We start from the raw sequence: 41,114 nt of genomic DNA, 5'->3' as shown, positions 1-41,114 counted from the left end.
CCTGATACATAGCAGCGAGAAAGATATCGATTTTTTGATCAGCACAATTGGGTCTCGAGAAGCAGTTTTTTTCAAACACTATTTTGGCAACAGCGTTGGTGCCTTTGTATTTTTTTATGGCTTAGCAACATCACCCAAATTGCGTATAAGGTAATCATCTAAAAGTATTTATCTTTAGTTACGTATAACAAAAGACTCCTCGTTATGAAAAGATTCCCCGTTATGAAAGCACCCGTACTTTTATTACTCCTGTTATGCGGAGTGTGTTACTGCGCCCCGGGTCAAACACCGCTGGTGCTCAAGGGCGGCACCATCATCGATGTAACAGACTATGGTAATTCGAAAAAAGACATTACCGATGCCGTAGTGATCATCGAAGGGAATACCATAAAAGCAGCGGGAAGCGCCTCATCGATCAAAGTACCCAAAGAAGCCCGGATACTTGACGTTACCGGCAAGTACATTGTACCAGGGTTGATCGATTGTTTCGGCATCATCAACAACCAGGCATACGCCAACGCTTATTTATACCTGGGCGTAACCACCGTAGTACTGACCGAAGACGGCCGCCGTGGGCCGGCCGACTGGTCTGCCAATCCCTCGCCGGCCAAAATAAAGCTTGATAGCTTTTGGGGAGCCCGATCCAGGCGAGTCAATGTGGGCACGGCGGAGAATGCGGGCTTCGAGTTGCTCGAATCGTGGAGCAAGGAAACGATCAACCACCGCATCGACTCGCTGGCAAAAAACGGCGTGAAGGTTTTGCTGGTCCACTATGCTGTTGCGCCCGGGCAACTGCCGACCATCGTGGAAGCCTGCAAGCGAAATAACATCGCCACCATGGGCGAGCTCGGGTTGTCATCGTACCACGAAGCCGTGGCAGCAGGTGTACAGTCGTTCATACACGTGTCTCGTTACTCGGCTGATGTGTTGCCCGATTCGGCACGCAAGGCCTACGCCACATCACCGTTTGGTCCGCCGGGGCAGTATTATTACCAATATATCGCGGGCAATCCCAACCTGCTGTCCGAAAAGAAATTTCTCGAGTTGAGCCAGCTCTACCACGATCATGCCGTGGGCCTTATTCCTACAGCCGGCATGTTACTCTATCCGGAAATGGACTTTGCCGTCAATCCCTGGCTGGAGCCCATCGCGGCCATCATCGATGAAAAAGATGTCACCTTCGAACCTTTGGATAAAGCTACGGGCAAACCGAAAAATCCATCACCCAACCGGCAGCGTGCCGTACCTGCCATGGTACGCATCGACCAGGCGTTTGTAAAAAACGGGGCTCATTATCTCACCGGTTCGGGCACGGATGCTTTCGGCACATTGCCCGGCATTTCGCTGCATAACGAACTGTCGATGCTGTCTCACTACGGCCTTACCAACCGCCAGGTACTGGCCGCCGCTACACACAATTTTTCGCTGTTGTGGAACTGGACATCCTTTGGCAAAGTGGAGCGAGGCCGGGAAGCCGACATACTGGTGCTCGACCACAATCCATTGGAGTCCATCAAACACCTGAAAGCCATTCACACCTTGATTGTCGATGGGGTTGTTATTGACCGGGATAATTTGTTGACGAAAAAATAAGCGGGCCTGCGACATCACTACCGCAAGCACAATACTTAGCTAAATATATACCCGTGACCCACGCAGCAGCGTTCTGCCATTGATGATTCATTGTGATTCTCTCCACTTGTCGTTCGGATTAAGTGTCCGAGAGCACTAGCGTTTACGTCTAGCTATAAGGCATGGCGACACATCGAAAATATAAACTTCATCAACAACCAAAGTACCACCATGATTTATAGCTTGTGTCGCATGCTTGCCTGGAGGCCAACGTTAATTCTTCTGTCTTCCTGTCCTCAGATACTTCGTCAAGAAGATCAATGGTCCTATAACAGGCAACAATAAAGTACCCAGCAACCACGAGAGGCGATCTCTTGAATCAAGAGTCTTCGTCCTTAAAATGATTATCCACGATACCACAAACAATATCGCGATCACAAAAATTAGCACCTGCCAGATCAATAGGCCAATTCCTGGTGTCAATAGTTCCATGATAATAATAAGTATAATTCTTTTTTGGCTTGCCAACAGTTGAGTCATTCAAGGAGTTTCACCCTCAGTTGTCACAGAACCGTACGTGAAATCTCCGTTCATACGGCTCTTCCCGTTTAATTACAAGTTAAGTAATTCATCGTGGATCAACACCTGAGAATCGAGATGATTTGTGTTAAAATGATAAAAGGCGAGCAATAAAAAAACCTCAAAATCATTTAAATTTTGAGGTTTTGTTCGTTTTGTGATCTGGTATGCGGAGAGACAGGGATTCGAACCCTGGATACCCTTTGGGGGTATACACACTTTCCAGGCGTGCTCCTTCAACCACTCGGACACCTCTCCTGGTTGAAACGGGGCACAAAGAAATTAAGAATTTAGGGGCTTTGCAAATTATGCCGTCAATTCTCCGGCCAGCGATAAGCTCACCATGTTTTTGGTACGCGTGGTGCCATATTCTCCCAGCAACAGCATCAGTTTGGCAACAGCTGCCTCGGTTGTCATGTCGGCACCCGAGATAACACCAATCTGCTGCAACTTTTTGCTCGTTTCATAGCGCCCCTGCAACACACGTCCGCCGGGACACTGCGATACATTTACAATGATGATATCGCGCTCGATTGCCTTTTTCAATTCTTCGATCAGCCACGGAAACGTAGGTGCATTACCCGATCCATAAGTCTCCAGCACCACAGCTTTTAATCCATCCGTGTGAAGAATGCCGCGTACTACCTGCTGACTGATACCGGGAAACAATTTGATGATAGAGATGTTACTATCAAAACGTGTACGTAAGGTTAACGGGCCATTGCCGTGGCGCCTGCCAATAGCCGAAAAGTTATAGTCGATCTTTACACCGGCTTTGGCTAGTGGCGGATAGTTACCCGAGTCGAAGGCATCGAAGCGAAGGCTCTCTACTTTCTTCGAGCGATTGCCGCGCAGCAGTTCATAGTCAAAATAAATGCATACTTCCGGCACCAATGCTTCTCCGTCTTTGCGGGCGGAAGCTATATCCAATGCGGTAATCAAATTTTCGCGTGCATCAGAACGCGGTTCGCTGATGGGCAATTGTGCTCCGGTAAAGATCACCGGTTTGTTTAATCCTTCCAGCATAAAGCTCAATGCCGAAGCGGTATACGCCATAGTATCCGTGCCATGCAATACCACAAAACCATCGTTGTCATGATAGTGGTCGTGAATGATCTTGCCAATGAGTTTCCAATGTTCGGTATCGATATTGGATGAATCGATCGGTGTTTCGAAAGAGTATACTGTAATTTCCAGCAACAGGTTTTTAAGCGATGGCAAATGCTCCAGTATGGAAGCAAAATCAAACGGAATCAGTACGCCATCTTTGTCGTACGTCATGCCGAATGTGCCACCGGTATAGATGATGAGAATGCGCGACCGGGGTTTTCCGGGCAACGCAGCGTTGATACTTATTTTTTTCAGATCCATAGGTTTGGTTGTAGTCTGGTTGTTGTTTTACTGGTGCGTGGGGTCGAACAGTTTCAGGGCGTTCGCTGTTGTGGTGCGCTGCACTTCTTCTATCGCTATATTTTTCAGGCTGGCCACCTTGGCTGCCACGAGGGGTATATACGCCGGCTCATTCCGTTTGCCGCGATGTGGTACAGGGGCCAGGTAAGGGCTGTCGGTTTCCAGCACCAGATGTTCGAGAGCAATATCGGGCAGCACTTTGTCGAGCCCCCCGTTCTTGAACGTGGCCACGCCACCAATGCCTATTAAAAATCCAAGCTTGATAATGCGCTGGGCTTGCTCCAGATTGCCGGAGAAGCAGTGAAATATACCTTTCAGTTTGCCATCGGATAGTTGCCCGGTGAGCTCGATGGTTTGATCTATGCTTTCGCGACAGTGTATTACAATAGGAAGATTGTATTGCCTGGCCCATTGCACCTGTATGGTAAATGCTTCTTTCTGTTGCTCCCAGAATGTTTTATCCCAATACAGGTCGGTGCCAATCTCACCTATGGCTGCGAACTTCCGTTTGGAAAGCCACTCCTCCACCAGGTATAGCTCCCGTTGAAAATCTTTCTTTACATAACACGGATGAAGGCCCATCATGGCCATGCACGTTCCCTGCGAGCGGCTTTCCAGCTCCAGCATGTTGTCGATAGAGGTGTGATCGACATTAGGCATATAGATCTTGCGCACACCCTGTGCTTCACAACGCGCCAGCATATCGGCACGATCGGCAGCAAATTCTTCCAGGTATATATGAGCGTGCGTATCAATGAAGTATTCCATTCTGCAAACTGTTAGCGTAATCCCTCAACTTCGCTTGAAAGATCGTTCAAAAATAAAAGAATGGAATCATCTAACAGGAATTATTCGCCTGTAGAAAGAAAGTTTCTCCCGGAAATATATAGCATAAGAACTCCGGCTCCCGCAAGTGGTTCAGGAACCGGAATTTGCAAGGCTCAAGCCCTGCGCTGACCAACCACCAGGATGAGCACACCTGCAACGATGAGAACACCACCGGTAACAGGCGACCAATACACTGGTGTTTTTTCTTCCTTGTTAACTTCCAGCGGACCAACGTCTACCACTTTCTTTTTTGTGATGATATTGAACCCGGTAAAAACTGTCATGATAATACCCAGGGCCAGTACTACTATTCCAAGTGTTTTCATAGAATATAATTTTAAAAATCCGGCAGTGAATGTGTCTGCCGCCAGGTATGTAATGACAAAAAGATGGCCTGCGTTGTTGAGGTTGTTTCGATTACTTTGTCATGAGTACATGACTCAGGCCGAGGTGATTATTCTACAATTAAATATTCACATGGTATACATCGCGTTCGTTTCGCGGGATGTTCTGTACCCAGAAACCTCCAGGCTGCGGTATCTCCTCTATCAGGTCGAACTGCTTGCAGGACTTCGGCAATGCCGAAAACACTAGCAGGAAATTATAGGTAGCGTTGTCCGGAATGAGTGTCCACATCGGGGCAAGTGATATATTCTCAGTATGCACCAGTTCAGATTTGGAGCCCGAGAAACGATCGACCAGATAAGTGGTTCGCCACACCCGGATCAGCATATCCCTGGATGTGTTTTCAAAGTAGCAGTGCACGTAAACAAACGAGTCTTCCAGAAATTCAGGAGCAATAGACGATAGCACTTCGGTGCCAACGTGCGGTTTGGTCTCTCCCGGAAGCACTTTGGGCGTTGCCTTCAATACAGGTATCAGCGGTATCGATTTGATCATAGTACGCACATTCAGGATGCCGTAAAACCACGGACCCAAATTAAGCTTCCTCAAAGAAAATAAATCTTCTTAATTTCAACGAAGAAGGTCAGTCGGTCTTTTCTCCTTCACCACCTTTTCTCTGTCTTTATGGTTATCAGACAAGTGTGCAGGCTTCAAAATGCGGTAGCAATATTCCCGATAATGTATAAATTGGGGCGCATTAACGAAGCGGGTATAGCATGAACAAATTAGTAATCGGGAGTTTTAAAGAGTTTGAGCAGTACGTTGGTAAAGAACTTGGCACTTCAGAATACCTTCAGATCACGCAGGAACAAATCAATAAATTTGCCGATGCCACACTGGATCATCAGTGGATTCATACAGATCCGACACGCGCAGCGGTAGAAAGTCCTTTCAAAAAAACCATTGCCCATGGCTACCTGGCATTGTCGGTAATACCGTATCTCTGGGAGCAGATCGCAGAAATAAACAACATCAAGATGCTGATTAACTACGGCATCGAAAAACTAAAATTCAACCAGCCGGTTCTGGTCGATGACGAAGTGCGACTGAAAGTGACACTTGAATCACTGGTTGATCTTCGCGGTGTAACCAAAGCTCAACTGCTGGCAGAACTGGAAATCAAGAACAACAAGAAGCCAGCATTTACCGCCACCATCATATTTCTATATCACTTTAAATAAACGGGCAACTCTTTCTACCCTGGCGCATGTATATTACCTATATCATTATCGGTATCACTGTCGTGATCAGCTTTCTGGGCTATAGTAACCAGAGCATGATGCAAAACCTGATCATGAATCCTTACATGATCAACCGCAAACAGCAGTACTACCGGTTTATTACCTCCGGTTTTATTCATGCTGACCACATGCACCTTTTCTTCAATATGTTCTCCCTGTATTTTTTTGGCAGAACCATGGAGTATATTTTCAACATGCTGTTCGGAGCATCGGGAGGTTATTATTTTTTAGCGCTCTATTTACTCGGCATTATCGTTTCTGACATACCCAGCTATCTAAAACATCGAAACCACCCACAGTACAACGCACTGGGAGCTTCCGGCGGTGTGGCCTCTGTTATATTTGCATCTATACTATTTTTGCCTCTGCAAAAAATCTATATATATTTTGTACCAATTCCCGGAGTAATTGCCGGTGTGGGCTACATTCTCTTCTCCTGGTACCAGGGCCGTAAGGCAAACGACAACATTAATCATGATGCGCATTTGTACGGAGCCTTGTTCGGCCTGTTCTTCTGCGTGATAATATACCCTGAAGTTCTGCCGAACTTCATTGAGCAAATACAGAACTGGCAGGAGTATCGGTAATTATTATTATTCCTCCACAGCTGCTTCCAATACTTCATGCCGCTGCTGCTGAATAAAATTCATTTCACGCTGCACGGAGCGATAGGCAATGCGCGTTTCGAGAATAAAGAGAATCGTGCTATAAAATAATGCACCTATACCACCCATTCCGAGCACGGCCGGTATCCAGATGTAGTTGATGTGCGTAAGCTCAATGACACCGATCGACATACTGGTAGCAACAAAAATAGCCAATGCAAAACATATTGAACTGATCGCGCGCTGCAGCAGCCACGCTCTGCTGGTTGACGACACAATTTGCTGCATCAATAATTCCTTACGTTCATGAGTATATGTATTCATCAACTTTGAATTCGTCAGAATATCTGAAACCGCGCGAGCGCGGTCGATGGCACGGTTCAAGCGCTGCGACGTTGTAAGCAGTAGCGACCCCGATGCCAGAATCAGCACCGCAGGTGTAATCATCGCCGAAAGCACTGTAAGTACAGCGGATAGTTCACGCATAGTGTTGTCTTTAAAAATAACCTAAACAATATCTGTCAATGGTTCAACAACCATCCGGCAAAAGGTACTAAAAATGTACGCCTGCCCGGCGCCATCTTTCTACAAAATCCATTAACGGAGGATTTAAATCGTTGTCGTTAATTTATAGCTTGTATTACACAAAATTTGGCCCCACTATATCCGGGTAACTGTTATCTTTCGGCATCCGTATAACACCCGCTTTATCACACGTTGATTTGATGCCTGGATGAATAATCTTTCTGCCAAACACTTCTTTACCGGTTTAATGTTTTCCATGCTCTGGGCATCCGCATCGGTGGCGGGAAAATTTGGAATCAGGTCTGCTGAACCGCTTGTATTCTTTGCCATCCGCTTTCTGCTGGCGGGGGGTATATTACTTGCATTTACATACACGGTACAAAAAAGTCGTTTGCCGGTCGGTAAAGAATGGCGTCATGTTACCATTTTCGGGCTGTTCAATACCACCTGTTACCTCGGCTTCTTTGTGGTAGCGCTGCAATATGTAACTCCGGGCATTACTACACTGGCCATTGCATTAAATCCGTTGTTCATCAGCATAATGTCAGCCGTTTGGATGAAGCGCCGTATACGGCTGCAGGAGTGGCTTAGCATTGCATTGGGTATAACCGGTGTAGCGGTAGCCGCATATCCACTGCTGCAAACGAGTTATGCCGCACCGGGCGGGTTGCTGTTATTAGCCATCAGCATGATCACATACTCGTTTGGTTCAGTATACTATGCGGCTATACCATGGCAGTTGCCGCGCACTACCATCAATGCCTGGCAGGTATTTATAGGGGGTATATTATTATTGCCACTGGCCTTTATTATGCACACGAAGCCTAATCACTTTGATCTGCGTTTCTGGCTCTCGTTAGCGTGGCTTATCTTTCCGGTATCCATTGCTGCAGTTCAATTATGGTTGCGACTGCTTAAATCGGATGCCGTGCGCGCTTCCCTGTGGCTGTACCTCTGCCCTATATTTGGATTTTTATATTCCACTATACTGCTAGGTGAACCATTCACACTTTACACGGTTGCCGGCACCGCATTGGTAATGATCGCACTATACATAGGCCAGCGCAAAGCGTCCGGATAAACACTCCCGGCGCGGTGCTATAAGTTCGAATCGCTTACCAGTACCTTGTCTTCCGGTGTTATTTCTACAAGTGAAAAGCGCTGTATTTTTGTAATCTCCATCTCATCCAGTATATCTACCAGGTTTTTGTATCGCGATTTTTCAGAAGGTTTGATGAGAAGATACAGGCCGTTGATCTCTGTTTTCTTTTGCAGGAGCATTGCGCGAATGCCTTTCGCTGAAAAATCAGTTACATGCACCTGCGGGTTCACGATACCGTGATACCAGTATATTTTGTCTTTCTCACCCAGGATCAGCGTTACTACCCGATCAGCTTTTACCGTTGGCAGCGGCAATGAGGCCTCTGCTTTCTCAGGCACCGTAACTCTCATGATGTAAGCGTCTTTGATAAGCTGGTTTGTGAGTATAAAAAATGTAAGCAGTAAAAATGCAAGATCGACCATGGGCGTCATATCGATGTGCAGAGTAGTCCTCTTTCTGCGAACTTTGCCAGATGAAGCGGCCGGAGCGGAAGCAATTGCTGCCATATAGTATAAGGATTTAGTTACCCTTATAATACAGCCCCTGGACAATAGTCACAGTATAGCGAAAAGTTTAAGATTTAATGCTAATCCCGAAAGTAAGGTATCGGGCTAAGATGCTGGCGTTGTCGGTATCTGGTTTTGTATCCACAACCGGAAGGTAGTGCCTTCATTCAGTTGACTATCAGCTTCAATTTTTCCTCCCAACGCATTTACCTGTGTGCGCACAAGGTATAATCCCATACCTTTTCCTTCTACGTGCAAATGAAAACGACTGTAGAGTGTAAACAACTTATCCTTATACAACGACAGATCCATACCAAGTCCGTTATCGCGCACCGTCATGTATATATATTCACCAACCGTTTCTGACCGTATCTCGATCACCGGATTTCTCCGCGGATGGCGATACTTGATGGCGTTACTAATCAGATTTATCAATATACTATGCATATAGGGCTTGATGGTATATATCACCTCAACACCTGAAAAATCTTCCAGTATAACCGCGTTCGATTCCTGTATCTCCTTCTCCAGGCTGATACGGATCATTTGCAGCTCTTCTTTCAGATTTACCGGAACAATAACAGCTGTTGTGTTTTTGCGCACTTCCAATACCGTGTTAAGGTCTTTTACCACACGATCAAGCTCGCGCGTAGTGTAGACAATCTTGTCGAGTATCTGCTCACGTTCGTCCGGGTTATTGCGCGTTATCTCCAGTACATAGCCTAAACCCAGAATACGCGCTACTGGCGCACGTAAGTTATGAGCCGATATATAGGCAAATTGTTCCAGCTGCTGATTGTATTCCTCCAGATCGCGGGTACGCTCTTCTACTTCAGCTTCGAGCGTAGCATTGCGCGAGCGTATCTGGTAGTTTTGCTGCTCAATGGTCAATCGTGCTTCTTCAAGCTCTTCGTTTTGTGCAGTAACCAGGTCTCGCTGCGCCGATATTTCTTCCTGGCTTTGACGAAGTTCCTCATTTTGATGGGCCAGTTCATGCGTGCGCTCGGTCACCAGTTTCTGCAGCAGTTCATTCCGCTCCGTAATATTTCGCACACGCAGCTTGTACGCTCCTATGGCTATTCCCACGATAATAACCACTGCTATAAAACGGAACCACCATGTTTTCCACCAGGGAGGAAGTATTTGAATAATCAGATATGTGCCTTCTTCATTCCACAAGCCATCGTTGTTGCTGGCCTTTACACGGAAAATATAGTAGCCTGGGTCGAGGTTTGTATATGTTACCGAGCGCTGCGAGCCTACATAGTTCCAGTCCTTATCAAAGCCTTCCAGTTTATAGGCATATTGATTTTTTTCGGTAGCAGTATAGTTGAGTGCTACATATTGTATAGAGAAGAAGTTATAGTGATACGGAAGCGTTACCTCTTGTGTCTCGATGATATTTTTACTGAGAATACCATGTTCATCGCCTATACTCACAGACTTATTGAATAGCTTCAGATCAGTAATAAATACCGGCGGAACATTGGGATTATCTTTGATACTGTCTGGATAAAAAACATTTATACCCTTGCCACCAAAAAAGAATTGACCATCGGCATTGCGCAAACATACATTTGGATTGAATTCGTTGCTAAGCAAACCATCGCTTACATCGTAGTTGCGAAACGCCCCGGTCTCCGGATTGAAACGCGCTATACCACCCGAGGTGCTCAACCACAAATTGCCATTCTTATCCTCCAATATACCAGCGACACAGCTGCTGGGTAGTCCATCCAGAGTGGTATAGCGCTTTTTAAACTTCTGATCAATCAATAAATGAAGACCGTTCGTTGTCGCTACCCAAAGTCGTTTCTTGCTATCTTCCAGTATACATTGCACAACACCTGTAACCGCTATTGAATCTGGATTTGATGATGCATCGAATCGTTTTAGCTGTTTACCGGCAGGATCATACACAGTAAGCTCTTCGATAGTGCCCACCCATATATTATGCCTGCTGTCTTGAGTCACTACACGGATATAATTATTGAACTTGAATTTCTTTTCCAGCACATGTTCAAATATACCTTTCTTTCGATCGGTCAATATGTTCATACCTCCGTACGTTCCTACCAGAAGTTGCCCCGTGCTTTTATCTTCCCCTACAGTAAATACATTAGGATTAGAGAGGCTGGTTGCAATTTTCGCATCCGGATGATACTGTTTAAATGTACCCGATGTTTCATTATAGCGGCACAATCCTCTTTCCCAGGTTCCAAACCAAAGCTCGTGCTTACTGTCTTCATAAATCGAAAGCACAGGGCTGGCATGCGTACCATTCCTGCTTTCTGCAGGATTAAAATATCTTACGCGATCGCCTTGCTTCATGATTAGCCCTCCTTCGGTTCCTACCCAGAATCTTTTCCTGGAATCCTGCCAGATAGCATTCACGATATCATTCTCAAGCGGTATATTCAACTCCAGGAATTTCTCCTTGAGTCTGTCAATTATACATAGCCCTTTTGAATAGGTACCGATCCAGATGCGCCCCTCCCGATCTTTATAAATTGCCCATATTGAATTATCAGAAACAGAAGACGGATCGTTCTTGTCAAAACGAAACTGCGCGCACTGCTCCGTGCGTATATCAAGCCTGTTCAGGCCACCATTCTCTGTACCGATCCAAATAAAATCGCCGTCAACGCAAACAGAAAGTATGCTGTTAGCAGAAAGTGCAGGTTTACTTTGCGTAGTATAATTGGTAAATATATTGCGGCTAACATCATATTTACTCAACCCGCCACCGGTAGCAACCCATATATTATTATATTGATCTTTCACCGCCCCATGAAACAGATTGCTAACAACACTGTTCGGATTTGATTTATCGGCACGAAACTTATGAAGTATATTTTCATTTCGGTCCCACCGATAAAAACCGTTATCGCGCATACCAATAAAAAATTCGCTATCTGATATTGGCATAATGCAATTCACTGGATTAGCATAAGGAAGTATAGTACTCCTTACCAGACGACCTGTCGCTTTACTATACTGATCAACAAACCCAGCCCCTGATTTTATACCGGCTACCCATACATTCTTTTTGTCCTCCTGCAGTTCATTTATTTCACAGTTAAAAGTATAGCCGCGTATTCTGGTAAAATTGTCGCGGTCGCGATTATATACATGTAAGCCACCATGGTGTGTTGCCACCCAGATCACTCCACGGCTATCTTCATAAATCCGATTAATGGAATTCTTTAGCAGGCTGGTGGTGTCGCCAATGTGATAACGATATATTTTAAAATCATAGCCATCAAATCGGTTCAGGCCATCATCGGTACCAATCCACAGAAAGCCGCGTGAATCCTGCAATATGCTGGTTACTCTATAGTTGGAAAGCCCGGCAGCGGTTTCAATGCGCGAGAATTTAATCTTCTCAAGCGTAGATTGAGCGTTTAGTATTCCACATGAAAGAAGACTGATGAGATACAGACCGTATTGTATAACTTTCATGGCTGATGCGCTTGCCGGAATATCCCCTGATTACGGCAGACTCGCAAAGATGACGGAATGAATCTATCTCAGCACTACGGTTTATTCTTGATCGCATACTCAATAAAATACGTAATAATGAGTCCGTATTTTCACTTAGAATTCCCATTTCCCGGTATACATCTCATTGATTACCTGCCTGCAACGGGGTGGCTACATGAAATCTGTCATTATTCGTAATGTTTCTCATCTTTCCAGATGGATGCTGGTGGATATTTCAGACCGCGACAGAGAAAGATGCGAACGTTATTCTCGTAGGGCATGCAATACTTACAGGTTGAAACGCCAACCTGCTCGCACGATTCAAAATCATCCACATGGTCTTCCATCCTTCCCCCCAGAATGATAATCACTTCTCCGGTATATTCACGCGGACCCCATATCCAATAATTATTGTGATTACCGATAGATTTCGGTAAACCATATTGCGCACCATAAAAATCGATCGCACCACAGCGGCCATAGTTATTGGAGACAATAGCACATTTTGATTTCTCTGTTTCACTTAGAGAATTATAAACAGCCGCTACATCGCGTGCCTTCTCCTGCCAGCCAAACATATCGGCATAGAACTGTGGCAATTCAGCAAGTTCCTTGTTCTCATTCGAGTCGGGTTCAATCCCCATCTTCCTGGCATACGAAATATACTCTTCTACAGGAAGTAGCGGCATTACAAACGGCACGAGCACTGCTGTTGCAATAACCATCAAGGCAGGATATATGATGCGTAGCCAGCGAACGGAACGCACTGTTAATTTTTGTTCGAAAAATATTCCGGCTGCGGCAAAAAGGCATGCATAACCAGGCGCGAGGTATTCTCCTTTACTGGTCCGGTTGATCACAAGAATAGCAAACGCTGTGAGATACAACCATCCAAAAATACGATAACGCTGCAAAGGTTTATAGAAGAGTAAACTTGCCAACCCGGCAATCCATACAGGAGCGCTCAATGGATTGAGCAACAGAATCTGTTCTTTTACAAACTCGATGCGGCTCCTACCTGAATATTTACCTGCTGATGCATTGTGTATAAATTCCAGGTGAGCATTATCGTGATAAAGGTTCCAGAAGATATAGGGCAAAAAAAGTGCAAGGGCAATAATACCTGCAATATAGGGCCAGCGTGTGCCAAGCCAGTTTCGGTTCGTGAACAGTATGCCTGCAAAAATACCAGCACCGAGAAAAAGCACACTGATCTTGTTCAGCAACCCGATGCCAAGCACTACACCCAGCGTAATCCAGTATTCCGGCTTTGGTGTGTGAATGATCCTGACCAGAAGATACATGGAGAGCGTCCATATTAAAATATCGATGCTGTTCATGGAATATATCCCCGACATTCCCAGGTGGATGAGTGAACATGCCATTCCGAGGCAGGCCAGCACAACCGCGAATGCCTTCCCTCCTATCTCTTTTGTCAATAAACCGGCCAGTACAACGGTACCGGTATGAGCCAATGCCGGCAACATGCGTATCGACACAAGGCTGTCACCAAAAAGGAGGCGCCAGCATTTTAAAAGGAAAATTGAAAAGGGTGGCTGGTCGACATAACCCCAGTCCAGGTGATCGCTGCAAGCTATGTAATAGAGTTCATCCCGAAAGAAGCCATATCCCCCATTAACATTTACTATGAGGTGCAGCAGAAATGTAAATAAGGCACAGGTAATGATAATAATGTTCTCAGTACGAGTTGAGGAAACGTTGTTCATAATTTTTTCAGATTCGGGGTAAAGATGATCCCAACCATGTTCTGTGCTCGAATTTCCTGATAAATGAGGCATTCGACTTTATAAAACAGAACGTTTAAAGACCAGCTGCAGGCCGATTGGTTGCCTGATCGGGTCTTTTTCGTAAAAAAATTTCGGCTACAAACAGGTTCGGCAGCCAACTAAGCCAGGCGAGGATAGCATACGCTTCCGGCTCACTCAAATTATACTTATACGATGTAATAAAAATGTATACCCTCAGGGTGATGGCGGCAAACGTAAGAGCATAGCTACGCCACATCCACGCGCGGTGTGCTTCAATTTGTTTTTTCCGGATGCGATCGAATGCCAGTGCAGTAAACATAAACCACAAACACCCCTGTAGCAGGAAACTGGCAAGCACCCAGGGACCACGGTTTACAAACAAACTCATTACAATACCGCCAGGGGCGGCAAAGAAAAGAATACCCATCACATAGATATACCCCAGGAACCTGTGAAGTTTTGTGAACCTGCGAATGGAGGCCGGATGCAATTGAAAAAATCCAATTACCAGGATGATGCCTCCTATCAATACATGCGAATAATAGGCAGGCAAATACCAGCCTGTAGCAATGGCTTGTTGCTTGAGCTTGAGAAAACTATAGTGAGGGTCAAAGTTACTATAAGAAAGCGCGTTGATAGCCAGTGCAATTCCCAGCATAACAACCAGCATGAATCCGGTGTTTCGCGCCAGCCTGATTATCCGCTCCATTACACAGCTTTGCCTTGTAATCGGGCTATCATCCGGGCCAGGAACTCGAGGTTATGGCGATCTTCCATAGTAAGCATATCCTGCAAGTCTTCTTCCTTGTCATACTGTGGCTTGTACCAGCTATAATATTTGAAGCGATCTGCCGTTTCCGTATCTGCAAATCGATAGCCATAATCTGCGAGTATCTCATTGCGCATGTAGGTGATCGTTGCGAGCGAGAGGAACGAGGCATCCTCTTCACCCTGCTCAGTATAACGTTTGAAATTTCCGGATAAATACGTGCTATCCAGTTTTACAAACTGCGTCTGCGGAAAACTGCGATGCGAAGTATAAGGCGTTGCCGTAACTCCACTGCCCAAACGGAAGTAGGCATATACCGGCATGTTATACTCTACGAAATCGCTTCCCTCCATGTCGTTCTGCTCATATTGTAATTCCAGCAATGCGTCATTCAATCTGCGGAAGTTAATCTTCCCATTGGTATAAATATTACTTACCGCCAGTGTATCCTGCCGGTTGTTCACTAGGGTGAGACGATCGTATGTATAGAACTCTTCACGACCTTCAATATACCGTTCGTTGATGGTGGTGATTACGGCATGTATCTGATCGGTAATACTTTGTAGCAGTGTATTCTTCGTTTCAATATATTCCGTCCAGCCATTGATCGGTACAGCCGTTGTAGATATACCCGTCAGTATCTCATCAAATACACCTGTAGCTACAAGATAAGACGGGGGTATAATGATGCCATAGCCTGCACTCGCTTCATTCGGAATTTCACAAAACGTGTGTGTATCATTTTTCATCACGAGATGGTTGGGCAGGAATTGATATTTGGCAACCCATTGTTCTGCCGATGCAGACGGGAAACCTTCGTGATACTGATATTGGCGATCTACCCATCCATATATGGAATCTTTTTTCACCAAAGCAAAAGCGTTATCGGCCGGATAAGGAATGATCATGCTATAGGCCGGTTCTACAATAAGCTGATTGGTTTCAAGATTGAAGTAACCAACCTTTCCTTCCTTTTTTATTTCCACGAGCCCCGGCACAGCAAAGCCAATCGTGCCTATCAAATCGTATTCAACGGGTATTACAATAGCACCTTGTTCATTGGTCAGCCCCATGGTATATTCACCCGAACCTTTGCTTGCCACGCGATCCGAGAGATCCCTATTCCATTTTCCTTTTACAACGTAGAAGTAATTCCTGCCATCGTAATTCGCATACCAGACCACAGAATCAAATTGCTGTTGCAGCGCCTTAGCCCGGGCGTAGATCGGCTCACGCTTCTTTATTTCCTGAATGCGCTCAACACTCCACTGCAAAACGCTTTTAATCTCCGAGAACGCGGTATAAAACTCCTCGCCATCGAGTTTGCTGATGACAAAAGTCTTTTTCCTAGGCTTCAGCCAGAAGGTTAACGTAGCATCTTTCTTATAATCACCTTCAATGTTTTGTGAAGCCAGATGTACAGGCACCGAAAGACGTATACCGGTTTCTTCTTTGGAGATCGTGGCCGCAGTAAAGTCCGCAGTACATGCAATGAATTCATGTTCCTTATTTTGCAATATGCGAATGGCTGATAAAATAGATTCTTTCGATTGCCGTGCATCGAAATAGCCTAGGATCGCTTCATCAGACTGGCTCAAACTGTTTTGAAAGTTGGTCATGAATGCAGCGATATCCTGATCAGGCTCTTCTTTCTTCAGAATGCTGCAAGCAGCAACGATCAATAACAGGCACAGCGAAATTTTGACGAGGGGCTTGTGGATTAACATGGCGCAGAGGTTAGTGCTGCCCAAGATACAAAACTGGCGAGGAAGATAAAAAACACAAACCGCGGCCTGTTCTCACAAGCCGCGGCAGATGTTATGTTTTTAAGAAGTACCGGTCAAAGAAAATTTATCGGCGCACAACTATCTTTTCATAAAAGACTTTTCTATTCACATTTACCTGCACAACATAAAATCCTTCGGGAAGTCCTGATAAATTAAGTGTCGTTGCCTCATCACGATACTCCGGTGTAATTGACACTATATGGCCCCGATTATCAAACAGAGAAACTGAAGTAGGTTCCACCCCGCGCAGATCTAGATAAACAATGTTATTGGTTGGGTTCGGATATAGTGTCAGTGCTACATCTTCAGACTCATTATTTACATAACATACTTCTGAGTAATCTGATTTTCCATCCAGATCCACCTGCTTCAAGCGATAATATGCTTTACCGGAATACGGAGTTTTATCTTCAAAGAAATAACTTTTGGATGCTACACTGTTTCCGGCAGCTTCACGTGTACCAACAGATTGAAAACTTAATCCATCTTTTGATCTCTCAATAGAAAAATAATCGGAGTTCTGCTCGCTCGCTGTGACCCAGTGTAATTGAACAGTGCCTGATTCTGTTTTGCTACAGCCAAACGAAGCGAATTTTACAGGGAGCGGATTTATTCCAGAGCTTGACCCTAATGTAAAGGGGCTAAAGCTGGTTACAGCCGCACCCGATACTATTGTACCCGTCGATGCACTGCCAGTAGTTCCTCCATTCCCTTCACTTACCCATGCACTGCCGTTCCAGTGAGCCACAACCAACGTAGAGGGATCTACTATATACGTTCCAGTACAATCAGCAGTATTCCAACTTAATGTAATTGATACGTTGGAAGTACCTACGCTTCTATCCAATATCCAATACTCGCAGGAGCTTACAGTATAAAGAGGGACTGAATAGGTACTCGCATCACCATAAGTTTGTGCGGCATCAAAATATTGCGCTGTAAAGGCATCTGTACCACCGCTTGGTGCAGAGATCGCTATCGTGCGGTAAATAGAATTGTCGCCGGTTGGAAAAGTAAATGCTGTATTACCTGTTTTACGAACCGGCCCGTCTATATAGCAGGAACTACTACCGCCGGTATAAGAGCTTCCTGCAGCAAAGTTCAAGTATGCAGATGCTGATGTGTTAATAACGCCTGTTGTCAATGTAGCAGAGCTTCCTATTGTCACAGGAGAACTTAATGTGACTGTATTGCTGCTGGAAGTTTTATTTACAACCAGCTGCTTAATAATAGGAATGGAAGACGGGGAGCTAATGGTTTGATTAGCGCTTCCGGAAAGCTGGACTGAACCTGTATTGGCAGCAAATGTCAGCGCTGCTGCACTATTGATTGTAATGTCGCCGTAAAAATAGTTTGTTCCACTGTAAGCTGGTTGTAAAGCCCCGGTTGATGATTGAGTAAATGTAACGGATTGATTAAAAGTATCTCCTGATGATCCCGCCAAACGAAATACAGCCGAGCCACTGTTCACAATCGTTGCTATACCATTGAACGTATTTCCGCCATTTGATCCATTTAAAGTAGCCCCGCTCTTTTCAATATAAGCAGTTCCATTATACGTACCACCATTAAGATATACTTGCGGTGATACAAAGTTTACATTACCGTTAAACACAACGGTGGGCCCTATTGAAAGGGAGCCTGTGCCTGTAAACGCAAGAGATTGTGACGTTGCGCCAGTTTGCGTAAATCTTTGCAAAAGCAGTGTACCACTGGTAAAACTGCTACTGACTGATATGGTCTTACCGCTGGCTAAGGTTGCAGAACCGCTGGCACTTTCACTGAAATAAATTCCTATTCCGGCAGAAGAGTTAACGTAGATATTGCCATTGAAAGCATTTGCACCAATATAGGCCGCACGAATATAAGAGCTACCGGAATTGGTGAAAGTAACATCGTTATTGTAAGTACTTGCGGCATTGAGTTCCAAAAGTATATCACCACTGCCTGTATCTGTAATGGTAGTGACACCGTTGAATGTATTACCTCCTTTCGTTCTGTAGTTTCCAGTTCCGCTGTTGACGATAGAGGTTGTGCTGTTAAATATATTGTTACCGTTTCCAAGACTCTCAATAGCCCCGGTCTTTTCCAGGTATGCCGTACCATTATAAGTACTGCCGTCTAACAAAACCTGCGGAGCTTTGAATGTCACTGCGCCATTGTAGGTAGACGATACACCTAAATCCAAAATACCCGTTCCTGTAAAAGTCATGGTTTGGGGTGTTGAACCTACCTGGGTGAACCGTTGCAGGGTTAACGTACCAACGGAGAAGCCAGAGCCTCCTACAGAGATTGTTTTCGTATTGGCAAGTGTTGCTGTACCAGTACTTGCGCAAAAAGTAATGCCGATTCCTGCCGTAGAGTTTACTATAATATTACCATTGAAAGCATTGGCTCCGGCATAGGCAGGGTAAATTCTTGACGATCCGGAGTTCGTAAAAGTCACATCTCCATTATAGGTGCTGGCTGTTGTAAGCTCAAGCAATACATCATTCGATCCACTACTGATTATGGTAGTAGTGCCATTGAAGGTATGGCCGCCGTTTGTTCGCAAATAGCCGCTGCCACTGTTTACGATTGTAGCAGTACTGTTAAATGTGCTGCTACCCAATGTAGCAAGATTATCGGTAGCTCCGGTCTTCTCAAGATACGCTGTACCGTTAAAGGTGGCTCCATCCAGGTATAACTGTGGTGATTTAAAGGTCAAAGCACCGTTGAAAGTTGACAAGTTCCCGACATTCAGTATAGCGGTTCCTGTTAATGTGAGAGTCTGCGGAGTAGCCCCGCTTTGGATAAAGCCTCTCAATCGCAGACGGCCGGCGGAAAATCCAATACCTCCTACACTAATTGTTTTACCGGCGGCCAGTGTACAAGTCATTGAAGAGCCTGGGCCATTACCAAATGTTACTCCGGCAGATGCCGTACCATTGGTAGAATTAACGATGATGTTACCATTAAACTGGGTTCCCGTAGCATTGTCTGATAGTGCTACCCAAGCCGAGCCTGTATTAGTTGCTGTTAAATCTCCATTAAAAATATCGGGAGAACTAAATGCTGTCGCAAAATAACCACTTCCGGAATCTACTAAAGTTGTGGTTCCATTAAAGGTGTTTCCACCACTGCCCAGATTTGAGGTTGCTCCTGTTTTTTCGATATAGGTAGTACCATTATACGTACATCCCTGCAAATAGACTTGTGGCGACTTAAATGTAACATTCCCATTAAACGTTGAAGATGGACCGATCGCTAAGATTGCTGTTCCTGTTAAGGTTAATGTTTGGGCTGTACTGCCCAATTGAGTAAATCTATACAACCCTAAATATCCTGTGGTAAATGAAGTGCCTACTGAAATTGTTTTTCCGCTAGCCAGCGACACCGTAGCAGGACTATTACCGCCAAAGGCAACACCATTACCAGCGGTTGAATTCACAAAAACATTATTGTTAATAACATTACCAGCGGCTTTGTCTGCAATAGAGAGATCACTGCTACCCGAGTTGGTCAGGGTTAATACACCATTAAATGTATCAGGTTTGCTATTGGCAGTTTTTAAAGACGCACTGCCTGAATTGACAAGAGTAGTAGTTCCATTGAACACATTACTGCCGTGGCCCAAATTGGTAGAACCGCCTGTTTTTTCTATATAAGTAGTACTATTGTAGGTAGAACCGTTCAAGTATATCTGTGGGGCTTTGAAAGTTACTGCTCCGTTGAATGTAGAAATGGGGGAAGACGGCGCCGCATTTCCAGACCATGCACCTAAATGGAGGGCCGCTGTTCCTGTTAGGGTTAACGTCTGTGCAGTTCCACCAACCACAGTGCCTTGGGTAAAGTTCGCCAGAATTAAAACGCCGCTGGTAAATGTACCAGCTGTAATGGTCTTACCTTCCGCGAGCGTTGCTGTCGGTGTAGAACCGCTACCACCATTACCGAAACTAATATCCCCACCAGAGGAATTCACAATGATGTTGCCATTAAACTGAGTACCAGACACTACATCGGCGATTGGAATACTAGCCCCAGAATTCGAACATGTCAATGTCAGATCTCCATTAAAAATATCATAATAGTTATTGGCACTTTCAAACGTTCCGCTCGTAGCGGTATTTTTCAGTGTTGTGGTTCCATTAAATCTGTTTCCTCCAGTACCATAGTCATTACCAGTACCGGTTTTGGTGAGTGTGGTTGTACCGTTAAAAGTGTTAACGGAGCTGGTCGTTCCATTTAGAAGAACGTTTGCGGCAGAAAGGGTAACTGTGCCGTTAAAGGTTGAACCTCCGCTAAAAGTCAGGCTTCCCGCAGTTCCGCTAATGTTAACCGAAACGGTTGTGCCGCTGAATGTTGCGGCTCCTGTACTGCTCAACACAACAGATGCTGAGGCACCCGTATTATTTATGGTTCCTGACGAAAACGTCAGAGCACTTGAACCTGAAATGGTAAGTGTAAAGCCACTCAGGTCTATATTTGCGGTATATCCGCTAATGGTTAATCCATTGATCGTGGGAGCCATATCAAGAACACAGGTCCCCAATCCGTTAGCATCGAAATTGGCTACATCCGAAGATCCGGGAACGGATGCCCCCCCTGTACCTCCGGAAGTTGCCGACCAGTTAGCCGTGTTGTTCCAATTGGAGGATGACGATGCAATCCAATATCGCGAAGCTGCGAAAGAAAAATGACTTACTCCCAAGAAAATCAATATCAAAGCGGCGCGTAGCAGGGGATTACTTCTATCCCTAAATCCATAAAGAGAGATCAGCCGGCTACAAACCCGCCAGTGGTACGTAAAGATTAAAGCCTTCATGAGTGAATTTAATTTAATACCTCAAATTTAGTGATTAAGCCTATTATTAATCACTGATTAACTTTGCAAGGTATACTAATTCAATTTTTGAAGACTTCTGTATTATTAACTATATAAGCTGCAATAAATACCTAGATTAATATCCGTATTTATACGTAGTACAGGGAATACATCTCATTTGATCCCCCAGTTAGGTGTTATGCAAATTAACCGTAAGTACCGGTCTACCCATTTCTTTTACTACACGGTCGGAAAAATGATTGGAGAATATATGAAAACCGTTACCGCTATTCTTTAACACCGCAACGAGTCCTGCGCCCACCTGGCGTGCAAATTCGATGATTCGTTCAGCAGCATCATGCCCCTCCAGAATGGTAACTGAGTAATTATCCAGGTTTGCAATTTTTGCTGCTTGTTTAAAATATTCCTGCTCAATGGGTTCACGATCAGAAGCAACATCGCGAACGTGTACTAAATGGATATGAGCATCAAAGTACCTTGCCAGTAACCCAAGCGTTTCCAAGCCACGTGCACTTTCACCACCGGGTATAACATCCACCGCTGCAACGATATTATTAAACTGCTCCATACGAAATCCATCGCGTACAGATAGTACGGGGCAAGTAGAGACCATAATGGCCTGTTCCGTGTGATTTCCTGTAAATAACTCCTGGATATTTTCTTCTCCGGAGGTTCCCATCACAATAAGATCTATATTTTCATTCTTAATGTACTCATCCAATCCTGCTTTGAAACCATTGTCAACAATGGAAGTCCCGATCATTACATTACCTACACTATATTGGGAGGCTAAGTCTTCCATGCGCTGTTTGGCCGCACGCAGCAAGCGAAGTGTATTTAATGTAGCTTCTTCATCTACCTTGTAGTTAACGTCTCCGGTAGCAGAAAAACTTTCGTCTACAGGATGCGGTGTAAAATGCACCAGGCTGATTACAGCATCTGCACGTTTGGCGATCTCCACAGCCAGCTTCAGACCAAGTTCTGCTATTGGCGTGAGATCCGTTGGTACCAATATCTTTTTCATAAGTATATTTAGTTAAGTAATGCGTCAACTTCCGGCAGGGGAATGAAAAATTCCGGTTCTTCCTGAAAATGAGATGATCCGAAATTTGTCGTTCTTTACTACACCTGAAAAAAAATTTTTACCACTTTGAAGGCCAGTAGCGACAGGCTATAGGACAGTAGTGGTATAATATAATTTAACCTCTTTACAGATAGAGATTGTTCCTGAATCTCAGACTCCGATCTTTCAACAATACATTCCATAACCTGTGAATTCTAAAATCAAACATCATTTTAAGACTTGCAGGAGAGTAGGCTGAGGGTCGCTCATGCTTTTGTAGTAAGCATCCAGAATAAAGGATACAAGAGTACGTTTATCCAAATCCTCCTCCATCACCGAATGGGTCAATAAGTTATCTCTGTATAAAGCGTAATGACGTTGTCCGGATTCAAGACGAGTGACTTTGAAATCGTAGGGTTCTCCCTTGTAATATACCTTTTTCATAACCTGTTATTTGTTTTTTGGTAACTGCGTGAAAAAACTTGTGCCAACCTTTCTATCCGTTGCTATTGAGGTTTTTCTGCAATCGAAAGAGGGAGATTTCATCACTTGTGCCCCAAAAAACAACACAGCTTTTCCATCGGCGTGAAGTCTCGTTTTAGTACATTGTAATGCTATGGACCATTCCACCGAAACAATAACACTCAAAAAAGTTCTGCGTCCCATACATCTTTGGGCACTCGCGGTCGGCCTTGTTATCTCCGGCGAATACTTCGGCTGGAACTACGGATGGGGAGTTGCCGGTACAGTTGGGTTTCTTATTGCTACACTTCTTATTACGGTTATGTATATAGCGTTCATTTTCAGTTTCACGGAGCTGACTACCGCTATACCTCATGCGGGCGGGCCATTTGCCTATTCGTTGCGCGCTTTCGGACCGTGGGGAGGGCTGCTGGCGGGTTATGCCACGCTGGTTGAATTTTTACTGGCAACACCTGCCATTGCGTTTGCACTCGGGAGCTATACACATTTTATATATCCTTCCTTGCCGGCATTGGAAACGGCAGTAGTGTGCTACGTAATTTTTACATTGGTAAATATGCTGGGCATAAAAGAGTCAGCTGTATTTTCCCTGGTTGTTACATTGCTGGCGGTTGCAGAGCTGCTCATCTTTATGGGAATTGTTGCGCCTCATTTTGAGATACGCAACTTTACCAACCACGCCCTGCCTCTATCATGGACAGGAATATTCGCTGCACTGCCATTTGCCGTATGGTTCTACCTGGCCATAGAAGGTGTAGCGATGGTGGCGGAAGAAGTGAAAGATCCGCATCGAAATATACCGCTGGGATATATATCCGGGATACTCACATTAACACTGCTGGCACTGGGGGTGATGATACTCTCCGGCGGTGCTGCCGACTGGCAACAACTGGCTACGATCGACTATCCTTTACCGGAAACTATTGCTGCGGTATTAGGAAAAAATAACAGCATTACGAAATTATTTGCCGGTATAGGACTCTTCGGATTGATTGCATCGTTTCATGGTATTATTATCAGTTACTCACGGCAGCTCTTTGCACTCGCCCGCAGCGGTTTCCTTCCGCCCCTGCTGGCCGCCGTGAACAAGCGCTACCAGACACCACATTGGGCACTCATAATCGGTGGTGTAATAGGAATCATTGCATTATACTCAGGCACTACTGACAAACTAATCATTCTCTCAGGATTGGGAGCGGTGGTTATGTACATCATCAGCATGCTAAGCCTCTTTACACTGCGTAAAAATGAACCCAATCTTTACCGCCCGGTAAAAGCACCGTTTTATCCATTCCTTCCATACATTGCATTGGTACTTTCCATACTGTGTCTGATCGCCATTATATACTATAATTTCTGGCTCAGTGTTATCTTCTTCATTGGGTTTGATGTTAGCGTTATGTTGTTCTCGTGGAAAAGAAAAAGCATGCCTTCTATAGTGGAAGGCGGGTTCGCTACTATTTCTGAAATCAACTAGCTATGGCTTACCGGTATACGATAGGAAATATAACCTATACCTTTGACGATCTGCGCACATTACTGGCGAAAGCATCGCCCTTTCGTTCCGGAGATGCGCTGGCCGGATTAGCCGCTGCCCGTTATGAAGAACGGGTGGCAGCACAACTTGCACTGGCTGACGTTCCATTAAAAACCTTTCTTCACGAGCCGGTTATACCTTATGAGCGCGATGAAATAACAAGATTGATCATCGATGAACATAATTCCTCAGCCTTTGCTCCCATCAGCGGTTTCACGGTTGGTGAGTTACGTGATTGGCTACTTTCCAATGAGGCAACTACCACTGTACTTCAGCAATACGCTTCAGGCTTTACTCCGGAGATGATTGCCGCTGTTTCCAAACTGATGCGGAACCAGGATCTGATCATGGTGTCTTCGAAGTGTGAAGTGATTACGCGCTTCAGAAATACATTGGGCCTTAAGAAGCATCTCGCCACACGACTACAACCCAATCATCCCACCGATGATTTGAAAGGCATTGCAGCCAGTATACTTGACGGGTTACTTTATGGCAGTGGCGATGCCGTGATTGGTATAAACCCTGCAACTGACAACCCGGCTGCCGTACACGCACTCCTCAACATGATTAACCATGTGCGTGAACGCTTCGCTATACCTACACAATCGTGCGTGTTGTGTCATGTAACAACAACGCTACAGCTAATAGAAAAAGGCGCTCCTGTAGATCTGGCGTTTCAGTCCATTGGTGGAACCGAGAAAACGAATAAGAGTTTCGGTATAAACCTCGCCATGCTCCGGGAAGCTTATGACGGTACTCTTGCATTGAATCGGGGAAGTATAGGAAAAAATGTAATGTATTTTGAAACGGGACAAGGCAGTTCACTTTCTGCCAATGCACATGAAGGTGTCGATCAACAAACCTGCGAAGCCCGGGCGTATGCCGTGGCCCGTAAATTTCAGCCCTTGCTGGTTAACTCGGTAGTAGGGTTTATTGGTCCCGAATATTTGTTTGACGGCAAGCAAATTATCCGGGCCGCACTCGAAGATCATTTTTGCGGAAAATTACTAGGCCTTCCGATGGGAATGGATATTTGTTATACAAACCATGCTGAAGCCGATCAGGACGACATGGATAATCTTCTTACGCTGCTCGGTGTTGCCGGCTGCAATTTTATTATGGGTGTACCCGGGGCAGATGATATTATGCTTAATTACCAATCAACATCATTTCACGATGCGCTCTACATCCGAAAATTGCTGGGCCTGCGACCGGCACCCGAGTTTGAGCAATGGCTCATCCGGCAGGGCATAGCAGACGCAGAGGGTAATTTTATTACAGTCGTTGCCTCGCATCCATTATTGAAAGAGCGGCTATAGTATCCATGTATATCTATATCGCAGTCAGAATTTCTGCCTCTTGTGGTAAATAGATATACCAACAACGCATATATATTCAGCTGATACCAAAATTTTATACCTCTATTTACTTCTTAAACTCATACGCCACTACTACCGTATCAAAGGGTGTGGCCTTGAAGGCCGAATATAATGAATCGATGTAGTTCTTTTCTTTTAGTATCCACTTTACTTTATAATCAACCCCGCTCTCTATGGAATAGTCGGTTGAAATAGTACGTTTGCCTTGGCTATCGTGAATAGCATAGGGAGCGATTCCATACGATTTATCCACCTCTTCAAAATCATCCTGAGAATAATAGCTCCACCGCTCATACGCTCCGTTACCTTTTTGAATATAGAGAAACACCGTGTCCTGCTGATGATCCTGTCTATCTCGCGTTAGCGAAATGTTCATGGTTGTAGCAGGCTTCAAATAAGTCACAAACTCATTTGCCTGCCCTTTCTTTACACTATGATTTGCCGTGGTATCTTCATAATCCACCCAATAATGTTTATTGAAGACTTCCGCCCAGTAAGGTTCACAATCATTTTCAGGAATGGTCCAGCGATAACTGACGCCATCCTGCTGGTATAAAATTGTGTCAACGATATAGTCCATAGAAGCACCATAGCGTATCGCCAACCGTACCGAGTCGATAAGCGTATGGGTACGCTTATCAAATACTTTTACGTGCACCGAGGTAGGCCCTGAGCCGTGCTCACAGTAATCGGTTTCGTCTATTAAAAATAAAAAGATGACTAAGGCAGTAAACGATATTCCCAATACACTGCCCAGTATAATCCGCGTAAGCTTCATTGAAATTTAAACCTTATCGATATACTTATTCTTATGCAGCGTTTGAACCACTCTCTGTAAAAAGTATATCATCAGTTTCGATCTGCTGACTATCGCTGAGCAGTGCAGCACGTTCGATCACTGACTTCAACTCACGCACATTGCCCGGCCATGTATGCCGAAGCATGCGCTCGGCAGCACCGTTAGATATAGTCTTGAAAGGCATTTTGTTTGATTTACAGAAAGCAGCCAGAAAACTTTTGGCCAGTATAATTATATCATTGCCACGCTCGCGCAAAGGCGGCAGATGAATGAGAAATCCCTGCAGGCGGTACATCAGATCTTCACGAAATTTACCTTCGCGTACGCGCTGCCCGAGGTCTTTGTTGGTGGCGGCAATCACACGTATATCCAGCTTGATTTCTTTATTGCTGCCCACGCGGGTAATTTTACTGTCCTGCAATACACGTAGCAGCTTAGCCTGCAGATCAAGCGGCATTTCTCCTATCTCATCCAGGAAGATTGTGCCATCATTGGCTTCTTCAAATTTACCAATGCGTTTATAGGTGGCTCCGGTAAAAGCGCCTTTTTCATGACCAAACAGTTCACTTTCAATAAGGTCTACCGGTATAGCTGCCATATTTACCGGCACAAAAGGTTTGCGACTGCGTGGTGAGTTATAGTGAATGGATGCTGCCACCACTTCCTTCCCGGTACCGCTTTCGCCGGTTATTAAGGTAATCAGATTTGTGTTCTCAACTTTCTGAATGAGCTTCAACACCTGCAGTACCGGTTTGCTTTCGCCGAGTATTGCATTGTAACGGTTACGATCAATGATCTGCTCACGAAGTTCAATAACCTCCTTGCGCAGGTTTGTACTGTCAATGAGATTTCGCAGAGAGTTATTCAGCTCAAATACTACATTTTCGTTTTTTATGATGTAGTTATTCACACCTTTGTTATAGGCTTCCACTACTACTTCCAATTTCTCCTGACCGGAGAGGAGGATCGTACGTATGTCGGGGTTTATTTCCTTTATACGTTGCAGAATTTCTACACCGCTCATGTCGGGCAGGTTGTAGTCGATAATAACAATATCAGGGGCCAGATGTAGGTTGTTTAAAAAATCTTTACCGTTCTCAAATACATGTACATCATATAGATCGTTCTGCTCCAGCGAAATCTTGATAAACCGGGTAATGATGGGGTCGTCATCTACCAAAAAAATCCTTGTAACATATTTCTTACTCATAACTACATTAATGTCTGACAATTAATTTTTCTGTTTTCTTCTCATGGCCGCTGGACACTTCCAGTATATATATACCGGTTTCCATGGCCGTTACGTCTACCTGCAACTCCGTTTCGTTAAAGGTATTGGTATATACTACTTTACCACTGCTGCTCGTCATTTTCACAGCCGTTGTATTATTACCTGTCACTACAATGTTCAATTTATCGGATGCCGGGTTCGGATAAATCGAAATCGAGCCGCCTTCATCCGATCCTTTAATCGTCTTCGTATCAACGTATATTACATTTGAATACGTATACTTTTTATCAAGATCAGTTTGCTTTAAACGGTAATATGTAACCGGAGTACGCACTGTTTTATCAGTAGCCGAATACCTGATTTCCTTCGTAGAATTACCGGCTCCCTTTTCATACAGGATTGAATCGAATGTGATACCGTCTGATGAGCGTTCAATCGTGAAATAATCATTGTTCTCTTCGGTAGCAGTAGCCCAGCTCAGATTCACAGCATTGTCTGCCACCACACCGGAAAAGTATAACAGCTTTACCGGTAAAGTAATAATACCGGTGCCTGGTATAGATGTAATCGACATTCTACTGGCTGCCGGAGTTCCTGCCGGGGTTGCTGTATTGCTTGTGCAACTGGCACAATCTTTACCTGTAGTGCCAACTGTGCTTTGTATGGTGACATTGGCGTTGGAAGTAGGATTGGTCTCCATAATGATACCCACACCGCCACCCGCACCACCACCATGAGAGGCTGCATCGGTTACATTGCCTCCGTTACCTCCGTTGGCCCTGGCAATAATTCCGCAGGTAAGTGAATAGTTATTAATATCCAGCACAATGGCGCCACCGCCTCCACCACCGCCGGCCCCATCATTGCCCCCGGTGTTGGCAGCATTAGCACCATCGGCAATAAAGCCATAGGTTCCTGTACAAGTTGATTTCACGGTTTTAGCACGTATAACAATGAGGCCTCCACCATTTGCACCACTCGATGCCAGGTTATTGTTCTGCTGGCCTGATCCACCGCCACCACCAAAAAATATCCTGTTGGTAAGCGATGAATAGGTGAACGCCTTTCCTCCAATTCCTCCGGCATTTGCAATAGCACAACTACCCCCTGGCTGGTAGCCCTGCCCTCCATTGCCTCCATAGGTGTGATTACTGCCGGCACCGCCACCTGCGTTATGCGGATTACCACCACCACCACCGTTGCCCTGGGCACCACGCGCATATAAACTCCCATCGGTAGAAACACCTTCACCTTTCGCTGCAAAGTCATTGGATGTTGACTTATAGGTGGTATTGTCAGGGCAATCGCCATTGCTTCCGCCACTGGCGCCTCCTGCAAATCCCTGCCCGGTAACATTAACACTGGCGCCCAAGGTGAGAATATTGGAAACCTGGAACGCTACAACGCCTCCCCTACCGGAAGTAGCACTCCAAGGCGTGGCCGTGATGGTTCCGGTTACGGTAGCATCAGTATACGAAGGCACACTGATTAACTGAACATAATCAGATGCAGTATAGCTGTTGGTAAGACTGGTAACGGTAATTGAATAGGGACCCGATCCGGATTGCGCGGATACCACAGCAAATTCGTAGTAGCCTGCGTTGTTGAGGCTTGAAATCGTTCCATAACTGGAAGTATTCGAGTTGTCGATGTTAGCTCCTTTTGCCTGGTAAATCATAATCGTTTTACCCACTGCGAAATCAGCAATACTTCCCGAAAGGTTATCGGCTGTAAACGTTCTGCTGCTGATACTGGTAACCCGCAGGTAACTATTGATAACGCCGCTGATATTTGAAGTGGCCGCCTTTGCCGTAAAGGGCACGCCAACATTAAGATAGAAAATAATACCGGCAATGATAATACCTGCCACAGCGAAGACAGAACCGATAATGATAAGCTTGGTGCTAAGTTTAGTGGTAACCGTTGGCCTGGGCGTTTGCCGCGCTTTTAACTTCATAACGGGAGGGTTTTAACATGATAATTTAAAAAAAATATTTAATAATCATGATACCGTGAATATAATGCTATTTCCACGGTGTCTCTATGCTATAAAAGAGATGGGTGTACCCCATACGAGCACCACTGATGAGCCTGAAAGACAGCACACTTATCAGGATATAGCGTTAACGAATTTCCGGATTCGTACGGCAACGTAACGTTTCAGGTAGACTTCATTGAGAAATACATTCGACCAGTTCTCGAATCGCCTGCATTGAATGCCCAGGTAAAAATAGTGCAGGCATATACCCAGCATCGGCAGTATACGTCTCTCTTCATCGTGAATCTTCACCATACGCTCGTAGCCTTTCAGAAAACTGTCTTTTTTTAATATATACTCTTTCTCATCGGGTTCCAGTACAAACAGCTGCATCAGGTAATAGGCTATGTCGAGGCAAAGCCATCCATTGCCGCAAAAGTCAAAATCGAAAAGGGTAATGCCTTGCTCCGGGCTGATGTTGAGATTATCAAACCATATATCCAGGTGTACCGCTCCTTTCCGGAGATTTCCGGTGTTAACAGACCGAAAAGCGTGTAGCAGTTCCTGCTGTGTCGCAAACAGGAAAGTCATCTCATCGCTGTCTGCAGGAAGAAACTTCTTTACCGATTCCAGTGACTCTACCAACAGCACCCGGGCTGAGTAAGTGATTCGATCCAACACAAAGTCTTCAGCTTTCAGATGAATGCGGCCCATCAACTCGCCGATCTGCTCATGTACATCGGCTGAAAAATTCTGAAGTTTATTCCCCGGAGCATACGAAAACATGACAGCCAATCGATCGCCCTCGGGCGCACCTACGGTTTGAATATAATTTCCATTCGCATCGGCAATAGGATAGGAAACCTGGACGCCGGCCCTGTACAAATGATCTATAAATCTAAGCTCTTCCGAAATTTCGTCCCTGGTACGCCAGTTTAAACTATAAATACGGAAGATATATCGGGCAGCACCATCTTCAATAAGATAAGAATGATTGATACCCGCTTTCAGCAACCGGGCTGCTGATTGAGAAGACAATGCGTATAGCGCTCTTGCAAACAGGTTGAGATGCTCTGCTGATAATATGGAACTGGCAGCCGGAATTTTTTTCACACGTAGAAAGATTGGTTGCAGGAAAGTCGCACCATTCGGACTATCCTTAAAACGAGTGAAGTTAAAAAATTCGGTTAATAATGTATGCTAAACAGCATGGGTGACAAAACGTTCATAGGCATATAAATTCAGTTGTTATCTTTGCCGGCTTGATTATAATTATGTTTCGGATTGTTTTCTTTTTTATTCTTATATTCTGCATGCAGGCAGGATTAGCGCAGCAGGTTGATAGCACAGATGTATCAGAACCTGAGGGAGGCCTTTCCAAATTAGCTGCGAGGTATTATAAAATACGATTCACCACAGCACAGAGAAAAATTCTGCAAGATTTGCCCATCGAATTCATGTATAGTGTAGATGCAAACGGGAATGCTACGCTGGAAGATATAAGGGGAATAGATGACCGGGCGATACTCGACAGTCTGGTAACAAAATCTATAAAGTTGCCCAGGTTTCGGCAACGCATTGTAAATGGAACCGCGGAGAGTTATATATATTTTATGAAGCTCACGTTCCCGACATACAACCTCTCAAACAGACGCACAACCTATTTTCAAAGGCCACTAACAATCGATGATTTCGAATCGATTGAACGATCGCACTGGCGCGAGGACGTACTGATAAGCGGGGCGGCCAATGCTTTTGCCGGCAATGCATCCGAATACCTGCGTCCGGGAGGCGGGTTCCGCATGGAGTTCATGTATATGAACGAAAAAACTATTGGAGCAGGCCTGGTAATGTCGCTCTATGGAAACAGTTTGAAAAAAGATTACCCGATTGTTACCAGCCGGGCGCAGAACAACGCACCGCCTACTATGTTTGTCGGAGGAGCCATAAACAAAACACTCGTTAATGAAGAACGGCGTAAACTCCACGCACAGTTGGAATTGTGTTACGCCCTTCAAAACATTGTGAGTCGCGATAACGCGAATAGTGATTATCTGCAATTGAAAGGATTCAGTCCTGCGTTAACCGCTCACTACGAACTGGCATTTGGAAAAGCTAGCATACAAAGCTGGTTCGGGAAACGTCCTGCCCTTGTCCAAAATATGATAAATTTTCACGCGTCTGCGAGACCTGTCTTTTTCAATCTTCATGAGGCTTCCGGATTTATGTTTGAATTAGGTATTGGTTACAGGCTGGGTATATATTCGGTAGTAGGATACGAACTCAAACCTCAATGATCGTGGTACCTCAGGGAGGCAATTGCCTCGGGAAATTTCTTTATGGTACATCTGATCGTCCAGATGGCCAAATTCCTGCGTTCCTATGCTCTGTTACCGTGTGTTCGTTGACCGTAAACCCGCTATTGTGAAGATATACCGGAAAAGTACGGTAGTTCTGATGAACGAATTGTCAAACATTTTTGCAAATAATTTGATATCTTGAAGTCGTTTTCTGTTTTGTGAAAAGAATTGAGTGCTTCCAGAGTAGCACGACAGGAGATGTATACGATTTAAAACCTTATGGCCAAACAAGACGAGTCAGCACACAAAAAAGACCTGGAGAAGAGAAAGCTTCAGAAGAAAAAAGAAAAAGAACAGCGCAGAGAAGAACGAAAAGCGCAAGCCAAAGAAGGGCGAAGCTTCGAAGACATGCTCGCCTACGTAGATGAAAATGGAAACATTGTATCTACTCCTCCCGATCCTACCAAGAAGAAAGTTATCGATGAAAAAGATGTGGTGATCGGTGCCCGAAACAGCAATTCAGAGCAAGGTAACAATGCAGCCGATTCTGCCCGAAAAGGTAAAGTTACGTTCTTCAATAGCGGCAAAGGTTTCGGTTTTATTAAAGATTCACAGACTCAGGAAAGCATATTTGTACACGTAAACAACGTAAACGGCCCCATTAAGGAAAACGACACGGTTACCTTTGAAACAGAACGCGGCCCGAAGGGACTGAGCGCGGTTCGTGTAAAGGTTATCCATTAAGAGATTATCCTCATTATAAATAACCACCTCAACGGGTGGTTATTTATTTAGCCTTTCTCCAATTCTAAAAATGCCGTTTTGAAAATACTACTTCCTTCGGCTGGCCGTTCACCTTTACAGAGATTACAATACTATCGCTGTTTTGCGTTACCACTTCAAGGTCTGACAAAATCTCTTCGTCATTAATTATTCGCTCCCGATGTTCTCCAATTGCCGTTTCGGTGAAGAGACCCTTTCTTACTAATGTTACTCCAATGGCCATCCCATTGGAAGATCTCAAAGAAAAATGGTTATCATCATAATATACCTGCGGATAAAGCAGCACTGCCAGCAACGGTGCAGCCACCAGCAATGCAAAGATACGGTCTGCTAAAACGGCCAAAGGCACTATCAGCGGATAATATATATAAGCTCCAAAATATATTTTGGATATAAGAGGAAGCTTTCTTCTATAGAAGGCGAATATCATAGCACCCGTCAGCAAAAATACCATCCCGATGAAATGATCTATCCAGGCAGTTCGTAAAGACGTGTCTGCAATGGCAACCAGGCATGCATCGAGAAAAAAGATCAATCCCGAAATACAATGCCCTGCAATAAGATTACGCTCATAGCGGTCGGCCCAGGAGTTGGTAAAAAATGAAGATATAATAATCCCGACTAAAATTACCGCATATAGTACCGCCAAAACCATATTTACTTCGAGTTTCGTAAATATAGAATTAATCCCAACGGCTATTCTGTCAGCATATTTATTTTCTTCCGGATGATCTCCTTATCCGTTTTCGTTTTTGCAAGACTATAGGCAGTTTCGAAATTCAGCTTCGCCTTTGCATCGTTTATACCTTTATATAATTCGCCCAGCAACGCGAAGTAAAAGTGGTTGTTAGTCAGGTTTAGTTTCTCGGCTTCGGCAATCGCAATGGCATTGCCTTTTACTTTCGCCAGTGCATACGTGCGGTTTAATGCGGCTATAGGCGAATACTCTATCACCAGCAACTGATTGTATAGCTGCAATACAGCCTCCCATTTTTCTGAAGTGTCGGCCTTTATTGTAAACCAGTACGCAATGCTGGCTTCGATATGATACCGCGACAGTATATTTCCCTGTGATGCCCGATGAAGATACCAGGCACCTTGAGAGATGAGAGTTCGGTCCCAGAGATTTTCATCCTGGTCGTGATACAGGATCATCTCTCCTTTTGAGTCCTTGCGCGCTTTAAAACGCGAAGCCTGAAAACACATCAATGCATACAGTGCATGTACCGATGGCTGACTGGTTTGAGTATTCTCTATCAATAACAGGGTTAGCCGCATAGCTTCCTGGCAAAGGTCTTCGCGCAGAACACTGTCTTCACTTTCTGAATAATAACCTTCGCTGAAAAGCAGGTATAGGGTAGTCAGCACGGTTTCCAGGCGTTTAGCGATCTCTGCTTCATCCGGAAACCCGATCATTACTTTCTCCTGCCGCAGTTTCTCGCGAGCCCGGAACAATCTCTTATTGATGACATCTTTGTTCGTGAGAAAAGCATTGGCAATCTCTTCAATACCAAAGCCACAGAGTATGCGAAGCGATAAACCAATTTGCGCCTCCACCGGTATAGCAGGATGACACAATGCAAACAACATCTGCAACTGACTGTCGGTAATATTCTGTTCCGACAAGTCAATTTCAATTTCCTCCAGCAATGGTGTTGCTTCCTTTACCTGCTCGGTAATCTTACCGGCAAACAGGTTATGCCGATGTATATAGTTTTTAGCTTTGTTCTTTGCGGCAGCATACAACCAAGCCGTTGGGTTATCCGGAAGGCCTTTATAGGGCCATGTTTCCATGGCGAGTAAAAAGGTTTCACTCGCTATATCTTCGGCAACTTCTATGTGCTCAATGCCCAACCGCCTGGCAAGCACCGAAGTAATTTTTCTAAACTCCGTTCTGAATAAATGTGGTATCAGTTCCTGTTGCTGCATAACTTTCAAAACACTCAATGAAGAGAAGTTATTCGCTACACGTTAATCGTTATTAGAAAGATTCTATTAACGATTAACGTGTAGCGAATAACTTATTTTTCTGTGCTATTCTGTGAAATCTGTGGGAAATAAATGCATTTTATTCCCACAGATTTCACAGAATAGCACAGATCGTTTAGAGTAACCGTTAATATACTTTTCCCGATAACGATTAACCGGTAACGGATAACGACTAATGAACACCATCTCCCTTCGCGATCTTGCGTACTTCCATGGTGTTGCCTTCGCCCTGCAATACCGGACAACCTTTGGCAAACTCTACAGCTTCATCCACTGAATTGGCGCGTACAATGATAAAACCTCCAATGGTTTCCTTCACATCACCAAACGGCCCGTTAACAACAACCTTGTTCGACTTCACCACACGGGCATCATCGAATGGCAATCCCGTGCCGCTTACAAATTTGTTCTGTGCGGCAATGCCACCAATCCAGTCCATAGTCTGTTTCATCCATTGCTGCATTTGTTCCGGCGAAGCAATCTTGCTGCCATCTTCATGTCTCATAATCAAAGCGTACTCTTGCATGTGTTTTATGTTTAAGGTTTATAAATGTGTTACATTTATATGACAATCGGGATTACCGGATTTGGACATTCGCCCCCATTTATTTTTCCTCTTAATCAAAGATACTCTGCAAAAATCACAGCTGCATCTATAGCAACATAATCATCCCACTTTGTCAACTTCCGACCAAGACGATCAACCTGGTTTACAACAGGCAATGATCATTCATTCTATGAAACAAGATCACAAACGTGACAAAGTAGGATTATATGTATATATTTAATTCCGTATAACTCAATGTATGCGCAACCGTTCTGCCTTACTCTTCCTGCTGCTGGCGATGGCCTATACGGGTCGTGCACAGAGCGTTATATCCGGCAAAGTGATCGACAGTCTTACGCAACAACCCATTGCGTTTGTAAGTGTTACACTTCAGGATGGCAGGCATGGAACCAATTCGGATATTGAAGGAAACTTCAAGCTTTCCATTCCCACCGGATATACCGGGGCCGTTTTCTTGTCGCACGTAAGCTATCAGAAGGCAACACTACCTTTGTCGGCATTCCATCAAAAGACAACGATCGCACTGAAGCAAAATTCCACACTGCTATCAGAGCTTACTGTGCTGTCAGGCGAGAATCCAGCCTTTAAAATCATCCGCCAAGCGATAGAACATCGAAAAGAAAATGATCCTAAAAATCTGAAGTCATACAGCTATACTTCTTACTCCAAATTCCTGGTAACACCAAGCGAGCCCGATCGAAAAACAGATTCCCTGCTCTACGTCTGGCAACATCAGCCCGATTCGGTTAAACTCACTAAAGATCAGAAAGACATCATGCAATTCAATAAACTGGCGGAGATGTCGAATTTGTTTCTGAGTGAGTCTGTATCCGAAAAGAAAGTGATGAACCCGGGGCAGAGCAAAGAAAAGTTGCTGGCCTATAACATCTCCGGATTCAAGAGTCCCATCTTTAGCAGTGCTGCTATGGATGCGCAGCCTTTCTCTTTCTATGACGAAAATATAGCACTGTTCGGCAAAGAGTTCATCAACCCGATACAGCCTGGCACATTCAGACGCTACGATTTTTATATTGTAGATACGACCTACTATCATACCGATACAGTATATGTTATACAATTTAGTCCGCGTGAAAAAAAGTATTTCAACGGACTTGAAGGTCTTATCTCCATTTCTGTCGACAATTATGCTATAAAAAATGTAATGGCGTCTGCAGCCGATTCGTTGGCAATGGTAGGTATACGCTTTCAGCAGGATTATGAAAAGATTGACGGGCACTGGTTTCCGGTACAGTTAAACACCGATATGGACTTTCATAACCTCAACCTCGCAGGCCGCACGTTAAAAGCACAGCAACGCAGTTTCTTTAAAGAGATAAAAATCGATCCACCTGTGGATGCCCATGAGTTTGGCGACATTAAACTGGAGCTTTCGTCTATCAATAAAAATGTAAATGCGGCTATACTCGATCGATACCGAGTTGCTCCGCTGGATGTAAAAGAACTAAACACGATGGTAGCCATGGATACGATGATGCGCAAAGTACGCTGGCTCGATGGCGTCTTCGAGGCGCTTGCTACCGGATATATACCGGCGGGCTGGGCGGAGATCGATTTGAGCAAAGTAGCTTCTTTCAATCAATACGAAGGAACACGCATCGGCATGGGACTCTATACCAACGACCGATTTTCTAAATTAATAAGAGCTGGCGGCTTCTATGGCTACGGTATAAAAGATCATCAAAGTAAATATGGTGGCGAAGTGAAGCTCACATTCAACCGGAACCGCGATTTTTTTCTGCGCCTCTCCTATGCACATACCATCTATGAAACCGGCTCGCTGCATGAATATAACGAAGGACAATTTTTGAGCAACTCATCGTTTCGTAAGTGGGCCGCCTCACAATACGATGGCATTACAGCATACAAAACCGAATTCGGCTATCGCATACTGCCGAATATACATGCACTGGCATCTCTCGCCTACAACGAGATTAGGCCAACCTATGCGTACACCATGCAGGTGAACGGAGAACCACAAAGTACCTTTAACATCGCAGAAGGTGGATTCGCCATTCGTTATGTGCGGCAGGAAAGTTATACCAGCCTGCGGGGAAAGAAAATATTCCTTTCATACAAGTATCCGGTAATAACATTCGCGCTCACCAAAGCGCTGAATCTCTTTAATGCTAAAGACTTCCGGTATACCATTTACGATTTCACATTGAAACATCAGACGCGCTACACTGCCTTCGGAAAAACAATGGTTACAATAATGGCTGGTATAGTAGATGGCAATGCGCCCTATGGAAAGCTATTCAACGGTCGCGGTGGCAAGACTTCTTCGTTCTACGTAGAGAATAACTTTCAAACGATGGGATTATACGAATTTACAGCTTCAAAATATGTGGCTATATTCTTTCGCCATAATTTTGGCAACGTGCTGCTTCGTAAAAAATACTCTAAACCCGAACTGCTCATCTTTCAACATGCCAGCGTGGGCACACTTACGCACGCTTCGCTACATCAGGGTATACTTATTCAAAGCATGGATAAAGGCTACTTCGAATCGGGTATTGGGCTGGATAATATTATACGAATACCGTATATAGGTTTGGGATATTTTAATTTTGGCGGATCGATATTCTATCGCTACGGGCCGTACCAGTTGCCTGTGCAGAGTGATAACGTTGTGTATAGGGTAAATTTTACGTTTACATTGTAAAAAAAGATACCATAAAAGGTGGTAGTAAACACTATTAAAAAGAAACCGACAACTCATTGCTCATATTCGAATATTAATTGTAAATATATCCTCTGATAGCAGCTCTTGAAAACTACGTTGTATGAATATCAAATTTATCAATCATCTAGATCCTTTTTTAGAACAAGTTATTGCTTTAGGCAAACGGAACTCGGCTACACTTGGTTTAATGCCCCGAGATGCATATATAGATCAAGCAAAAAAGAAATGTATTGTGGTAACGCACGATGATGATATGGTGATTGGTTTTTGTCTTTTTAGAATAGCAGGTTCAAAAGACAGAATAGGAATAACACAAGTCTGTATTCATGAAAATCACAGGAATAGAGGTATTCCTAAAATACTTTTGGATGCAATCCAGAATAAATACCAACATCAATTCGCAGGTATGCTAGTAAGTTGCCGAGAAGACTATACACATGCGTGCAAATTGTGGGAAAAATACGGCTTTGTTATATTGAAGAGAACCAGGAGCAGGAGTTCGGAAGAAAAGTACTTGCTAAAGTTCTGGTTTGAATTTGGAAGACCTAATCTCTTTACACAAGAAGTCTCCACACTAAAAGTGGTGCTAGATCTGAACATTATCATCAAGCTAAGAGATTGTGATTCTTCCATAGAAGAAGTACATTTTTTAATGTCAGATTGGTTAATTGACGAAGTAGATTTTTTCTATGCAAAAGAAACTCTCAATGAAATACACCGAGACCAAGATCACAAGCGTACAGACCTTACTCGGCAGTATCTGAGTAATAATTTCAAGTCACTAACCTGCAATCCAAAGGAAATACAAAAATATCTGCCTAAGCTTGAAACCCTGCATCCAGGCGAGTCTGCTAATTATATTTCCGACCGCAAACAAATAGCTGAATGCAAAGCCTGTGAAGCCGAATATTTCATAACAATAGATAGTGAAATTTTAACGAGAAGGGAAGCCATCCAAGATTATTTAAACATACGAATACTACGCCCAAGTGAATTTATACTTGAACTCGATGAACTTAAAAACAAACAATTGTATGAACCTGCCAGGCTGCAAGGAGCTAGATATACTATTCAAAAAATCAATTCATCGCAATTAGCGTCCTGTATAGATATATTTCTTAATAAGAGCCATCAAGAAAAAAAGGCAGAATTTCAACAAGTGGTTTTCAACACTGTATCAGACTCTCAAAACTCCTGCGTAAAAGTCATTATTTCACCTGAAAACGAGAAAATTTGCATCTTCGGAATCAAATATCAAATCGAAAGTATAGAAGTGCCCTTTGTAAGGCTAAAGGAAAATGTCCTAAGGAATACACTATTCAATCAAATTCTAACAGAATTCATAAGAGATGCAGTAAACAATCAAAAAAGTATTATTGATATTCAAGAGAAAAGCTTACCAAGTGATTTTATTTCTATTCTTATTAGAAACGGATTCTTTAAATTACAAAACAGTTGGTGTAAGATAGCGCTGTCTGGAATATGTCACTCTGATGAGTTGCTTGATAGGTACTCACCCCTTGGTCAATATCAACATTTCACAGAAACACTTGGAATGGTAAGCAGCCTCAATAAAAATGAGAAAAATGAATTTTTGTTCGACATCGAACGAAAGTTATGGCCATTAAAACTTTCTAATATAGAGCGGCCAGTCTTCATAGTTCCGATAAAACCATACTGGGCATCTCAGTTGTTTGATTCAATTAGTGCTAATTCATTTATATTCGGGGCTCCACCAGAGCTATCATGGAGCAGAGAAAATGTATACTATAGAAGCGTCAAGCCTAATCTTGAAAAATATCCAGGCCTAATCCTATGGTATGCAAGCGAACAAAAAGACTTTCCTCGTAAAAAGGCCATTGTAGCATGCTCGTATCTTAACAATGTTGAAATTGGTGAGGCTAAGCGGCTTTTCACAGTATTCAAACGTTATGGTGTGTATAAATGGAAAGAGATATTTAAGTTAGCAGGAGAAAATAGCAGAAATCCCATCAAGGCATTACAATTCAGTGATACTGAGGTGTTTGAAAAACCGATAAAATTAAAAAGAGTTCAGGAAATTATGTTATCCGAGAACTTTAAAAAAAATACTTTTACATCACCAGTTAAAGTTAACTCAACGATCTTTAATAAGATTTATAAAGAAGCTAAACAAATCAAATGAGTAAATACGTCCTTTTATCAATTAAACAACAATATGTAGATAGGATTTTGAATGGGTCCAAAACAATTGAATTACGGAAATCAAAACCCAACGTTTCTCCTGGGGATTATGTAATCATTTACTGTACTTCACCAATCAAAGCAATCGTTGGTGTTGCCGCTATAAAACAAGTTATAACGCATTCTCCGGAAAGAATGTGGCAGCTTCATTCGAAAAGCCTTGGCATTGACAAGGAAAGCTATTTTAAATATTATAAAAGCTCGGAAACCGCCGTTGGCATTATGTTACAAAACGTAGTTAGGTTATCCGATAAAATATACCTCAACGCTATTAAAAAACAACTTCCGAAATTCACTCCACCCCAAACCTATAAATACTTTGTAAACTTTAATCCCCATGAAAAATTTTATCTAACTCCAATGTAACGATGTGGGCGAATTCACCCACACTTATCTTGTCAGCCTATTCTACATTTGCGCCTGTTAAACAATGAAGCACTTATGTCGATGGCAGCTTATTTATTAGACAAACCTCTCTCACCAAAAATTGAAGAGGCACTTAGAATATTTTTAAATCGCACGCCTCCTAACCGTCTCAGCCGCACGGTACGCTTGTTGCTCCTGGAATACCTGATCCACCAGCACGATTTTCTTCCTCTTGATTTTCACGTTTCCCTGGGAGATCTCTCCAACCTGTTCAAGTTATTCGATCAACTCGATGCAGCGACAAA

At 44.0% G+C, this 41,114-nt stretch carries 32 protein-coding genes and 1 tRNA gene; 12 read left to right on the top strand and 21 right to left on the bottom strand.

Going from position 1 to position 41,114, the window contains the following annotated elements:
* Positions 1 to 204 precede the first annotated feature (204 nt).
* Positions 205 to 1,593: an amidohydrolase family protein gene (locus V7Q33_RS17725; RefSeq protein ID WP_333820685.1), complete on the top strand. Its 1,389-nt coding sequence runs from the start codon at positions 205 to 207 to the stop codon at positions 1,591 to 1,593.
* A gap of 252 nt (positions 1,594 to 1,845) precedes the next feature.
* Here V7Q33_RS17725 and V7Q33_RS23430 read toward each other — a convergent pair whose 3' ends face one another.
* The 6 genes from V7Q33_RS23430 to V7Q33_RS17700 form a co-directional block, all read right to left on the bottom strand.
* Entirely contained in the window at positions 1,846 to 2,064 is a 219-nt protein-coding gene (locus V7Q33_RS23430; protein WP_414693405.1) for a PLDc N-terminal domain-containing protein, read from the bottom strand.
* Between the two features lie 257 nt (positions 2,065 to 2,321).
* Positions 2,322 to 2,409 (bottom strand) — tRNA-Ser (locus V7Q33_RS17720).
* A gap of 48 nt (positions 2,410 to 2,457) precedes the next feature.
* Positions 2,458 to 3,522 (bottom strand): asparaginase, encoded by a 1,065-nt coding sequence (locus V7Q33_RS17715; protein WP_333820684.1) that lies wholly within the window; start codon positions 3,520 to 3,522, stop codon positions 2,458 to 2,460.
* Between the two features lie 27 nt (positions 3,523 to 3,549).
* Entirely contained in the window at positions 3,550 to 4,329 is a 780-nt protein-coding gene (locus V7Q33_RS17710) for a TatD family hydrolase (protein ID WP_333820683.1), read from the bottom strand.
* Positions 4,330 to 4,502: 173 nt separating this feature from the next.
* A complete protein-coding gene (locus tag V7Q33_RS17705; RefSeq protein ID WP_331974379.1) occupies positions 4,503 to 4,715 on the bottom strand; it encodes a hypothetical protein in 213 nt (70 codons plus the stop codon).
* A 139-nt stretch (positions 4,716 to 4,854) separates the two neighbouring features.
* A complete protein-coding gene (locus V7Q33_RS17700; RefSeq protein ID WP_331974377.1) occupies positions 4,855 to 5,289 on the bottom strand; it encodes a hypothetical protein in 435 nt (144 codons plus the stop codon).
* A 221-nt stretch (positions 5,290 to 5,510) separates the two neighbouring features.
* Between V7Q33_RS17700 and V7Q33_RS17695 the strand changes: the two genes are divergently transcribed.
* Positions 5,511 to 5,975 (top strand): MaoC family dehydratase, encoded by a 465-nt coding sequence (locus V7Q33_RS17695; protein ID WP_333820682.1) that lies wholly within the window; start codon positions 5,511 to 5,513, stop codon positions 5,973 to 5,975.
* 26 nt (positions 5,976 to 6,001) lie between these two features.
* Positions 6,002 to 6,622, top strand: coding sequence for a rhomboid family intramembrane serine protease (locus V7Q33_RS17690; RefSeq protein WP_333820681.1), 621 nt, complete (start codon positions 6,002 to 6,004; stop codon positions 6,620 to 6,622).
* Between the two features lie 6 nt (positions 6,623 to 6,628).
* Here the strand turns inward: V7Q33_RS17690 and V7Q33_RS17685 are convergent, their stop codons facing one another.
* Positions 6,629 to 7,126 carry a DUF2721 domain-containing protein gene (locus V7Q33_RS17685; protein ID WP_331974371.1) on the bottom strand — a complete coding sequence of 166 codons (498 nt, stop codon included), beginning with the start codon at positions 7,124 to 7,126 and terminating at the stop codon, positions 6,629 to 6,631.
* A 247-nt stretch (positions 7,127 to 7,373) separates the two neighbouring features.
* Between V7Q33_RS17685 and V7Q33_RS17680 the strand changes: the two genes are divergently transcribed.
* Complete coding sequence (locus V7Q33_RS17680; RefSeq protein WP_333820680.1) at positions 7,374 to 8,246, top strand: DMT family transporter; 873 nt, start codon at positions 7,374 to 7,376, stop codon at positions 8,244 to 8,246.
* Positions 8,247 to 8,263: 17 nt separating this feature from the next.
* Here the strand turns inward: V7Q33_RS17680 and V7Q33_RS17675 are convergent, their stop codons facing one another.
* From V7Q33_RS17675 to V7Q33_RS17645, 7 genes are all read right to left on the bottom strand, one after another.
* The gene (locus V7Q33_RS17675; RefSeq protein ID WP_333820679.1) at positions 8,264 to 8,773 is read right to left on the bottom strand and encodes an ExbD/TolR family protein; all 510 of its coding nucleotides are present in this window, start codon (positions 8,771 to 8,773) and stop codon (positions 8,264 to 8,266) included.
* 105 nt (positions 8,774 to 8,878) lie between these two features.
* Complete coding sequence (locus V7Q33_RS17670) at positions 8,879 to 12,235, bottom strand: two-component regulator propeller domain-containing protein (protein ID WP_333820678.1); 3,357 nt, start codon at positions 12,233 to 12,235, stop codon at positions 8,879 to 8,881.
* A gap of 209 nt (positions 12,236 to 12,444) precedes the next feature.
* On the bottom strand, positions 12,445 to 13,983 hold the full coding sequence (locus V7Q33_RS17665) for an ArnT family glycosyltransferase (protein WP_333820677.1): 1,539 nt from the start codon (positions 13,981 to 13,983) through the stop codon (positions 12,445 to 12,447).
* Between the two features lie 94 nt (positions 13,984 to 14,077).
* On the bottom strand, positions 14,078 to 14,734 hold the full coding sequence (locus tag V7Q33_RS17660) for a DUF2306 domain-containing protein (protein WP_331974361.1): 657 nt from the start codon (positions 14,732 to 14,734) through the stop codon (positions 14,078 to 14,080).
* The gene (locus V7Q33_RS17655) at positions 14,734 to 16,521 is read right to left on the bottom strand and encodes a YARHG domain-containing protein (RefSeq protein WP_331974359.1); all 1,788 of its coding nucleotides are present in this window, start codon (positions 16,519 to 16,521) and stop codon (positions 14,734 to 14,736) included. Before V7Q33_RS17655 ends, V7Q33_RS17660 begins: the two co-directional genes overlap by 1 nt.
* Positions 16,522 to 16,645: 124 nt before the next feature.
* Complete coding sequence (locus tag V7Q33_RS17650; protein ID WP_333820676.1) at positions 16,646 to 21,286, bottom strand: T9SS type A sorting domain-containing protein; 4,641 nt, start codon at positions 21,284 to 21,286, stop codon at positions 16,646 to 16,648.
* 289 nt (positions 21,287 to 21,575) lie between these two features.
* A complete protein-coding gene (locus V7Q33_RS17645) occupies positions 21,576 to 22,430 on the bottom strand; it encodes a universal stress protein (RefSeq protein WP_333820675.1) in 855 nt (284 codons plus the stop codon).
* Between the two features lie 655 nt (positions 22,431 to 23,085).
* On the opposite strand from V7Q33_RS17645, the gene eat reads away from it, so the two are divergent.
* On the top strand, positions 23,086 to 24,429 hold the full coding sequence (gene eat, locus V7Q33_RS17640) for an ethanolamine permease (RefSeq protein ID WP_331974353.1): 1,344 nt from the start codon (positions 23,086 to 23,088) through the stop codon (positions 24,427 to 24,429).
* A 2-nt stretch (positions 24,430 to 24,431) separates the two neighbouring features.
* Positions 24,432 to 25,808 (top strand): ethanolamine ammonia-lyase subunit EutB, encoded by a 1,377-nt coding sequence (locus tag V7Q33_RS17635; protein WP_331974351.1) that lies wholly within the window; start codon positions 24,432 to 24,434, stop codon positions 25,806 to 25,808.
* Between the two features lie 106 nt (positions 25,809 to 25,914).
* Here V7Q33_RS17635 and V7Q33_RS17630 read toward each other — a convergent pair whose 3' ends face one another.
* The 4 genes from V7Q33_RS17630 to V7Q33_RS17615 all read right to left on the bottom strand — a co-directional run bounded on the left by V7Q33_RS17630 (position 25,915) and on the right by V7Q33_RS17615 (position 30,989).
* Complete coding sequence (locus tag V7Q33_RS17630) at positions 25,915 to 26,646, bottom strand: hypothetical protein (RefSeq protein ID WP_333820674.1); 732 nt, start codon at positions 26,644 to 26,646, stop codon at positions 25,915 to 25,917.
* A gap of 31 nt (positions 26,647 to 26,677) precedes the next feature.
* Positions 26,678 to 27,877 (bottom strand): sigma-54-dependent transcriptional regulator, encoded by a 1,200-nt coding sequence (locus tag V7Q33_RS17625; protein WP_331974347.1) that lies wholly within the window; start codon positions 27,875 to 27,877, stop codon positions 26,678 to 26,680.
* 7 nt (positions 27,878 to 27,884) lie between these two features.
* Positions 27,885 to 29,855 carry a T9SS type A sorting domain-containing protein gene (locus V7Q33_RS17620; RefSeq protein WP_333820673.1) on the bottom strand — a complete coding sequence of 657 codons (1,971 nt, stop codon included), beginning with the start codon at positions 29,853 to 29,855 and terminating at the stop codon, positions 27,885 to 27,887.
* 153 nt (positions 29,856 to 30,008) lie between these two features.
* The gene (locus V7Q33_RS17615) at positions 30,009 to 30,989 is read right to left on the bottom strand and encodes a phosphotransferase enzyme family protein (RefSeq protein WP_333820672.1); all 981 of its coding nucleotides are present in this window, start codon (positions 30,987 to 30,989) and stop codon (positions 30,009 to 30,011) included.
* A gap of 200 nt (positions 30,990 to 31,189) precedes the next feature.
* Between V7Q33_RS17615 and V7Q33_RS17610 the strand changes: the two genes are divergently transcribed.
* Positions 31,190 to 32,173: a hypothetical protein gene (locus V7Q33_RS17610; protein WP_333820671.1), complete on the top strand. Its 984-nt coding sequence runs from the start codon at positions 31,190 to 31,192 to the stop codon at positions 32,171 to 32,173.
* A gap of 282 nt (positions 32,174 to 32,455) precedes the next feature.
* Positions 32,456 to 32,920: a cold-shock protein gene (locus tag V7Q33_RS17605; protein WP_331974339.1), complete on the top strand. Its 465-nt coding sequence runs from the start codon at positions 32,456 to 32,458 to the stop codon at positions 32,918 to 32,920.
* A 64-nt stretch (positions 32,921 to 32,984) separates the two neighbouring features.
* On the opposite strand, the gene V7Q33_RS17600 is transcribed toward V7Q33_RS17605, so the two are convergent.
* From V7Q33_RS17600 to V7Q33_RS17590, 3 genes are all read right to left on the bottom strand, one after another.
* On the bottom strand, positions 32,985 to 33,614 hold the full coding sequence (locus V7Q33_RS17600; RefSeq protein ID WP_333820670.1) for a hypothetical protein: 630 nt from the start codon (positions 33,612 to 33,614) through the stop codon (positions 32,985 to 32,987).
* 41 nt (positions 33,615 to 33,655) lie between these two features.
* Positions 33,656 to 34,888 carry an RNA polymerase sigma factor gene (locus V7Q33_RS17595; RefSeq protein ID WP_331974440.1) on the bottom strand — a complete coding sequence of 411 codons (1,233 nt, stop codon included), beginning with the start codon at positions 34,886 to 34,888 and terminating at the stop codon, positions 33,656 to 33,658.
* A gap of 232 nt (positions 34,889 to 35,120) precedes the next feature.
* Positions 35,121 to 35,474, bottom strand: coding sequence for a YciI family protein (locus V7Q33_RS17590; RefSeq protein WP_331975022.1), 354 nt, complete (start codon positions 35,472 to 35,474; stop codon positions 35,121 to 35,123).
* A gap of 280 nt (positions 35,475 to 35,754) precedes the next feature.
* On the opposite strand from V7Q33_RS17590, the gene V7Q33_RS17585 reads away from it, so the two are divergent.
* From V7Q33_RS17585 to V7Q33_RS17570, 4 genes are all read left to right on the top strand, one after another.
* A complete protein-coding gene (locus tag V7Q33_RS17585) occupies positions 35,755 to 38,199 on the top strand; it encodes a DUF5686 family protein (protein ID WP_333820668.1) in 2,445 nt (814 codons plus the stop codon).
* Between the two features lie 121 nt (positions 38,200 to 38,320).
* Positions 38,321 to 40,384, top strand: coding sequence for a GNAT family N-acetyltransferase (locus tag V7Q33_RS17580; protein ID WP_333820667.1), 2,064 nt, complete (start codon positions 38,321 to 38,323; stop codon positions 40,382 to 40,384).
* The gene (locus V7Q33_RS17575) at positions 40,381 to 40,809 is read left to right on the top strand and encodes an ASCH domain-containing protein (RefSeq protein ID WP_333820666.1); all 429 of its coding nucleotides are present in this window, start codon (positions 40,381 to 40,383) and stop codon (positions 40,807 to 40,809) included. Before V7Q33_RS17580 ends, V7Q33_RS17575 begins: the two co-directional genes overlap by 4 nt.
* A gap of 81 nt (positions 40,810 to 40,890) precedes the next feature.
* The coding region (locus V7Q33_RS17570) for a hypothetical protein (RefSeq protein ID WP_333820665.1) at positions 40,891 to 41,114 on the top strand (224 nt) is incomplete at its 3' end.

Origin of the sequence: Ohtaekwangia sp. (genome assembly GCF_036786105.1) — a bacterium.
In the GTDB taxonomy this organism is placed as follows: Bacteria; Bacteroidota; Bacteroidia; order Cytophagales; family Cyclobacteriaceae; genus Ohtaekwangia.
This window is presented reverse-complemented; position numbering and strand designations above follow the sequence as displayed.

Coding starts and splice junctions, on each gene's coding strand:
- V7Q33_RS17705 (WP_331974379.1), bottom strand. CDS start 4,715: ATGAAAACACTTGGAATAGTAGTACTGGCCCTGGGTATTATCATGACA.
- V7Q33_RS17685 (WP_331974371.1), bottom strand. CDS start 7,126: ATGCGTGAACTATCCGCTGTACTTACAGTGCTTTCGGCGATGATTACA.
- V7Q33_RS17715 (WP_333820684.1), bottom strand. CDS start 3,522: ATGGATCTGAAAAAAATAAGTATCAACGCTGCGTTGCCCGGAAAACCC.
- V7Q33_RS17605 (WP_331974339.1), top strand. CDS start 32,456: ATGGCCAAACAAGACGAGTCAGCACACAAAAAAGACCTGGAGAAGAGA.
- V7Q33_RS17585 (WP_333820668.1), top strand. CDS start 35,755: ATGCGCAACCGTTCTGCCTTACTCTTCCTGCTGCTGGCGATGGCCTAT.
- V7Q33_RS17660 (WP_331974361.1), bottom strand. CDS start 14,734: ATGGAGCGGATAATCAGGCTGGCGCGAAACACCGGATTCATGCTGGTT.
- V7Q33_RS17655 (WP_331974359.1), bottom strand. CDS start 16,521: ATGTTAATCCACAAGCCCCTCGTCAAAATTTCGCTGTGCCTGTTATTG.
- V7Q33_RS17675 (WP_333820679.1), bottom strand. CDS start 8,773: ATGGCAGCAATTGCTTCCGCTCCGGCCGCTTCATCTGGCAAAGTTCGC.
- V7Q33_RS17700 (WP_331974377.1), bottom strand. CDS start 5,289: ATGATCAAATCGATACCGCTGATACCTGTATTGAAGGCAACGCCCAAA.
- V7Q33_RS23430 (WP_414693405.1), bottom strand. CDS start 2,064: ATGGAACTATTGACACCAGGAATTGGCCTATTGATCTGGCAGGTGCTA.
- V7Q33_RS17630 (WP_333820674.1), bottom strand. CDS start 26,646: ATGAAGCTTACGCGGATTATACTGGGCAGTGTATTGGGAATATCGTTT.
- V7Q33_RS17575 (WP_333820666.1), top strand. CDS start 40,381: ATGAGTAAATACGTCCTTTTATCAATTAAACAACAATATGTAGATAGG.
- V7Q33_RS17690 (WP_333820681.1), top strand. CDS start 6,002: ATGTATATTACCTATATCATTATCGGTATCACTGTCGTGATCAGCTTT.
- V7Q33_RS17725 (WP_333820685.1), top strand. CDS start 205: ATGAAAAGATTCCCCGTTATGAAAGCACCCGTACTTTTATTACTCCTG.
- V7Q33_RS17695 (WP_333820682.1), top strand. CDS start 5,511: ATGAACAAATTAGTAATCGGGAGTTTTAAAGAGTTTGAGCAGTACGTT.
- eat (WP_331974353.1), top strand. CDS start 23,086: ATGGACCATTCCACCGAAACAATAACACTCAAAAAAGTTCTGCGTCCC.
- V7Q33_RS17710 (WP_333820683.1), bottom strand. CDS start 4,329: ATGGAATACTTCATTGATACGCACGCTCATATATACCTGGAAGAATTT.
- V7Q33_RS17580 (WP_333820667.1), top strand. CDS start 38,321: ATGAATATCAAATTTATCAATCATCTAGATCCTTTTTTAGAACAAGTT.
- V7Q33_RS17680 (WP_333820680.1), top strand. CDS start 7,374: ATGAATAATCTTTCTGCCAAACACTTCTTTACCGGTTTAATGTTTTCC.
- V7Q33_RS17610 (WP_333820671.1), top strand. CDS start 31,190: ATGCAGGCAGGATTAGCGCAGCAGGTTGATAGCACAGATGTATCAGAA.
- V7Q33_RS17625 (WP_331974347.1), bottom strand. CDS start 27,877: ATGAGTAAGAAATATGTTACAAGGATTTTTTTGGTAGATGACGACCCC.
- V7Q33_RS17635 (WP_331974351.1), top strand. CDS start 24,432: ATGGCTTACCGGTATACGATAGGAAATATAACCTATACCTTTGACGAT.
- V7Q33_RS17600 (WP_333820670.1), bottom strand. CDS start 33,614: ATGGTTTTGGCGGTACTATATGCGGTAATTTTAGTCGGGATTATTATA.
- V7Q33_RS17670 (WP_333820678.1), bottom strand. CDS start 12,235: ATGAAAGTTATACAATACGGTCTGTATCTCATCAGTCTTCTTTCATGT.
- V7Q33_RS17645 (WP_333820675.1), bottom strand. CDS start 22,430: ATGAAAAAGATATTGGTACCAACGGATCTCACGCCAATAGCAGAACTT.
- V7Q33_RS17620 (WP_333820673.1), bottom strand. CDS start 29,855: ATGAAGTTAAAAGCGCGGCAAACGCCCAGGCCAACGGTTACCACTAAA.
- V7Q33_RS17590 (WP_331975022.1), bottom strand. CDS start 35,474: ATGCAAGAGTACGCTTTGATTATGAGACATGAAGATGGCAGCAAGATT.
- V7Q33_RS17665 (WP_333820677.1), bottom strand. CDS start 13,983: ATGAACAACGTTTCCTCAACTCGTACTGAGAACATTATTATCATTACC.
- V7Q33_RS17595 (WP_331974440.1), bottom strand. CDS start 34,888: ATGCAGCAACAGGAACTGATACCACATTTATTCAGAACGGAGTTTAGA.